This window comes from Actinophytocola sp., assembly GCF_036378875.1.
In the GTDB taxonomy this organism is placed as follows: domain Bacteria; phylum Actinomycetota; class Actinomycetes; order Mycobacteriales; family Pseudonocardiaceae; genus Actinophytocola.
Genome location: NZ_DASUVO010000094.1, coordinates 1 through 41,033 on the forward strand (window position 1 = coordinate 1; position 41,033 = coordinate 41,033).

Here is a 41,033-nt window from a genome sequence, read left to right on the forward strand (position 1 = left end):
CGGTGACGGGGAAAGGGTTTCCGACTTCAGCGGGGACGGTTTCTCCGACGTGCTCGGCGTCAACGCGGCCGGGGACCTCATGTACTACCCCAACAACAATCTCGCCATCCCCTCCGCGAGCCAGATCGGGACGGGCTGGGACGGGTTCAGCCAGGTCATGTCCGCCGACTTCAGCGGTGACGGTGCCGCGGACATCCTCGGCGTGAACGCCGCCGGCAACCTCATGTACTACCCGAACAACGGTTTCGCGATCGCCGACTCGACCGCACGCCAACTGCACACCGGCTGGGGTGCCTACCCGCACGTCACGGCCGGGGACTTCAGCGGTGACGGTGCCGCGGACATCATCGCCGTCGAGCCCGACGGGGACCTCATGTACTACCCGAACAACGGGTTCGCGATCGCCGACTCGACAGCACGACGGATCGGGCAGGGCTGGGCCAACTACCGCCACGTCATGGCCGCCGACTTCAGCGGTGACGGCCACGCGGACATCCTCGGGGTCACCTCCGACGGCCGGTTCCTGTACTACCCCAACAACAATCTCGCCATCCCCTCCGCGAGCCAGATCGGGACGGGCTGGACGCCGTTCACCCACGTGTTCGCCTCCGACTTCAGCGGCGACCACCACGCCGACGTCCTCGCGGTCAACGCCGCCGGGGACCTCATGTACTACCCCAACAACGGACTGGCCATCGCGGACTCGACCGCACGGCGACTCGACCAGGACTGGGGAACCTTCCACCACGCGATGTGAATCCCCTTACCGGACAAGGAGGAACTGTGAAGATCTCGACCGCGCTACTCACCCTCGCAACCACCGCGGCGACTGTCATCGGCCTGGCCACCCCGGCCACGGCCGCGCCGATACCCCTGCCCGGCCACTGCGCCGGCGCCACCGTCCGCACCTACGTGCAGACCGGCAGCACCCAGCGGACCACCAACGCGTGGAGCAACATCGCCCTCGACCTCAACGCGAACACCGGCGTGTCCGACTGCAACGGCGTCTGGCCAGGCGGCCAACTGTTCGTGGCAGCGGCGAAATGCAACGGCGGCGGCCGGTTCTCCTCGTGGCGCCAGTACACCGGCCCCGGCCGCATCGACATCGCGACCGACGTGCTGCCGAACACCTGCTTCGTGCTGACCTGGTACGGCACGGGCGGCAACGACGGGAACTACTTCCAGGGCCGGGTGATCTGGCCCCAGTGACGCGGCTCTGACTCGGGCCCGGATGGCCGTGTGCCGTCCGGGCCTGCCATCGCCGTCTTGCGACACCCAATCGTTGTCCGTGGTGGTTGAGATGTCCTGGCCTTGTTATGGCGCGTCCAACATTGTCATGCGATTGTCCTGCTCACCACCGGTTGGAGAGGGGCGGTCGCCGTGGTGGGTCGATTGCTCAACAAGTTGTTCAGTTGGGCCACGCGGGACCTGGCCGGCGCGGAGGACATGGTCCGTATTTATCGCAGGCGGGCCAAGCGGTCCGCGGCGCGCGAGCTCGGGCTCACCATGGCCCTGAACCAGCTCGCGCTGCGGCAGGCGGAGGCGGGGATGCGGGAGGAGGCGCTGGACACCCTCGAGGAGGCGGTCGCCATCTGCCGGCGCCGGGCGGTGGGTGAGCCGTCCCGGTTCGAGCCCTACCTGGCCATGGCGCTGCACAACCAAGGCTCCTTCCTGATGGACGGTGGGCAGTTCGAAGAAGCGTTACCCGCCGCGGAAGAGGCCGTCGCGGTCTATCGCCGGCTGGCCGCACGCCGTCCTCGACCGTACGAGCAGGAAGTCGAGCTCTCCGTGGAGAACCGCGACATCGCGCTGTCCCAGCTGACCCGGCAGGTGGCCGACCAGGCCGAGTCAGGGCACGTCATCGGGCCGTACCCGTTGTGTGACGAGTGCAAGAAGGTGAACGGCGGGCTGGTGGCCGTGCGCCACCGCCAGGTGCATATCAGTGCGAACGGTCGGCAGTCCTGCGTCGACGAAGGGCTCGCCGACGTCGTGACGGCACTGTGGCAGGCGGACTGTGACACGACGAGCGCTTGCCAGGACGAGTACGGCAACGGCCGGGCCTATGTGTACGTCGTCTGTGACGATGTCGTCGCGGCCCAACGGTGTTTGACCGGCTTGGGGCTCACGGTCGAGAAGGAGGCGTGCGCGCTGTACTTCCACCTACCGGTCACAGGAAGATGAACGCATCCGCGGCGACCGGCTCAGTCCTGCCCCATGGCCCTGAGCGCGGCCGCGATGTGACTGAATCCCGGGATGCCCGCACCGGTGGCCTTTTCGTACCTGACCGCGTCCGCGAGTCCCAACTTCGCACCGGTGGGCAAGGTTCGGTTACCCGTCCACAGCATGGCCCGCAGTTGCTCGTTCCGCACCGACAGGATCTCCTCGCTGGACTCCAGCGGCGGACGGTTGTCCGCACACCAGGCGGCGACCGCGGCCCAGAATTCGGCCAACGTCTTCCAGCCCACCGCGCTGCGCGGACCGAGAAGCCGCTCGACATCCTCCGGGCCGAGGAAGAGTTCCAGCCGGTGTGAGACCAGGTTCTGGACCTGCTCGAGGAAGGTCATCACGAACTCGTAGGCTGCCTCGTCGGCAAGCATCTCCTCCACGGCCAACAGGGTGGATGGGACCGCGGTCGCCCCTGGTCGCATGACGACAAACGCCACATCGCGAGAAGCATCGGAATCGCTCGTCCGCCCGGCCGATCCACTGACGAAGCCGGCCGCGGTGAGCAGGCGAGCGGCTGGCGTATCCCGTCGACGCCGTCGAAACCCCATCCATGCCCCCTGCCCAGGCCCCGCTCCCGGGGCGCGATCCGTTCGGGGAAACATACTCTTCCGCGATGTCGGTGCGGGGAGCACGCGCAACCAGGCCGAACTCGACGTGGGCGAGTCCGGCCGGCAACCGCCACTCAGCCTCTGCTGATCGAGTTCCCCTGACCGTTGTCCTCGGTCTTCGGGTCGCCCTCGGACCAGGTGATCCTGTTGACCGAGCCGTTGACCACGATCTCGCCGGTGTCGGCGATCCTGACCTCGTTACTCGACCCGGCGACCGTGACCGACGCGCAGGTTCCGGTGAAGGTCAGTTCGTTGGCCGAGCCGTTGACCACGACATCCTGGCCGGCGCAGTCAACTGTCCTGGTCACGCCGGACTCGTCGATGGTCACCGTGCCGCCACCGCCGCCCTGCTCGGGTGTCTCGGACACCTCGGTGGTCTGGGAGCCCTCACCGACGGCGCGCAGGACGAGCACAACGGACTCCGAACCGATCTCCAGAGTGCCGGGGCCGCAGGTAAGCGTGGCCTGCCCGCCTGGCATGAGCGCCGGCCCCACCTCGTCCATGGACCACGCGGACACCCCGGCGACCTCCCGGTCGAGGGTGACCCGCCCGGAGGCCCGCTGCTGGCGGAAGGTGTAGGTCTCACCCGTACCGACGTAGTCGCCCTCAGCCGTGCCGTCGACCGTCGCGTCCACCGACAGGCCGCCGCCCTCCAGCGTCACTCTGGCGTTGTCGCCGGCCAGAGTCCAGGTGTTGTCCGCGGTCAGGGTCAGGGTGAACCCGCTCCCGCTCTTGGCGACGACCGGCACGCCACCCACTGTCGCACCGGACTTGCCGGTGATCGCGGTGACCGTCCACTCACCGACCGGGCACTGACCCTCGCTCACCGGCTGGCTCGACGAAGTCTGCTCGGTGGTCGTGCCAGCCGGCAGGTCAGCGGACGAGTTGGCTGCTTCGTTATCGCTGTCACAGGCGCTGACCAGCGATAACAGCCCGATTGTTGCGATAGTGGTGATTATGATTCGCATGGGACCTCCTGGGTTTCCGAAATAACGGTCGGAAAGCCTAGGAGATAACCGCGACACGGTCGCCACCGGGTAGTCGGATTCGACCATCCAATCAATTCGATCAGACGGTGACGAGCGATGATCTTTTGATTAACTCGCCGGAGAGGAGCTTCGGCGTCGGTGACACCGGCCGCCGTGTTCGCGTGCAACGCTTCGCGACGGGTACGACGTCCTTCTCTTACCAGGAATTCGGCAGACGTGGCGTCCGCTGGATGAGAGGATGACGGCCAGGATTTCGGTGTGAATTCGCAGCGCCATTACAAGGCGGCGCCAACACCGACCCAACAGGTGGTTCGGGGAGCTGGGAGAGTGAACGATGTCTGTCCAGTTCCGGCTGCTTGGTCCGGTCGAGATGGAACTCGATGGCAGACAGGTCGAGCTCGGGCCCGCCCGGCAGCGCTCCGTGCTGGCCGTGTTGCTGGTCGACGCCGACCGGGTCGTGCCGGTCGACGTCGTGGTCGACCGGGTGTGGGCCGACCGTTTGCCGCGCAACGCACGTGTCACGTTGTCCGGCTATGTGTCCCGGCTGCGGCGGTTGCTGGCCGCGGTGCCCGACGTCGACCTGGCTCGCCAGGCCGACGGTTATCGGCTCGCCGTGGATCCGATGGCGGTGGACCTGCACCGCTTCCGTGCTCTCGTCGCCCAGGCGGGGGCCGCCTCCGTCCGGGACGATGGTGCGGCGCTGCTCACCGAGGCCCTGGGGTTGTGGCGGGGGCAGGCCTTCGCGACGCTGGACATCCCCTGGTTCAACGACGTCCGGGAAAAGCTGGAGGCAGAACGGTTCCTCGTCGAACTCGACCGCAACGACTTCGCCCTCGACCATGGCCAGCACGCGACTCTGCTCGGCGAGCTGTCGGCCAGTGCGACGGCTCATCCGTGGGATGAGCGCCTGGCCGGGCAACTCATGCTGGCGCTCTACCGGTGCGGCCGCCAGGCCGATGCCCTGGACCGTTACGAGCGGCTGCGGTCGCGGCTGGCCAGAGAGTTCGGTGCCGACCCGAGCCCAGCACTCCAGCGACTGCATCAGCGGATGCTCTCCGCTGACCACGCGCTCGCCGTTTCGCCAGCCACCGGGACCCCGGTGCCGCGTCAACTACCGGCGCCGCCGGCGTCGTTCACCGGCCGAACTCGCGAACTCGCCGACCTGGACGCGCTCATGGGCAGCGCCGCGTCCACAGTGGTCATTTCAGCGATCTCCGGCACCGCGGGAGTGGGAAAGACGGCCCTGGCGCTGCACTGGGCACATCAGACAGCCGACAAGTTCCCCGATGGGCAGCTCTATGTCAACCTGCGTGGGTTCGATCCAGTAGGCACACAACAGCGCCCGGGTGACGCCGTACGCGGATTCCTGGACGCACTCGGCGTGTCGCCGCACCGGATCCCGGACGGTGTGGATACGCAGGCCGCCCTCTATCGAAGCCTGCTCGCCGGCAGGCAGGTCCTGATCGTGCTGGACAACGCCCGTGGTGTCGACCAGGTTCTGCCGCTGCTGCCCGGGGCGCCCGGCTGCGTTGTCGTGGTAACCAGCCGCAACCAGCTCACGGCCCTCATCTCGGGCCAGGGCGCCCACCCTCTCACCCTTGATCTGCTCAGCACCGAGGAGGCACGAGAACTGCTCGGCCACCGCATCGGCTTCGACCGCGTCGCCGCCGAGCCGGACGCGGTCGACGAGATCATCGCCCAGTGCGCCCGACTGCCGCTCGCTCTGACCATCGCCGCCGCCAGGGCCGCCGCCCACCCGCGTTTCCCGCTGCACACGCTGGCCGCTGAGCTCCGGGACAACCAGGGACGTCTCGGCGTGCTGGTCGACACCGATCCGCGCACCGACGTGCACGCGGTGTTCTCCTGCTCCTACGACATCTTGAGCCCGGACGCCGCGAGGCTCTTCCGGCTGCTCGGGCTCCATCCCGGCCCGGACATCGCCGCGCCGGCCGCGGCCAGCCTCGCCGGTCTTCCCCTTGTGCGGATTCGTCCGCTGCTGGCCCAACTCGCCGCTGCGCACCTGCTCACCGAGCAAGTGTCCGGCCGGTACAACTTCCACGACCTGCTCCGCGCCTACGCCTTGGCCCAGGCCCACCATCAAGACACCGCCGCCGAACGTCGTGCGGCGACGCACCGGATGCTCGACCACTACCTGCACACCGCCCACACCGCGACCCGCCTGCTCGATCCGTACCAGGGCGACTCGTTCCGACTGTCTCCCGCCAAGGCCGGGGTCGTCCGGGAGGACTTCGCCGACCAGGAGGGAGCGACAGCGTGGTTCACCGACCAGTACCCGGCGCTGCTGGCCGCGATCGAGTACGCGGCACACCACGACTTCGAGGCCCACAGTTGGGCGTTGGCCTGGGCACTGGGTGAGTACAGCTACCGACGCGGGCACTGGCTCGCGTTGGCCGCCGCGTTCCACACCGCGCTGGGCGCGGCGGAGCGGCGGGCCGACCGGCAAGGTCAGGCACACGCCCACCGCGGTCTCGGTATCACCCACCAGATGCAAGGCCAGTACGACCAGGCCGACACCCATCTCCAGCGCGCCTTCGAGCTGTTCGGCCAACTCGGCGACCGCACGACGCAGGCCGCCGTGCTCTGCAACCTGGCCATGGTGACCGAGCAGCTGGTAGGCCCGCGCGAAGCGCTCGCCCACGCACAGCACGCACTCGACCTGCAGCAAGGGACGGGCGATCAGATCGGACAAGCCAGAGCGCTCAACTCCGTGGGCTGGTACCACGTCGCGCTCGGCGACCATCACCGCGCGGTCGCCTGCCTCGAACAAGCCCTCACCCTCCTTCGGGAGACCAGCGACCGACTCGGGCAGGCGGCCGTCTGGGACAGCCTCGGCTACGCCCACCACCACCTCGGCCAGCACGCCCAGGCCATCGAGTGCTATCACCACGCCGTCCGCCTGAACCGTCAACTCGGCGAGCGTTACTTCGAGGCGAGCACCCTCGACCGCCTCGGGGACACCCACCACGCCATGGGAAACCTCGAACCGGCCCACGACGCATGGCGCCAAGCCGTGGCCGTCCTCGACGACCTCAGCCACCCGGACGCCGCCGCGGTCCGCGCCAAACATTCTCGTCCCGGCCAGCTGCCCTGAAACAGCGGCAGGCGGCCGTCCACAACAGAGTGTTCGCATGTGGACGGAAAACCCTGGTTGGGCGACCGGCTGTTCGCTATCCTCGACGCGGGTCGGGGGATCCAGCTCATCTGGGGGGCTCCTGTGCGTCGTGTACTTCCTGTTGCTCTGAGTGCGTTACTGGCCGGCGGGCTGCTGCTCGCCGGCCAGCCCGTGTCGGCGGCACCTCCGCCGACCGCCAAAGCCGGCGAGACCGGTTCGACCTTCACCTCGCTGTCCCCGGTCCGGGTACTGGACACGAGGAACACCGGCGGCCCGGTCGGCGCGGGCAGGACCGTCACCGTCGACCTCGCCGCCCGTGTGCCGGCCAGCACGACCTCCGTGGTCCTCAATGTCACCGGGGTGACCCCGACGGCGAACACCGTCGTGACGGTGTTCCCCAGCGGCGGCACCCGGCCTCTCGCGTCGAGCCTGAACCTGACGCCTGGGGACATCCGACCCAACCAGGTCACCGTCACGCTCAGCGCCGACCGGAAGGTCGACCTCTACAACAACAGCGGGAGCGTCGACCTCGTTGTCGACCTCGCCGGCTACTACAGCACCGGTACCGGAGCCAGGTTCACGGCGCTGTCGGCCAACCGTGTACTGGACACCCGGCAGGACAACACACCGGTGGGCCCCGGCAGCACCCGTGCGGTCGACCTGTCCGCCTGGATCCCCGCGTCGGCCACGGCGGTCACGTTCAACCTGACCGCCACCAACCCGACCGCCAGCACGTTCGTCACCGCGTGGCCCGCCGGGACGCCCCTGCCCACCGCGTCGAACCTGAACGTGCCTGCCGGCGACACCCGCCCCAACCTCGTCACCGTCGCCGTCGGCGCGAACCGCACGGTGAACCTGTACAACAACTGGGGCACCACCGACCTGATCGTCGATCTGACCGGCTTCTACACCCCCGACTACGGTGCCGTGTTCCTGCCGATGAGCCCGACACGGGTGCTCGACACCAGGGACGGCACCGGCGGCACGACCGGGGCGGTGGGCGCCCAGCAGGTCATCACCCTGGGCTTCGCGACCAGGGCCCCGATCACGTCCACGGCCGTGGTGCTCAACATCACCGGCGTCGACGCGACGGCCGCGACGTACGTGTCCGCCTACGGGATGGGGCAGTACACGAACGCCTCGAACCTCAACCTGTCCGCCGGGCAGATCGTGCCGAACGCCGCCGTGGTCGGGTTCGGCAGCACACGTGACATCCTGCTGTACAACCACAGCGGGAGCGTTCACCTCGTCGCCGACATGGCCGGCGCGTTCGCGGTGCTCGACGCCCCGGCCTGCACGACCGACTGTCTCCACGGGTGGGGCAGGAACGGCGCCGAGCGCGCGCTGGGCACCTCGGAAGCGGTGCCGTGGACATCCGTGCCGACGCGGGCAACGCTGACCGGGGTGCGCGCGATCACCGGCAGCATGTGGGGCACCCAGTACGCGTTGCGTGCCGACGGCACGGTGGTGGCGTGGGGAAAGAACGACACGGGGCAGCTCGGCAACGGGTGGGTGGCCGGCAACGGCGGTGGGTCAGCGTTGCCGGTTCGCGTGCTCGGGCTGACCGGGGTCACCGCCATCGCCAGTGGTCAGCTCACCGGCTACGCGCTGCGCGAGGACGGCACGGTGTGGGCCTGGGGCTGGAACGGCGCGGGCCAGCTCGGCAACGGCGGTTCCGACAACTCTTCCATAGCGGCACCGATCCCCGGTCTCACCGACATCGTCGCGATCGGCAGTTCCTGGGGCACCGGCTACGCGGTGCGCGAAGACGGCACCGTCTGGGCGTGGGGTGTCAACGGCTACGGCGAGCTCGGCAACGGTTCGATCGGGGGCCCCTCGTTGGTGCCCGTCCAGGTGTCCGGGCTGACCGGGGTCACCTCGGTGTCGGGCGACAGCGGCGGCGACGGTGTCTACGCGCTGCGCGGCGACGGCACGGTCTGGGCCTGGGGCGCCAACTACTACGGCCAGCTCGGCAACGGTCAGCCGTGCGACCCGTTCGGCGGTGAGCCCTGCTCCTCCCGGGTCCCGGTGCAGGTGTCCGGGCTGACCGGGGTGACGGGGATCGACGCTGGCCGCTACAACGGTTACGCGCTGCGCGGCGACGGCACCGTGTGGGCCTGGGGCTCCAGCTATCGAGGTGTTCTCGGCAACGGGGTCGAGTGCGAGGACTCCTCGCTCGCGTGCGTGTCCACGGTCCCGGTCCAGGTGTCGAACCTCTCGGACGCGACGCAGATCGCCAGCTTCAGCTACGGCGCCTTCGCGCTCCGCGCCAACGGCACCGTCGCGGGCTGGGGTCAGGACATCTACGAAACGCTCGCCAACAACCAGACGTACACGCACTCGGCGGTGCCGGTGCCGGTGCAAGGGCTGTCCGGAGCGACCGCCATCGCCGCCGACTACTACACCGGATGGGCGTTGGCGTCGAACCCGTGAGCACGGGGTGTCCGGCGGACCACGTGATCCGCCGGACACACCAGCCAGTCCTCTACTGCTGCTGGGTGGCTGTGTCGCCTCGTGCGATCTTGGTCAGAGCGAGGAAGGCGACCGTGACAACGGTGAAGATGTTGATCGTCATCATGGTCTCGTTGATCGCGCCGATGCTCCACTGGGCGCCGGCCATGTCGACGACGGTGCCCGGTTCGGCGGCGTAGAAGTACGGGATCGAGGTCAGGCCCAGTGCGGCGTAGATGAGCACCGGCTGGGTGAGTGACCCCGGCACGACGACACTGCCCGGCTGGGGGCCACGGGTCTGCGCTGCTGCCAGGATGATGGCGAAGATCTGGAAGAAGATGTAGGTGACCAGCCACCAGCCGAGGTAGTTGGTGTACGGGACGCCGAACACGCCGCCGCCGTCGTGCCAGATCCACGTCTTGATCACTGTGGACGCATGGGAGTCGCTCGCCACGTCGAACATGGTCATGACGGCGGCGGACAGGGCGGGCAGGGCGACGACGTTGACCTTGCCGGTGCGTTCGCGCCAGTTGAGGTGTTCGTCGGCGCGGTCGAGGACGGTGGAGGCGGTCAGCCAGCTGATGTAGCCCAGGCCGAAGTAGATCGGGCCGATGAAGATCGGCACGTGGAACAGTTTCGGGTCGTCGGTGTAGTGGTAGTCGCCGAACGGAAAACCGGTGACGATGCTGAGGTTCTCGAAGGCGTTGCTCACCACGAACGCCACGGTGAAGAAGGCCAGGAATCGACCCCAACCGTAGCGGCGGATGCCGTGGATGGCCGCGAAGGGGATCGTGAGCAGCAGTGCGGTGAACGTGGCTGTCGTGCCGGTCAGCGGCAGCAGTATCGCCGTGGTCACGGCGAGCCCGACGAAGATCCACTGGACGGTGTCCAGCACACGCCCGGTAGGGCGTCGGGTCGGCGCCGGGGCGGTGGTTGTCATGGCTTACACCTCGATGTCACGACGACTCCCATGACGTATCCCCTTCATCCGTGGACGGCGGACGGCACCACAACGAGGACAGGGCAGCGCGCGGATCCGTGACGCGGACGCGGTTGTTGACCCGCACACCTGTCGCTGTGATCCATGTCGCTAAATGACCAAATGACGAATCTGGTCAGTGTCTCTATTGTGGGTGTATGGACCTGGTGGTCGGGCTCGGCATACGGCGTACCTGTACTGGGGCACCAAGGAAGACCTGGTGTTCGCCCTGATCACCACAGACCGCAAGACGAAGTGAGTAACCATGGAGGCATGTGATGACACAGACGACCGAGACGACGATCGACCGCTACATCACGATCTTCGACCGTTCCGCCCATGATCCCGACGCCCTCGAGGAACTGCGGACGATCTTCGCGCCGGACGCCACCGTGCAGCTCGACGACGGCATGGAGCCGATCACCGGCTTCACGGTGATCATGGAGATCTACCAGGGCATCGCCAGGAACATGGCCGACAGCAAGCACTTCTGGACGACCACGGAACTTCCCGACGGCACGCTCGAATGCCACTGGGTCCAGGCGGCGCGGGCGGCCGACGGCCGCTTGGTGACCCAGAGCGGGATCGAGCACGCGACCCTCGACGCCGACGGGTTGATCACGAACCTGCACAACAAGATGGTGCCCGCGGGTAGCTGGGTCTGACGGGGAGGGCGCTCGACGACCGGCACCAGACCGCTCAGGCCTGTTGGGGAGGGAACGTGCCAGGAGCGGGCGGCGGTAGGTCGATCCGGACGGTCGCGCCGTGGCCGGTGGGTGGGTTCACGAAGCGCACGGTGCCGCCATGGGCGGCGACGGTGTCGGCGACGATGGCCAGTCCCAGTCCCGAGCCGGGGAGGGCGCGGGCCTCGGGGGCGCGCCAGAATCGTGCGAAGACGTGCTGCCGGTATGCCTCGGGCAGGCCGGGACCTTCGTCGGTGACGGTGAGCCAGCCCGGTTGGGAGCGCACGGTGATCGTGGTGCCTGCCGGGGAGAACTTGACCGCGTTGTCGAGCAGGTTGAGCACGGTGCGTTCGAGTGCGCCGGCATCGCCGGTCACCGACCAGGAATCGTGTCGGACATCGAAGGTGTGATCGCTGGCTCGGGTGGCGGCTCGGCGTGCCGCGCGGTCGATCACGACACCGAGGTCGACGGGTTCGCGCCGGAGTTCCCGTTCGTCGCGGGCCAGCACGACGAGTTCGTTGACGAGGTCGGTGAACTCGCGTGCCTGGGTCTGGAGTTGGTCGAGGACTTTCGTGTACTGGCCGGCGGGCAGGGAGCGACTGGTCTGGTCGCTGCGGACCAGCAGGTCGATGTTGGTGCACAGGCTGGTCAGCGGGGTACGCAGTTCGTGGGCGGCGTCGTTGACGAGGTCACGTTGTCGGCGTCGTGACTCCGACAACGCGGCGGTCATGGCGGTGAAGGCCCGGCCCAGCCTGCCGACCTCGTCCCGGCCGAAGACGGTGACGGGGATGCGCAGGTCCTCGGTTCTGGCGATCTCCTCGGCGGTCTCTGTCAGTCGTGCCATGGGCGCGAGCGATCTGCGGGTGAGGAACTGGCCGGCCGCGGCGACCAACACGGCGCCGAGGACGGACACGATGATCAGGACCGTGCCGAGGCCGTCGAGGATGTCCTGGATCTCGGTGAGATCGCGGTTGACGACCAGCACGTCGCCGTCGCTGAGAGGCTGGAGAAGCACGCGCACCTGTGTGCCTGACCGGGTTTGGCCGTCGCGCAGGGTCGTGGTGCGCACCAGGCGGTCCGATGACTCGATTGCGACCGGGTCGACGCCGTCCGGTACGCAGGTCGTGCCGTCGGCTCTGAGCAACTGGACGCCTTCGAGGAAACGTTGCAGGTTCGCGTCGGCGGAGCTGTTCGTGCACAGCAAGGTGAGATCGGGTACTGGTAGATCTGGGGGAAGCCGCGCGTCGGCTGGAGGCACCCTGCTGAGCAGCGTCTCGTCGAGTTGTGCGCGCAGGTTGTGCCTGGTGACGAGCCACGTGATGGTGCTGATCGCGGCGATCGCCACCGCGAGGATGCACACGGTGCTCAGGGTGACCCGGGTGCGAAGCAGCATCCGCTCAGTCATGATGATCGCTCCGCAAGCTCCGCTCAGTCATGATGATCGCTCCGCAAGCTCCGCTCAGTCATTGCGGAGCACGAACCCGATACCACGCACGGTGTGCAGCAGTCGGGGCTGTCCGTCCACTTCGGTCTTTCGGCGCAGGTATCCGATGTAGACATCGAGGCTCTTGGTGTCCGGGTCGTGCCCCCACACGGCGTGCCGCAGGTGGTTTCTGGTCAGCACCTTGCCTGGGGCGGTGAGGAATGCCGTGAGCAGCTCGAACTCGGTCGGGGTCAGGTCGATCGGGAAACCCGCCCTGCTGACCTCGCGCGTGGTCGGGTCCAGCCACAGGTCCGCGAACCGCAGGACCCGAGGCACCTGCTCGACGCGGTTCTGCTTGAGCAACGCGCGAACGCGGGCGAGTAGCTCCTCCAGTGCGAACGGCTTGACGAGGTAGTCGTCGGCACCGGCGTCCAGGCCGGTCACGCGATCGCCGAGGCCGTCACGCGCGGTGAGCATCAGCACGGGCATCCGGTCGCCTGCCGCGCGCAGCCGCCGGCAGGTCTCCAACCCGTCGACATTCGGCATCATCAGGTCCAGGATCGCCAGGTCTGGCCGGTGCGGCGCCACCACCAGTCGTAACGCCTCGGCTCCGTCGGCGGCGGTGTCGACCTCGTAGCCCTCGAACTCCAGGCTGCGTGCCAAGCTCTCCCGCACCCCCGAATCGTCGTCCACCACGAGCACCCGCATTGCTTCGCTCCCGTCAGTAACCGCTGGTCGCGAGGCTACCCACGTTCACCGCCGGTCGTTCTTACAGATCTCTCAGGGAAAGCCAAGGCCGCTCTTATAGCCGGCGCAGCACGCTGGGCGCATGACCGGTCACGACGTGCTGCGATCCGCCGCCGAGCATCATGAGATCGAAGCGGCCATGATCACGGTGGACATCATGATCCCCGTCTACAACGAGGAACGCGCCTTACCCGGCTGCGTCCAGGTGCTGCACGAGTTCCTCGGTGCGCAGTTCCCGTTCGACTGGACGATCGTCATCGTCGACAACGCCAGCACCGACGACACCGCCACTGTCGCGAATGGACTTGCCGAGCAGTTCGACCGGGTGCGGGTCCGGCGGCTGGAGCGCAAGGGCCGTGGGCTGGCGCTGCGGGAAACCTGGCGGGCCAGTACGGCCACCGTCGTGGTGTACATGGATGTCGACCTGTCCACCGGACTCGACGCGCTTCTCCCTCTGGTGGCGCCGCTGGTCAACGGGCACTCCGACATCGCCATCGGTTCTCGCCTGGCACCGGGTGCCCGCACCGTCCGGGGACCCAAGCGCGAGTTCGTCTCCCGCTGTTACAACGGGCTCATCCGACTCACCCACGGGGCCGGGTTCTCCGACGCCCAGTGCGGTTTCAAGGCCGCACGAACCGACACGATCCGCCCCCTGCTCGACCACGTCGCTGACGACGCCTGGTTCTTCGACACGGAACTGTTGCTGCTGGCCGAGTTCAACGGCCTTCGTGTGCACGAGGTACCCGTGGACTGGGTGGAGGACGTCGACAGCCGGGTCGACGTGGTCGGCACCGCCCGGGACGACATCCGCGGCCTGATCCGGGTGGCACGCGCCAAGTCCACAGGCGCCGCGCGCGTCGCCGGCCTGCCGAGACGGCCGGGGCCACGCGCCGCGCACCCCGACGTCGTACTGGGCCGCGCCGAAGGCGGGCTGTCCTGGCAACTGCTGTCGTTCGCGATCGTCGGCGTGATCTCCACACTGGCGAACCTGGCTCTCTACAGCGTGTTCCGGCTGTGGTGGCCAGTATTGCTTGCCAACCTCGTCGCCCTGGTCATCACCACGTTGTTCAACACCGAGGCCAACCGGCGGTTCACCTTCGCGGCACGCGACAAGACCCGGGGCAAGACGCATCTGCAGGGCTTCGTCGTGTTCGGGCTGTACTACGCGTTCACCTCCGCCGCACTGCTCGTGCTGCACCGGGTCGACCCCGACCCGACCCGCCTGCTGGAACTGGCGGTGTTGCTGATCTCCTCGGTGCTGGGCACCGCTGGACGTTTCGTACTGCTGCGGGGCTGGGTCTTCCGCACCGACAACCGGAAGGACGAGGAATGACAGTCGTCGCCACCACCGACGCGGACGCGGCTCCGGCACCCACGCGGACGGACCGTCCACAATGGGCGCGGTGGGCCCTCGCGGCGATCTGCGTTGTGGCAGCTGGCTTGTACGCGTGGCAGATCGGCTCGGGGCAACTGGGCAACACGTACTACTCCGCCGCCGCCAAGTCCATGACCGGAAGCTTCACGAACTTCCTGTTCGGGTCGTTCGACCCGTACGGCGTGGTCACCGTGGACAAACCACCGATGTCGTTGTGGCCACAGGCACTGTCGGTGACGATCTTCGGGTTCCACGGCTGGTCCGTGTTGCTGCCCCAGGTGATCGAGGGCGTCGCCGCGGTCTTCCTGCTGCACCGCACGGTCCGGCTGTGGGCGGGGGAGAACGCGGCGCTGCTCGCCGCGCTGATCCTCACGCTCACGCCCATCACCGTGGCCATCAACCGGACCAACAACACCGACACGCTGCTGATGCTCCTGCTGGTCGCCGCCGCGTACGCGTTCACCCGGTCGGTCAAGGCAGCCGAGAGCCGAGTGCGCACCCGGTGGCTGCTGCTGTGCGCGTTCCTCATCGGATGCGGGTTCCTCACCAAGATGATGCAGGCCTGGATCGTCGTGCCCGGCATCGCGGTGGCCTACTTCGTCGGCACGTCCGCTCCGGTCAAGCGCCGCGTCCTGGACCTGCTCGGCGCGGGCGGAGTCCTGTTCGTGTCCTCGTTCTGGTGGGTCGCGCTGCACGCGTGGTGGCCGGGTGACAAGCCCTACATCGGTGGCAGCACCGACGGCAGCGCGTGGGACCTGATCTTCGGCTACAACGGTTTCGGCCGGGTCTTCGGCGGCGACGGCAACCCCGCGATGGGCGGCGGCGGGCTGCCAGGAGGCATGCAGATGCCCGCGGGGATGAGCGGGATGGGTGGCGGCGCGTTCACCGGCGGCTCACCCGGCATCAGCAGGATGTTCGACACCTCTGTGGGCGGGCAGATCTCCTGGCTCATGCCCCTGGCGTTGCTCGTCCTGGCCGTGGTCGCCGTCGCGGGGACTGGACGGATGCGAGCCACACTGCCCGGAAACCCCGCCGAACGGGCGGGCTGGTTCCTGTGGGGCGGCTGGCTTCTGGTGACCACTCTCGTGTTCAGCTACGCCGAGGGCATCTGGCACCCCTACTACACCACCATGCTCGCCCCCGCGATCGCCGCGATCGCCGCAGCCGGCCTCGTCCGGTTCTGGCACTCCTACCGCGAGTCCACCATCGGATGGTGGTTGCTGCCGCTGGCGGTCGCCCTGACCGCGGCATGGGCGTTCGTCCTGGCCGCCCGCGACACGTCCTGGCACGGGTGGACCCGCTGGGCCGTGCTCACGGTGGCCGTCGTGGCAGTGGGCGGGCTGGTGGCGGGCCGTCTCACCTCGGGTCAGCTGGGTCGGCCGGCACTGGTCGTCGGGTTGGTCGCGGTACTGCTCGTGCCGGCGGTGTGGTCGACCGCCGCGGCCACGACGGACCAGAGCGGAACTATTCCCGCCGCTGGTCCCGCTGGTGGCATGCCGACCGGGAGTCTGCCCGGCGGCATGACCCTGCCCGGCATGCCGCCGGGGACGAACCCGTTCCCCGGCATGCCCGGTAATGCCCAGCCATCTCCTGGCGCCGGGCAGACACAGCCACCCGGCGGCATGATGAGCATGTTCGGCGGCACCGGACTCACCGCCGACCAGCGGAACATCCTGCGCTACGCCGAGCAGAACAGGGACGGCGCCGCGATCACCCTCGCCGTCAACGCCCCCGCGATGATGGCCGCGAGTTACATCATGGGCTCCGACACCACCGTGATCGGCATGGGCGGCTTCGGCGGCACGGACAACGCGCCCTCGGTCAACCAACTCGAGAACTGGACGGCCAACGGCACGCTGAGGTTCGTCCTCAGCAGCTCGGGCATGGGTTTCGTGGGTCGACTCACGGGCCAGGGCGGCGGTGACCACACGCGACAACGGCACGAGTGGGTCGAACAGCACTGCGAGAAAGTGGACCCCACGGCCTACGGCGGTTCTTCGGCCCCAACGGAACAAGGTGCCGGGTTCATGGGCATGGGCGCGCAGACGCTGTACGACTGCCGATCCTGACGGTCGCCGTCCGGTCACCTGCGGGCGAGGCTCACGGGGCTTCCGTGAGCCTCGCCCGCTTTCGTGGTGGTCGGATGACGTCGTTCAGTCGAGGGGCAGTGTCGACATGTGGCGTGAGCGGGGTGATGTGGGTGGTTCGTGTGTGGCGATGATGACGGTGGTGTCGGGCAGCTTCGTGAGGATGTCGAGTATGTGTTGGGCGGTCGGCTCGTCCAGGCCGGTGGTTGGTTCGTCGACGATCAGGACGTGGGGTCGGGTGGCCATGGCGCGGCCCAGGTAGACCCGGCGGAGTTCGCCGCCGGAGGGTTTTCTGTTGCCGGGGCCTACGGGGGTGTCGGCGGTCAGGCCGCTTCGGTCGAGCCAGAGTTCGGCCAGGTGTCGGTTGATGTCCGCGTCGGTGACGGTTGGGTCGGCGAGGCGCCAGTTCGAGCCGAGTGTGCCGGTGAACAGGTGCTCGTCGGCGGTGACCGCGGTGACGGTGGGCCGGTCACCGGTGGGGTCGAGCTGTCGGAGTGCGGCGGCGAGGGTGCGGAGCAGCGTCGTCTTGCCGCTGCCGGAGCGGCCGGTGATGACGAGGGTGCCGCCGCGCGGGATGTGGGCGCGGACGACTCGTGCTCGCCGCAGGACGGTCGGTGGGAGGGCGTATTCGTCGAAGCCGATGTCCTTTTCGGTGGCCCAGGCGTGTATCGCGGGAACGGTCTCGCGACTGTGGGGCGTGACGAGGCGGTGGTGTGCTTCCGCGGCCGCGGTTCGGGCTTGCGCGGCAGCGCTGAGCTGTTCTGTTTGCGCGACCACGCCGACCGCCGTCAGCGCGACGAACACGAACGTCGCCGGGTCGGTGCCGAGGCAGCACACGATGGTGGCGGCCACGGTGGCGACGCCGGTCAATCCGCTGAACAGGTCGGTGCTCCGCCGGTGCCGGTCGACCGTGTCGCGTGCGATGTCGAGCTGGCCGAAACTCGCGATGGTGCGTGCGGCGAGTTGCGGGGTGGCGCCGAGTGAGGCCATTTCCGGCCACGCGTCGGTGGCGGTGACCGACTCCGCGCGGAGCGTCGCACGCGTGCGTTGCTCGTCTGTGCGCGCCGTGCGGTGGGCGACCCATGCGGTGACCACGGCACCGGCCGCGAGCACGATCGCGGTGACAGGGGACGAGGCGAGTCCTACCGCGAGCGCACCGGTCGTAGCGGTGGCGGCAGCTACCACGGTCGGCGTGGTCGCGTTGATCAGCGCCATGCCGGTGGTGTCGGCGTCGGTCATGCCGCGGTCGAGGAACTCGCCGGACCAGGTGCCGTCCGACCGGCCCTCCGCGGCGCGGTGGAAGAGGTCGGTGCGGGCGACGAAAGCGCGCCGGAGAGCGGCCGCGTGCAGCACCAGGTTCTTGCTGTAGTTCCCGCCGACGCGGGCCAGGGCGAAGGCTCGCACTCCGCCGCTGGGCGCGAGATAGGAGAACGAGCTGAAGGTCGCCGCGCCGGCGACGGCGCACGCGCTGATGAACCAGCCCGACAGACCGAGCAGGCCGGTGGAGCACAGTTCGGCGCAGGCGGCGAGTAGGAGACCGCAGCAGGCCAGCGCACGGTCCCTGGTCATCGTGCGCTCACCAGGGTCGGAAGGTGGAGGCGGCCTTCGTCGATGACCAGCACCGTGTCGGCTTCACCTGCCAGTGCCAGGGAGTGGGTGGCGATGACGACCGTGCAGCCGTGGGTGGCGCGCCGCAGGGCCTCGACGACCGAGCGTTCACTGGTGGCGTCGAGGTGGGCGGTCGGCTCGTCGAGCAACCACAGACGGGCACCGCGCAGTAGAGCGCGGGCGATCGCGATTCGGCGGGCTTCTCCGGTCGACACGCCCCAGCCGTTCTCGCCGAGCTGGGTGTCGAGCCCGTCAGGGAGTCGCTCCAGCACGGGGCGCAGACCGGCGGCGTTGATGGCGTCCCGAACCTGTTGTTCGGTGGCGTCGGGGCGGCCGAGACGGAGGTTGTCGCGGATCGTCGCGTCGAGGAGCACCGTCCGCTGCCCGATCCACGCGGATGCGCCGAGCACCGGACGCTGCCGGTCCGAACTGGTCTTCCACCGAATCTGTCCCGCTGAGGGCTCGCGCAGGCCGGCGATCAGTGACAGCAGCGTGCTCTTGCCAGCACCGGACGGGCCGGTGATCACGGTCCAGGTACCCGGCGCGATGGCGAGGTCCGCGCTGATGGTGTCGTGGTCGGCGCCCGGGTAACGGAAACGGACCGCGTCCAGGGACACCCCGACCGGTTCACGTAGTCGAGAACGGGCCATGCTGGACGCGCCAGCGGGCGCGTCCAGGACCATGTCGCCGATCGCGCCTGCCGCGAGCATGGCACGTTCGCGCCGATGGAACGCGGCGGCCATGGCACGCATCGGGGCGAAGTACATCGGGCACACCAGGAGCACCAGCAGGCCGGTGAACAGGTTGAGTGCCGGGGCGTGCGGTACGTGGACGTAGCCGAGCAGGGACAGTCCGATGTAGGTGGCGTTCACCGCGATGGAGAACGTGATGACGACGTCCATGATCATGCTGGACAGGAACGCGCGGCGCAGCACACGCATCGTCGCCGTGTTCAGCTGACGGCCGGCCTCGGTCAGGGTTCGACCGTGCCGGCCGACGGCACCGAGTTCGCGGAGGGTGCGAAGGCCGCGGAAGCTGTCGAGGATGACGGCGCCCAGCCGCCGCGTCGCCGCGAACTGGCGGTCCGCGCCCTGTTGGGCGAACAAACCGGCCAACCGCATGTTGAGCGGGAGCAGCGCGCTGGTCGCACCGAGCACGATCGCCGATGGCCAGTGCAGGACCGCGGTGACGGCCAGGAGAACGACCACGGACAACGGAGCTGAGCGCCGCAGTGGCGCGGTCTCGGCGTGGTAGTCGGCGATATCGTCGACGAGATCGACCATCGCCATGGCGGCCTCCGCCGGGGCGATGTCGCGGTCGCGCCGGGTGGCGGGCAGCAGTGCCTCGGTGAGCCGCCGTCGCAGACCGTCGGCGACGGCACGGGCGCCACGCCGACGCAGCCCACCCGCGCCCCAGCGAGCCGCGAGCGCGACCGTGCTCGTCGCGACGAAGCCCGTCACCCCGTGAGCGGCTTGCGCTGTGCTGTTCGCGAGCACGCCCTGGGCGGTCCATGCCAGGGCACCCCAGCGGGCGATGGTGCACACGGTTTCGAGCGTCATCAGCGCGCCGGACAGGACGAACCAGCGTCGTCCGGGGGTGGCGGCCTCGGCCAGCAGCTGGGTGGTTTCATTCGTCGTCATGAGTGCGTCGCTCGTCGACGATCCAGGCGATGCCACCGGTGAGGGCGATGGCGATCATGCCGAGGGCGGTCAACAGTGCCGAGTGGACCTGTGGGTAGCCGCCGAACATCCCCTGGCAGACGAAGTAGGCGATCGTGCCGAGCACGGTCCAGCCGATCGCGGCGAGCACGCGCCGGGCGGTCATTGTCCCTCCACTGTGGATTGTTCGCGGTCGCCGGCGAACGCGCGATGGGCGAACACGTTGTAGGCCAACACGAGCGGCATGTTCAGCCCGATGCCGACGAGGATGAAGACCATCGTGTTGTGCGGGCCGGCCGTGTTGTCGACGGTGAGGCCCGGCATGAGGACCGGGTAGCGGGCCACGCCGATCGCGAGGACGACCGACACGACCGCGACGACGAGCCCGCCGAACGGCAGGATGTCCGTGGCGGTCTCCCGGCGGAACGTGACGAGCACGGTGGCAACGCCCGCGGCGGCGAACAACAGGAGGCCGTAGAAGGCGAACGCACGTCCGGGTCCGGCGAGATTCAACGGCGCCGCGAGAAGCACGGCCAGCGACAAACCCGTCGCGGCCAATGTCGTGACGGCGCCGCGCTTGGCCGCCGTCACGCGAAGACGACCGGAGGACCTCCGTTTGGTGTTGGCGTATCCGAGTGCGGTGTACGTGGCGGTGACGGTGATCCCGGTGAGCACACAGAACCAGCCGAACACGCCGGAGACCACGATCCCCACCGTGACGCCCTGTGCGAACGCGGCCACCACCGACGCGACGCCGAAAGCGGTGGTCCAGTGGCGGGCCGGCGGCGACTGGGAGGCCATCTCCACGCTGACACCACGCACGACGAGCGCGAACAGCATGACGATCACCGCAAGGTAGGCATGCGGGAGGATCGTGCCGAACGCCAGCGGGAACCCGGCCCACAGGCCGACCCCCAGCAGGATCAGCCAGGTCTCGTTGCCGTCCCAGGCGACCGCGACCGACTCCAGCAGGTGCTGTCGGTGAGTGGGGTCGCGTTCGAGGAGGGTGGCCACGCCGACGCCGAGGTCGTAGCCGTCCAGCACGACGTACATGAGCAGGCACAGCAACAAAGTCGCGAGCCACAGAGTCGTGATCATGTGGCCACCACCTGTTCCGGGCCGCGGCGCACGGTTTTGACGACGTAGGCGAGGTAGGCCACGAGCATGACGAGGTAGAGCACCGAGAACCCGAGCACGGAGAACAGGACCTCGCCGGGCGCCAGCTTCGACACGGCGTCGGAGGTGCGGAGCTGCCCGAACACGATCCACGGCTGCCGGCCGGCCTCGGCGGTGACCCAGCCGCCGAGGATGGCCAGGATGCCGGCCGGTGTGGTCCACAGGACGAACCGGTGGAAGCGTCGTGCGGTCCACAGGCGTTTGCGCATCCGCAGGACCGTGGCGGCGAACGCGGTGGCGAACATCAACACGGAGCCGAGGAACATGATGCGGAAGCCCCAGAAGGTCGCGGCCATGTCCGGCCGGTCCGCCGTCGCGGTGAGCGTCAGGCCGGGCATCGCGGTGTCACAGGTGAGGTCCTTGGCGATCGCGCTGCCGAGACAGGGGATGTCGAGTTCGGCGATGTTCCGCGCGGCCTGCTGGTCGGGGATGGCGAACAGGACGTAGCTGGTGTTCCCGTTGTCCCAGTTGCCTTCGATCGCCTCGAGCTTCGCGGCCTGGTAGGGCAGTTCGTGGCCGGCGACCTGGTCGCCGAGGTAGAGCTGGACGGGCATCAGCAGCGCGGCGACCCCGAGACCGATCGACATCGACCGGCGCGCGAGTCCCTTCGCGCGGCCCTTGACGAGGTACCACGCGGAGATCCCGGCGACGAAGAAGGCGGCCGAGACCAGCACGGCGACCACCATGTGCGGCCAGCGCCAGATGAACGACGGGTTGAAGATGACCCGCCGCCAGTCCGTCGGCTCGAACCGGCCGTCCACGATCGTGAACCCCGCGGGCGTCTGCATCCACGAGTTCGCAGCGATGATCCAAGTGGACGAGAGGATGGTGCCCAGCGACACCATGATCGTGGACAGGAACATGGTGCGTTCGCGGACGCGGCCGTCGCCGTAGAGCAGGACGCCGATGAAGCCGGCCTCGACGAAGAACGCGGTCACGACCTCCATGCCGACGATCGGCCCGATGATCGGGCCCGTCTTCGCGCCGTAGACGCCCCAGTTCAGGCCCATCTCGAACGTGATGACGGCGCCGGCGACCACACCGATCGCGAAGCCAACGGCGAAGATCCGCCGCCAGAACCGGAACATCCGCAGGTACACCGGCCGGCCGGTACGCCAGTACACGCCGTAGACGACCGCCAGGAAGATCGAGAGTCCGACGGTGATCGCCGGGAACGTCATGTGGAACAGCACCGTGACCGCGAACTGCCACCGGCTCAGAGCCAACAAGCTCATGACTCAGCCCTCGATCACCGATGCGTTGGCGGAGGCCCTGGTGAAGCGGGGGAGTGCCGCGGCGGTGGCGGCGAGGAGGGCGACAATGGCCATCTGGACGTACTCCACGTCGGCGAAGGCGTGCGCGACACCGTGTGGTTCCAGTGCGAGGTAAAGGGTGCCGAGGGTCGCGACACCGAGGGCGAGTCCGCTCTGCTGCAGAGTGATCAGCACCCCGCTGCCGACACCGCCGAGGTGGATGGGGACGTCGGCGAGCACGCTGCGGAACAGTCCGGTGAACAGTATCGACTGTCCGGCTCCCGCCACCGCCAGCGGCACGGCCATGGCCCAGAGGCTGACGTGTGGCCACTGGGCGACCAACACGATCACCAGTGAGGCCAGCCCGGCGAGTTGCACGACGGCGCCGACGGACAGTGCGGCGCGTCCGAACCGGCCGATCAACCGTGGCGCGGCAAGGGAACCGGCGAGGAACAGCAGCGCCATCGGCAGGATGGCCAGTCCACCGTGGAGGGCGTCCTCGTGGAGTCCGTTTTGGACGGTGAGGGCGAAGACGAACATGAACGCGCCGAACCCGATGCTGAAGGCGAACACCATCGCGAGTCCTCGGGACATAGAGGGCAGGCGCAGCAGGGACGGTGGCAGCAGGGGGATCTCACCGCGCTGCTCGGCGCGCTTCTCCACCGCGATGGTGGTGGCGCCGAGGACGACCGCGAGGGCGAGCAGGGTCCAGGTCCACCACGGCCACCCGAGCGAGTGCCCCTCGGTGAGCGGAACCAGCAGGGCGGTGAGGGTGGCGGCGAACAGCACGGTGCCTGGCAGGTCGACGCCGACGGGATGTGGTGATCGGGTTGCTGGCACGATCCGGGTGGCGACCAGCAGCACCACTATCCCGATGGGCACGTTGACGAGGAAGATCGGCCGCCAGGTGGTGCCGGCGATGTCGGCGGAGACCAGCAGGCCGCCGACGAGTTGCCCGACCACGGCCGCGATGCCGGAGGTGGCGCCGTACATGGCGACGGCCCGTGCCTTGCGTTCCCCTTCGAGGGTGTGGTGGAAGGTCGCCAGCACCTGGGGGATGAGCAGAGCGGCGGTGGCGCCCTGCACGATCCGGGCCGCGATGAGCACGCCGGTGGTCGGGGCGAGTCCGCAGGCAAGTGAGGCGAGCACGAAACCGACCAGTGCGCCGAAGAAGACCTGGTGCCGGCCGTAGCGGTCACCCAACCGGCCACCCATCACCAGCAGGGCAGCGTAGGCGACGCCGTACCCGGCGATCACCAGCTCCAGCTCCGCCGCCGACGCGTGCAGGGAGGCGTCGATGCTGGGCAGGGCGACGTTCGTGATGAAGAAATCCATGATCGGCAGGAACGCGCCAGCCAGCAGGATGAACACCCCGACCGGGTGCAACCCGCCGGCCCGCGCCACGGCACGCGGGGAGGTCCTCACGGCCCGAGCGGAAACGGTGGTAGCCATCACAACTCTCCAGTCATTATGAGCACATAACTATCAGGCCACTGTTACTATGAGCTCATAACTACTTCAGTGGCAACCGTACACGGGGAGATGTGATGCACGACCAAGCCCGGCGACGACGCGGCGCACGTGGCTCAGGCGTGGACGAGCGCTGGGCTGACCTCGCGGACCTGGCGCTGATCATCGCCAGGGAGATCCAGTTCCGCGGCTACACCGACGAGCGGGCCGTCTTGCTGTCACCGTCCGAGGGCATGGTGATGCGCCATCTTTTCGGTGACCCGGCAGCGCCACCCAGTCGGATTGCCGCCGCCACCGGCCTACAACGCACCAACCTGTCCACCACCCTGCGCGGACTCGAAGCCAAGGGGCTCATCGAGCGACGCACCTGCACGGACGACCGCCGCGGGGTGACCGTCCACGTGACCGAGCACGGCAGGGCGAACTACGACCTCGTTCGGCGGGAGTGGGCCACCGCCGTCGCGGCGGCCGCCGGCCACGACACCACCAACCTCGACGCCGCGCTCGCACTGCTCGGCGACGTCGAAGTCGGCCTCGTGACAGCCCGATCAGGAACTCCACCCGCCAAGCCCGCCAGGTCCACATGAGCGGTACTCGTCGCACCTCGCGTCGCGACAGGGGCAAAACGTCAACGTTCTTCTTCGGTCACTGAGACAAGCCACTAGGTATGGGAATGCCTTTCCCCTAGGTATAAACGGCACCACATCGGGAGTCGCCGCATACTGGGCAGGGTTTAGTTAGTTGCCGTAGCAGCTATCTCCTGAACGAGGTGATCTGGTGCGCGAACCATACCGATACTCCTTCGAGCAGCCGCATCGTCTGGAGCCAACTCCGCTGTATGCCAAACTCCGGGAGGACGAGCCGATCGCGCGAGTACAGGTGCCTTACGGTCGAGAGGCGTGGCTCGTCACCCGCCACGACACGGTGAAGAAGGTGTTCACCGACACGCGGCTCAGCAGGGCGCTCGCGGTCGGACCCGGCACGCCGCGACGCGGACGAGGTTGGGCCAGGGCCGAGGCGCTTGTCAGCCTCGACCCACCCGCTCACACCCGAGTACGCAGACTGCTGGCCACCGCGTTCTCCATGCCGAATATCAGACGGTTGCGCCCAGAAGCCGAGCGTATCGTGGCCGGGCTCGTCGACGAACTGGTGGAACACGGGTCACCGGTGGATCTCGTTCAGCTTTTCACCCGACGCGCCCCGGTCATGGTGATCTGCACCGTGCTCGGTATTCCCTATGACGATCGTGGCAGGTTCGGCCAGTTTCCACAGTTGATCATGTCAACTGATTCCGGTGCGGCCAGGGAAGGCATGTTGGCCTATCTGCGTGATCTGATAGTCGAGCGCAGGGAGCAGCCCACCGACGATCTGTTCAGCGCGCTCGTGCGGGAAGCCGACAGCGGCGGCCAGATCACCGAGGACGAACTCGTTGCCCTCGGCGAGAACCTGTTGGCGAACGGCTACGAGACGATGTCGAACGAGATCGCCAACTTCGTGTACGTCCTGCTCACCAACCCCGACCACCTGGCATGGCTACGCGAGGACCTGTCCCGCCTGCCCACGGCGATCGAGGAGCTGTTGCGCTACGTGCCGTTGGCGGCCGGTGCGCCGGGCGCCGGCGGACACGCGCGCATATCGACCGAGGAAATCGAGCTCGACGGCAAGACCTTCCCCGCCGGGGATGCGTTCCTGCCCTCGGTCAACTCGGCCAACCGGGACGATCACGTCTTCGCCGAACCGGAAAGGCTCGACCTGGCCCGCACGCCCAACCCGCATCTCACGTTCGGGCACGGACCGCACCACTGCCTGGGTGCCCAGCTGGCCCGGATGGAGTTCCTGGTCATCCTCACCGAACTGCTGACCAGGTTCCCCACGCTGCGACTGGCGGTGCCCCCGGACGAGGTGCCGTGGAAGAACAGCCACATCCAGCGTGGCCCAGCGCGGTTGCTGGTGGCGTGGTAGCCGTCCGAAGTAGACAGGTCCACTGATCGAAGGTTCGTGGTTGGGGGCGATCCGAGTGGGCGTCGACGCGACGCATCGCAAGCCGAAGGTTCCGGTCGTCGTCATTGTGGGGATGGGACCGAAGGGTCTTTACTGCTTCGAGTCACTCATCGCCGAGTTCCGGTCCCATCCGCTGCCCTCGGGCCTCGAGGTGGCGATTTTCAACAAAGGTGGGCAGTTCGGCGCTTCGCCGGTCTACGACACCGGCCAGCCGTCGTATCTGCTGTCCAACGTGAGGGTGAAAGAACTCGACCTCTGGGACGTGTCAGACCCGACCAAGCCGGACGGGCCGGGGTTCATCCGTTGGTACAACACACAGTACCTTCCGTCGGAACCTGTCGATCCCGAGACGTATCCACCGAGGGCCGTGGTGGGCCGGTACCTTGTTCACGGATTCCAGGGGATCATGTCCCGCCTGCCGCGGGGCGTACGGGTTTCGACGCTCAACGCGGAAGTCACCGATATCGTTCCGGCCGCCGGTGGGTATCACGTGAAATACCGTGATTCGGCCGGCGTGCGACACGCAATAGTCGCCGACAAGGTCATGCTCAGCACGGGCCACACGGCGACGCTTCCGGCGAGACGAGAGCGTTACTACCAGGATTTCGCTGATCGGCACCCCGGAACGGTCTTCGTGCCGCACGCCTATCCGGTGGAAGAGAGAATGAGCGTCATACCGGCCGGCGCATGTGTTGCGATGAAGGGTGTTGGGCTGACCTTCATCGACGCGGTACTGGCTCTCACCGAGGGCAGAGGTGGGTACTTCAAGCGCATGGCAAACGGCCGACTCGCCTACCGGATGAGTGGGCGGGAACCCAAGAGCATAATACCGTTCTGTCGCACGGGTCTGCCCATCGTGCCCAAGCCATGGGATTATCCGAGCACGTTTCGACCGCTGACCTATGTCACCGCGGCCAGGCTGAAGGCATTGCGGAAGCGGGCACGCGGAGGAAAGCTCGATCTCGTCGAAAACATCTGGCCGCTCGTCGAGCTCGACATGGAGCTGCGGTACTACCGGACGGCTATGCGAGATCCGGGCGACAGAAGAGCTCTTGAAGAATGCGGTGACAACGCACGGTCGATGAGGCAGGTCATCGGTGCGTTCCTGGCCGCACATCCCGAGGTCGAGCCGTTCGACTACCGTCGGATCCTGGATCCGACCAGTGGCCGCCGTTTCGAGACAGGCATGCAGTACCACCGTTTCATCGAGCGCTACCTGCGACGGGAGATCGAACACGCACGTCATGGGTTGGCATCCTCCCCGGCACGGGCAGCTGTCTCGATGTGGTTCGAGATCCGCGCGACGCTGAAACCATTCGTCGCCTATGGCGGACTCACATCCCGCTCCCATCGTTTGCTGATCGAACACCTGTTTCCGCTTTTCAAGCGGGTGGTGTTCGGTCCACCACTCGTCAACATCGAAAAAGTCCTTGCTCTCCACACGGCCGGCCTACTCGACTTCTCGGTCGCACGGAACCCGCAGGTGGCCACGGACCACGCCAGCGGCTGCTTCGAGCTGACGACCAGCTCGCCGGCGAGCGCGTCCGCGCATGCCGAGATCCTCGTGGACGCCAGATATCCGACCATCGAGATCAGTCGCGATGAATCACCTCTGTATCAGCGGCTACGCGACCGAGGAATGATAAGAGAATTCACGAACATTTCGACAAGTGCCACATACGCCACCGGAGCGATCGACATGAGTAGAGAACATCATCACGTCATCGACCAGAACGGAGAGGTGAACAGCGATATCGCCGTGTGCGGTGCGCCGACCGAGGGCAACCTGATCGGGAACTTCGTGATAAGCCGGGACGGCTATGCGGCCGTCTGGGCGAGGAACACCCTGGCACAGCTTCGAGAGGATGGCTGAACAGTTATGGTCAGCCATCCTCTCCGTGTTCTCGTTTGTGGCACCGGCGCGGCCTCGCACGTTCTGGCCACCCTCATCTCCTCGCGGCCCGATGTCGAGCTGTCCGTCTTCACCCGTAGCCCCGACAAGGCGCGAGAGTGGACGAACATCCTGCGTCACGAACGCCTGAAGGCCACGTTGGGCAGCGGGCGGGCCGAGATCGCCGCCGGCTCGTTCCTGGTGACGAGCGATCCAGCACAAGCGGCACGCGGATGTGATATCGCCATCCTGTCGCTCCCCGCGTTCGTGCACCACGGCTATCTCGCGGCGCTTGCTCCACATCTCGAAGAAGGCTGCGTCGTGGTAGGCCTGCCGGGTCAGTGTGGCTTCGGGTTCGAGGTGCGGAAGATGCTGGGCAGATGCACCGTCCTGGACTTCACCAGCCTCCCCTGGGTGTGTCGGCTGGAGCGTTTCGGTACCCGGGTGCATATTGCCGGAATCAAGGAGACCGTTGCCGGAGCCATACGCGAGACCACCGCGACAAGCCGGATCGTCGACCCGGTACAGACGGTGCAGTCCCTGCTGGGAGACCCGGCAAGGCTGGTGGTGTCCGGGCACCCGCTGGGGGTGACTCTGGGTTCGATCAACGCCACCGTGCATCCGCCGATCATGTACAGCAGGTGGAGCGACTGGGACGGTGCGCCACTGGACCACGAGCCGTTGTTCTACGAGTCGATCGACGAGCGCGCGGCCTGGCTGATCAGCGAGATCGGACAGGAGATCATCGCCATAGCGCGACGGATAATGTCGCAACACCCCGCGGTGGACCTGTCAGGGGTCATTGACAAGTACGACTGGTACCTGAAGTCCTACGGTCCGGGTATCGCGGACAAGAGCAGCCTGATGACCGCCATACGTACGAACGCGAGTTACGCGGGAATCGCGCATCCGATGATCGAGGTCACCCCGGGAAAGTTCATCCCTGACTTCAGTCATCGCTTTCTCGCCGAGGACGTTCCGTTCGGGCTGATCGTCTCTCGGGGAATCGGCGAGATCGTCGGTGTGCCGACACCGACGATCGACCTGGTCGTCCGGTGGGCCCAGGAGTTGTTGGGCCATGAGTACCTGACTCGGCACGGGCTGACCGGCCTCGACCTCGCCGGAACGCGATGCCCACAGCGGTACGGATTCGTCACCCTGCACGACATCCTCGACCTTGACGAACAGGCCGCGCTGACTCGTCGCTCCTGATCCCCTAGGTACCGTCCCCACGGAATGGCACTCACATGAAGCGTGAACTTGATCGCCGTCTGCCACTCGATCTTTACATCTCCTCGGGCGCCAGGGCGGCATCCATGCTGGGCCATTCGGTGGCCGTCACCGCGCTGACACTCGACCTGCACGCCGACGGACGCGCCACCTGGGTCATCGCCGCGCTGCTGTTCGCGGGGACGTTACCGCTCGTTCTGCTCTCGCCGCTCGCCGGACTCCTGGTCGACCGCCACGACAGCCGGCAGCTGCTCGTGGTGAGCGGCCTGTGGCAGGCCGCCGCGTACACGCTTCTCGTGTTCGTCGACCATCCGGTCGCCGTGCTGTTTCTGATGACCTTGGCATCGGTCGGCACGGCGGTGACCACGCCGCTGCTCATGTCGTTGACTCCGCTGATGGTCCTCGACCGTCAACTGGCCGCGGCGAACGGACTGCAGCAGGGCATGGTCGTCATCGCGCTGATGGCCGGTCCGACCATCAGCGGCATGATGTTCGGGCTCACCGGCGACGCGCGGATGCCCCTCCTGCTCAACGTCATGATCTACCTCGCGATCGTCGGCACGGGCCTGCTGATCAGCACCCGTCGCCGCCCACAGCTCGGGGAGAGCAGACCACGAGCCATGGACGGGGTCACCGTCCTGTTCGCCGATCGTGCTGTCGGCCCGGTCGTCACCGTCGCCGTCCTGCTCGTCCTTTCCCTTCACCTCACCTATGTGGCACAGGTGTTCCTGGTGCGGGACACGTTCGGGGCGAGCGCACTGACCTTTGGCCTGATGCAGGCGACGCACACCGCTGGGTTCCTGTTCGCGTCGGTGGCGGCCAGCCGGCTCAACACCACACGGCGCATACTGGTCGGCACCCCGGTGATGGCGGCCCTGCTGTCCGTCGCCATGCTCGTGATCAGCTTCGCGCGGTCGTTGACGATCACCTTCGCGATGCTCCTGATCGCGGGCTTCGCCGTGACCGTGGTATTGGTCGTCGTGGGCACGCTGCTCATGCAGCGAATCCCCAAAGACGTGCTCGGTCGCGCACTGGCGAGTTTCACCGGCGCGCATCGCGCCGCCGCTCTCGTCGCCTACAGCCTCGGCGGGTGGCTGGCCTCGCTGATCTCACCACTGACGATGTACGCGGTGTCCGGCATCGTGGCGCTGATCGCCCTGTTCGTCACCGCGCCGATGATGCACCGGGCTCTGGCGACGGTGTGACCGCCGCCGAGCCCTTCGGTCTCACCGGTTTCGGAAGAAGAACTCCCGACAGAAGGAGTTGATCGTCTCCCCGTCCTTGTACCGGCGGAACTGGTTGAGGACGACCAGGTTCTTCACGGAGATCACGCCGATCACCACCTCGAACGGCGCGAGGTCGAACGTCGCGAGGAGGTTCGACTCGCCGTGCTTGTCCTGGTGAGCGGTGAGTTCGACCTCACCCCAGTCGACCGGGTCACTCGCACCCCGGATCCTGATGGTTGCCCCGCCGGCATGCTCGGTGACCGTGAATGCGCTGACCCATTTGGTGGCCGGATTGGAATTAACCCATTCGCCGGTGACGACACCAGTGCTGATACCGGAGGTCGACACGAGTTCGGGTGCCGAGCGCCGATAATATGACTTCGCGAACTCGTTGGCCCGACCGCTGTCGTCGTGGTACGACGTGAACATCTGAACGAGGAGAACCCCCTGGTTCTCCACAGTCACGAACTCGACCAGCATGGCCCCGACTCGGCACTGCGCGTGGAAACCGGTCGCCGTTGTCGAACCGCTGTCGCAGTGGGGGGTCGCCTCGGCCTCTCCCCAGTCGGACCACTCGGAGTCCGTCGTGCCGTATGGATGGATCAGTAGCGCACCGTCCTGCTCCGTGAGCACTATCTTCGCGATACGATTCTCGTCCAGTTTGATGCCGAACCACTCGCCGACCAACCGTGAGACATCGATACGGGTGGCACTGGCCCGCTGGAGGTCCATCACTTCAGCCTAGTCAAGAGGGCTTCTGCCGAAATAGCCGATTTCCCCTAAGGGCAACCCGGGTGCCGGCCTGCTCGGGTGATCGCGGCGCTCGGAACACTGGATCGCCGGGATCGAATCGGCAAGACTGGAGCTTGTGAAAAATTTTGTGCTGGTGATCGTCGGCGTGGCGGCTGTGCTGCTCGGTGGCCTCTGGGCGTTGCAGGGGAGTGGCGTCATCGGCGGAAGTTTCATGACGGACTCGACGATGTGGTTGGTGACAGGCGTCGTGCTCGTGGTCGTCGGTGCGGTGTTGATCTTCTTCGGTGCGCGTAAGCGCGTCTGACACGGCGGTGTTCTCCCGCGTGCATGCCGCATAGTCGGGAACTGTGCGCACACATGTGCGCACAGTTCCCGGTGTTGTCAGAATTTCACGCGGGGACCATCCCGTGCGGGTCGATGACGTACTTGCGGGCCGCGCCGTGGTCGAACTCCTGGTAGCCCTCCGGCGCCTGGTCGAGCGGGATCCTCGTGGCGTTGACGGCCTTCGCGATCTGCGCCTTGTCCGAAAGGATCATGTTCATCAGCAACCGGTTGTACTTCTTCACCGGGCACTGACCGGTCGTGAACCGGTGCGACTTGGCCCACCCGAGTCCGATGCGGACACCCAGCTGGCCGATCTTGGCGTTCTCGTCGACGCCGCCCGGGTCGCCGGTGACATACAACCCCGGAATACCGAGCGAGGCGCCCGCCCGCGTGACCGTCATGATGTCGTTCAGCACGGTGGCGGGCTGCTCGTCGGCGGCCGCCCCGTGGCCGCGGGCCTCGAACCCGACCGCGTCGACCGCCGCGTCCACCTCGGGCTCGCCGAGAATCGCCTCGATCTTCTCTGGCAGCTCGCCAACGGTGGTGAGGTCGATGGTCTCGCAGCCGAAGCTGTGTGCCTGCTCCAGCCTCTCCTTGACCATGTCGCCGACGATCACGGCCGACGCACCGAGCAGCTGCGACGCGTGCGCGGCGGCCAGGCCGACCGGGCCTGCGCCCGCCACGTACACGGTCGACCCGGTGGTCACGCCCGCCGTGTAGGCGCCGTGGTAGCCGGTCGGGAAGATGTCCGACAGCATCGTCAGGTCCAGGATCTTCTCCAACGCCTGGTCGCGGTCGGGGAACTTCAGCAGGTTGAAGTCGGCGAACGGGACCATCACGTACTCGGCCTGCCCGCCGATCCAGCCACCCATGTCCACGTATCCGTACGCGGCGCCCGGCCGTGCCGGGTTCACGTTGAGGCACACGCCGGTCTTGCCCTCGTTGCACATCCGGCACCGCCCGCACGCGATGTTGAACGGCACCGAGCACAGGTCTCCGACCTGGTGGAACAACACGTCGCTGCCGGCCTCGACGATCTCGCCGGTGATCTCGTGGCCGAGTGTCTGTCCGACCGGCGCGGTGGTGCGGCCGCGGACCATGTGCTGGTCGCTGCCGCAGATGTTGGAGGTGGCGACCTTCAGTACGACCGCGTGTTGCGCGGCCTTCTTGAGCCCGAGCCCGTTGACCACGTCGGTGGGCAGTTCGAGCTTGGGGTAGTCGGTACTCTCGACGCTGACGTTCCCCGGCCCCTGGTAGACGACAACTCGATTCTCTGGCATCTCACTCACCCTTTTTCCCGTCCGTATCTGGAAACTACGAGCCAGGACAGGCGCACGTAACTGACCGGCCGGGCAGGGCGCACCTACCCGGATGGGCAGGTGCCTAGAGAATGCCGAGCTTGGTGGCGGTGTAGACGACCTCGGCGCGGTGGTGCACGGCGAGCTTGCGCATGATGCCACGCACGTGGAACTTGACCGTGCTGTCGCTGATCAGCGCCGCCTTGCCGATCTCGCGGTTGGTCAGGCCGCGGGCGAGCAGGCGCACGATCTCCAGCTCGCGGCGTGTGAGTCGGGGGCGTTCCTCGCCGGGCGCGGCGTGCACCATCAGCGAGCCGGCCCGGACCCCGCGGATGATCTTCAGCAGGTCGACGACGTCCACGTCCTTCAGCACGTATCCCTTGGCGCCACGGCGAAGCGCCTCCATGACGAGTGTCTGGTCGTGGAAGGTGGTCAGCACCACCACGCCGGTGGCCGGGTGCCGTTCGACCAAATCGCCGCACAGCGTCAGGCCGGTGACCGGGCCGTCCGCGTTGAGCTTCAGGTCCAGCAGCACCACGTCCGGGCGGGTCGCGGCGACCGTCGTCAGCGCCTCGGCGGCACTCGCCGCGTGGCCGACGACCGCGATGTCCGGCTCCAGTTCGAGGATGGAGCGCAGGCCTTCGCGGACGATCGTGTGGTCGTCGACGATCACGACGCGGATGTGGTCAACCATCGGTCGGCGCCGTGACCCGGATCCGCACACCCCCGCCGCGGCGAGGGTGTGCCCGCACCGAGCCGTGCAACTCCCGGGTGCGCTCGCGGATGTTGCCCAGCCCGGCGGGTGCGGCGGCGCCACGCAGCAGGCACGAGATCGCCGCCGGATCGCCGGTGCCGTCGTCGGACACACTGAGTGTCACAGCACCCGCGCGGTACGCGAGGTCGACCCAGATGCACCCCGCGGACGCGTGCCGCACCGCGTTGAACATCGCCTCCTGCGCGATGTGGAACAGGGCGTGCTGCGTCGCGAGCGGCAACACGACCGGTTCGCCGTGCACTCGGACCCGCACCCGCAACGGGGTGATCGCGCGGAACTCACGCGCCAGATCCATGAGCACGCCCCGCATTCCGGCGTCCCGCCCGTCCAGTTCGGACAGTTCGAAGATGGCCGCGCGGAGCTGGGTGAGCGCGGCACGGGTCAGTTCCTTGGTGACCGCCATCCTCTTGCCGACCGGCTGCGACGGTTCGTTCCTGGCACACCACTCCAGGTTCATGCCGATGCTGATCAGGTGCTGCGCCACGCTGTCGTGCAGTTCGCGGGCGATGCGGTGCCGTTCCTGGCTGATCAGCTGCCGCTGCCCGGCCTCGCCGAGCCTGCGGTGCGCGACTTCCAGCTGGTGGTTGCGCATCGCCAGCTCCCGGGCCTGCTGGCGAGCCTCCTGGTACAGCACGGCGTTCTGCAGCGCGACCGCGAGCTGGTTGGCGACGATCTGGAGGATCACGAGGTCCTCCTCGTCGATCTCGGCGGGCCGCGCGACCACCAGCGCCCAGACCGGCTCCCCGTCGACCACCACCGGCACGCCGTCCGGTGCCTGGTGCGGCGCCAACGACACGGTGCCATGGCCGAAGTGCCTGTTCAGCGCGTCGACAACGGCAGCGCACAGTGCGTCGGGGCCGCTCGTGGTGGTGCCCAGCGCCGCCGAGATGGCCCGCAACGCCTCGGTCGCTCGGTCCAGGCCATGGCGGGTGCGCCGCCACTCCGCGTAGAACGTCGGCTTCGACGACCGGGCGCCGGTGAGCCGCTCCAGCCACTCGTCAGAGCGCGGCGAGGCAGATCTGTTCGACATCCGCGCTGCTCACCGCCCTCGGGTTGGTCGTGATGTATGCGTCGTGCAGTGCGTGCTCGGCGAACCGCGGCAGGTGCTCGCGCACCACGCCCACCTTCGCGAGCCCGGACGGGACGCCGACCTTCTCCCGCAGTCGTTGCACGGTCGCGATGGCCGCTTCCGCCGCCTCGTGCGGGGTCAGCCGCTCCACCGCGACGCCCATCGCCGCGGCGACGTCGACGAACCGGTCGGGGTGGGTGGCGGCGTTGAACCGCATCACGTGCGGCAACAGGATCGCGTTGAGTAGCCCGTGCGGCACCTCCAGGTAACCGCCGATCTGGTGCGCGATGGCGTGCGTGGCGCCGAGCAGCGCGTTGGTGAACGCGATCCCCGCCTGTAGGCTCGCCCGCGCGATGCCCTCACGGGCACGCAGGTCGGCGGGGTCGTCCATGGTCGGCAGCAGGTGTTCCAGCACGCCGCGGATCGCCGCGAGCGCGTGCCCGTCGGACAGGAAGCTCGCCGCCTTCGACACGTACGCCTCGATGCCGTGGCTGAGCGCGTCGAGCGCGGTGTGCGCGGACAGTTCCGGCGGCATGGTGGTGAGCAGGCTGGGGTCCGTGACCGAGATGTCCGGCACCAGCGCCCGCCCCGCGATCGTGCACTTGATCCGCCGCGTCGTGTCGGTGATGACGCAGAACTGCGACACGTCGGCGCCGGAGCCACCGGTGCTCGGCACCATGACCATCGGCGGGATGGGCTTCGGCACGGTGTCGATGCCCTCGTAGTCGAGGATGCGCCCACCGTTGCCGGACAGCACGGACACGGCCTTCGCCGCGTCGATCGGGCTGCCGCCGCCGATGGCCACGACCACGTCGCAGCCCCGCTCTCGGTAGATGTCGAAACCGGCCTCGACCTCGTGGTCCTTCGGGTTCGGTGTGACACCGGACCACACCTCGTAGGCGAGCCCGGCGTCCCGCAGGTACGGGACGGCCCGCTCCACCCATCCGGCGGCCATCACCCCGGGATCGGTGACCAGCAGCGCGCGGGAGCCGCCCGCTCGCCGCGCCGCGGCACCGACCTCGGCGAGACTGCCGACCCCGAAGATCGTCTCGGGGATGAGGAACTTCTCGAGCTTGCCTCGGGTCATGAGACCTCCCGGCGTGCGTCGCTGCGGTGCCAGACGCCAAGCCTAAATCAGTTCAGGGGACCCAGCCGCGTCACATCGGGGTGTCGGTCAGCGTGCGGGTGATGTCGCGGGCCGCGTTGCGGAGGGGCTGGACCAGTCGCTGGGAGGACAGGGTGATGGTGTGACCGGTGACGCCGAGGATGCCGATCAGGTTGCTGTTCTGGTCGCGTAGACCGGTGGCCATACAGCTGAAACCGAGTGTGCATTCCTGATGTTCGGTGGCGATTCCGGTGTCGCGGACGGACTCGAGCGTGGCCGTCAGCCGGGTCCAGGATGTGGTGGTGTGTCGGGTGAGCGCCCGCACCGGCCGCGCACGTAGGCGTTCGAGGAGACCCGGTTCGTTGGCCAGCAACACCCGGCCGCCCGCGGTGGCCTGGAACGCCGGGCTGTACCTGTCCATGGGCCAGCCGCGGCGTCGGACGTCGGCCGCGCGGTTCGCACCGTAGGCACTGTCCACCAACGTGATCGCGCTGCCACTGAGCGCACCGAGCCACGCGATCTCACCGGTGCGCGAACAGGTCCTGGAGGTAGGGGGTCGCCGCCTGGCGCAGGTCCAACTGGGCCGCGGCGCGCATGCCCAACTCCAACACGCGCGGGCCGAGCAGATAACCGCCGTCGTCGGCACATCGTCGCAGCATTCGCCGGGCACACAGGTCCGCGGCGATACGTCGCACGGTGGGTTTCGGCACAGCGACAGCGCGGGTGAGTTCCGCCAGCGAAATGGGCCCGTCGTGGTCGGCGACCGCGTCCAGGACCGCGAGGATCCGGCCGGTCACCGTGTGATCGTCCACCTGCGCCCCTCACCCGACAAGGGGATTTCCCCCGGGTCGTGTCACTCAGTGACACGTCAGTCTGGCATGTCCCGCCTAATCTGAGCCACCGTGATCTCGCGCCGAAATCGACGTGAATGGAACTCGTGATGAAGCTGGTCGAGCGTGACTGTGATCTGGCCGAGATTCACGGGGTACTGGACGCGGTGGCCGGCGGGCGGGGGGCGACCGCACTGGTGGAGGGGCCGCCCGGGATCGGCAAGACGGCCGTGCTCGCGGCGGCCGGCGAGCACGCGCGGGGCTTCGGCATCGAGGTGCTCGGTTCGGTCGGCGGTGAGCTGGAGCAGGACCTGCCGTTCGCCATCGTGCGGCAGCTGTTCGAGCCGCCGTTGCGGGCCGCGTCGGCGGCGCGGAGCGCGGAGTTGCTCGCCGGTGCGGCGGGGCTCGCCGCACCGGTGTTCGGGCACCACGACGACCAGCGCGCACAGGGCGATGTCGTGTACGGGTTGTACTGGCTGTGCGCCAACCTGGCCGAGTCGCGACCGCTGCTGCTGGTGGTGGACGACGTGCACTGGGCAGACGGCGCCTCCCTTCGGTTCCTGTCGCACCTGTCCCGGCGCATCGCGGACCTGCCGGTGCTGCTGCTGTTGGCCGGCCGTCCCGGTCCGGTCCTCGACCGGCTCGTCGGCGGGGCGCTGGGCGGGGTCGCACCACACGTGATCCGCCTGCGGACGCTGAGCGACGAGGCGGTTGGCGTGCTGGTGCGCCGGGACCTGTCCGCCGACGCGGACGACGAGTTCTGCCGCGCCTGCGCCGCGGCCACCGGCGGCAACCCGTTCCTGCTCGCGGAGGCGCTGACCAACCTGCGGGAGAACGGCACCCGGCCGGTCGCGGCAGAGGCGCACCGGATCGGGCACATGCGTGCCGACGCCATCTCACGGGCCGTGCTCGCCAGAGTCGCGCGACTGGGTCCGGACGCTGTTCGGTTCGCCAGGGCGCTCGCGGTGCTGGAGACGGCCGCCGAGCCCAGGCACGTGGCCGCGCTGGCCGGGCTGTCGGTGACGGCGGCCGCCACCGCGGCGGATGGGCTGGCACGGGAGGCCGTCGTCACCGCGACACATCCGGTCTGCTTCGTGCACCCGCTCGTGCGGACCGCGGTGTACCTGGACTCGAGCAGCCTGCTGCGGGCGAGCGAGCACAAGCGCGCCGCGCGACTGCTCGCCGAGGACCGGGCCGACGCCGAGCAGTTCGCACCGCACCTGCTGGCCGCCGAGCCGGAGTCCGACCCGTGGGTGGTGGACTCGCTGCACGCGGCCGCGGTGTCCGCGCTCGGCCGCGGCGCACCCGAGTCCGCCGCGGACTACCTGCGGCGGGCCCGCGCCGAGCCGCCGCCACTGGACCGGCGCGGACCGCTGGCCGCGATGCACGGGCGGGTGCTGGGCATGGCGGCCCACACCGTCGACGCCGAGGAGGTGCTGCGTGAAGCGATCGCGCTCACCGAGCCGCTGATCGACCGGATCCAACTGGCGTTCGAGTTGGGTGGCCTGTTGCTCCAGGCCGGCCGCGCGGCCGAGGCGGCCAAGACCGCCGAGCTGGCCCGTGGTCTGATCGCCGGGCACGAGGACGACCTGCCGGTGGCGATGTACGCCGCGGCGGCCGGGCTCGACCTGCTCACCCTGAAGCCGCCGGCAGCGGTCCTCGACCGGCTGGAGGGGGTCGCGTCGCGGCTGACCGGCGCCAGCGACGCGGACCGGCTGCTGCTGTCCACACTGGCCTTCGGTGCGGTCGCGTCCGGTCTGCGCCCCGCGACCGAGGTGGCCGCGCTGGCCGAACGCGCCGCCGAGGGCCCGATCCCGACGCACGAAGGCTGGATTCTCGTCAACTACGCGAGTGCCGCGCTGGGGCTCACCGACCGGGACACCGAGGCACTGGCACTGCTCGATCGGGGTCTCGACGCCAGCAGCAAACTGGGCGACGTCTGGAACTTCCGCTACCTGTCGATGCTCCGGTCGCACACCGCCTGGTACGCGGGAAGGCTGGTCGAAGCCGAGGGCGACGCCCGCACCGCCCTCGACGAGGTCGCAGGGGAACCGAGCAGGCCGCACGCACCACTGGCCGCCGCCATGCTGGTCGACGCACTCGTCGAGCGCGGGCGGCTGGACGAGGCACAACAGGTGCTCGAGGACCACGGGATCAGCGACCGCAGGCCTACCGACACGATCATCATGCACTTCATCCCGGTGGCGAGGGGCAGGCTTCGGCTGCGGCAGAACAAGCCGGCCGAGGCCCTGGCCGACCTGCTCGAGGTCGGGCGGTTCCTGGTGAGCGCCGGCTACGTCAACCCGGGCTTCGCGGAATGGCGGACCGATGCGGTGCAGGCCCACCTCGCGCTCGGCCAGACGAGTGCGGCCGTCGAACTGGCACGCGAGAACCTGGAGCTGGCTCGCGCCTTCGGCGCCCGCCGGTGCATCGCGCGGGCACTGCGCGTCGTCGCCATGGTCGAGCCTCGCGAGCACAGGCTGGGCCGGCTGGCCGAGGCCATCGAGCTGCTGGCCGACTCGCCCGCCGAACTGGAGCGGGCCAACTGCCTGATCGCGTACGGCAGCGCGCTTCGCCGTTTCGGGCAACGGAACCAGGCCCTCGACCCGCTCCGTCACGGTCTCGACCTGGCCACCCGCTGCGGTGCCGACGCGCTGGCCGAGTCGGCCAGGCAGGAGCTCCGGCAGGCAGGCGCCCGTCCGCGCCGGGACGCGATCCACGGCCGCGAAGCTCTGACATCCAGCGAGCTCGCGGTGGCCCGCCTCGCCGCCGACGGCGCCACCAACCGCGCCATCGCCCAAAAGCTGTTCCTGTCCATGCGAACGGTCGAGACGCACCTCACCAACACCTACGGCAAGTTGATGATCAGTGGCCGGGCGCAGCTGCGCGCCGCGATCGCCTACCCCGAGAACAGCTGAACGAGGAAGTGCCACAACAGCGCGACACCGCGGACGACGGAGTCGCCGATGATCGCGGCGAGTATGAATCGGAGTGTCTTCCGAACGAACCGGTGCCTCCGGTCACCGCTCCGCCGCCGGCGCACCGACGTGGCTTTCCCTCTCACCCTGAGCAAAGCGGCCTTGATCCGGAGCCGCCTGTCCCCTTTCCTCATGTGCATCACTGTCGCGCGCGTACGCCCCCGCGCGATACCGCGAGGTTTGACCGGCTCACGGGTCGGTTCGGCGCGCAAACATCGCGGTACCGACCACGATGCCGGCTGACCCGGTTCGGGGGATGGTTCTCGGCATGACCGACACAGGCAGCGGAATGTTGCGGGTCGAGCTGGATCTCGTCCCGGACGCCGAGCCCATCCAGGGGCGTGCTCGCGGTGCCGACGGGGTCGGGCACGCCTTCGCCGGCTGGTTGGAGCTGGTCGAGTTTCTCGACAGAGCCCGTATCAACCGGCCGCCTCGTTCATCTACGGATCCGACAGCAACCCAAGGGGAGTCGCGATGACCACGCCAGGATCACGGCAGGCTCAGCAGACCTACCAGCAGCAGGTTCAGAACAACAGCGCCACCTTCCGGCGCAACGCCGCGCACGCGGACCATCTCCGCTACCGCCGCCGCGGTCGGGTCGGCGTGGTTCGCCGGCTGTTCGGCCTGATGTTCTCGCTCGTGTTCCTCGCGATCGTGGCCGCGATCTTCGTGGTGGTGCTCAGCGCCGCCCAGCCCGACTGGTTCGACAACGTCCAGGCGTGGTTCGACCAGATCTTCTGAGCGAGGGTTCCTCGTACTTCGGGTGCGGTAGAAAGGAGGCAGTACTCGAAACAGGGGGAGTCGCGATGAGTGCGGTGTACGACCGGATCGGAGCGTCCTACGAAGCGGTCAAGCTCACTCCCATCGTGAGGTACGGCGAGCAGCACACGGTGGGCTGCCTCCTCGCGGATGTGCGCGGGCGAAACGTGTTGGATGTCGCCTGCGGCACCGGGTTCTACGCACGCGAGTGCGTGCGGCTCGGCGCCGGACAGGTGGTCGGCGTGGACGTCTCCGCCGAAATGATCTCCGTGGCCCGCGGCATGGCGGAGCGGGACCGGTACGGGATCGAGTATCAGGTGCATGACGCCCTGCGGCTCCCGTCGTTGGGCAAGTTCGACGTGTCGCTGGCGATCTGGCTGTTCAACTACGCGTCGAACGAGTCCGACGTGCGAACCATGTTCGAACGCATCACCGAGAACCTGACCGACGACGGATTCATCATCGGCCTCACGATGGACGACTCGTATCGCGACGGACTCGACTCGCGAAGGTACGGCTATTCGCTGACGTTCCTGGACGCGATCGAGGGCGGTGGGAGGTGGTCATGCACACTGCACCCGTCCGGCGGGGACATCACGTTCGACACCTTCATGCTCGACAAGAAATGCTACGAGCGTGCCGCCGCCGCTGCCGGGCTGTCCATCGAGTGGATTCCGCTCGAGATCAGTCAGGACGGGATCGACGCGTTCGCCCCGGGGTTCTGGCAGGACGCGATCGACAATCCCGCGATGACCGCGTTCCGCGCCACCAGGTCGTAGTACGACCCCTGGGCACCGGCTCTCGCTGGGTCTCCACCATGCCGCCACGATAACGCGGAGACCGGATCACCATGCGGTCCGCGGATTGGCCAGGCCGGTGCGTAGCAGTTCCTGGAAGCGCCCCGTCCACGCGGCGACCGTGGTGGTGT

35 protein-coding genes and 2 pseudogenes are annotated in these 41,033 nt (G+C 68.1%); 17 read left to right on the forward strand and 20 right to left on the reverse strand.

Going from position 1 to position 41,033, the window contains the following annotated elements; translation table 11 throughout:
• The 3 genes from VF106_RS26985 to VF106_RS26995 form a co-directional block, all read left to right on the forward strand.
• Positions 1-757: FG-GAP repeat domain-containing protein (locus tag VF106_RS26985; RefSeq protein ID WP_330842651.1), on the forward strand; the 757-nt coding region annotated here is incomplete at its 5' end.
• 26 nt (positions 758-783) lie between these two features.
• A complete protein-coding gene (locus VF106_RS26990) occupies positions 784-1,209 on the forward strand; it encodes a hypothetical protein (RefSeq protein ID WP_330842652.1) in 426 nt (141 codons plus the stop codon).
• A 183-nt stretch (positions 1,210-1,392) separates the two neighbouring features.
• Positions 1,393-2,181 (forward strand): tetratricopeptide repeat protein, encoded by a 789-nt coding sequence (locus VF106_RS26995; RefSeq protein WP_330842653.1) that lies wholly within the window; start codon positions 1,393-1,395, stop codon positions 2,179-2,181.
• A gap of 20 nt (positions 2,182-2,201) precedes the next feature.
• Here VF106_RS26995 and VF106_RS27000 read toward each other — a convergent pair whose 3' ends face one another.
• Positions 2,202-2,606 carry a hypothetical protein gene (locus tag VF106_RS27000; RefSeq protein ID WP_330842654.1) on the reverse strand — a complete coding sequence of 135 codons (405 nt, stop codon included), beginning with the start codon at positions 2,604-2,606 and terminating at the stop codon, positions 2,202-2,204.
• A 302-nt stretch (positions 2,607-2,908) separates the two neighbouring features.
• Positions 2,909-3,802 carry a DUF3060 domain-containing protein gene (locus tag VF106_RS27005; RefSeq protein WP_330842655.1) on the reverse strand — a complete coding sequence of 298 codons (894 nt, stop codon included), beginning with the start codon at positions 3,800-3,802 and terminating at the stop codon, positions 2,909-2,911.
• Between the two features lie 355 nt (positions 3,803-4,157).
• Here VF106_RS27005 and VF106_RS27010 point away from each other — a divergent pair, with 355 nt between their 5' ends.
• Both VF106_RS27010 and VF106_RS27015 read left to right on the forward strand, forming a co-directional pair.
• A complete protein-coding gene (locus tag VF106_RS27010; protein WP_330842656.1) occupies positions 4,158-6,935 on the forward strand; it encodes an AfsR/SARP family transcriptional regulator in 2,778 nt (925 codons plus the stop codon).
• Positions 6,936-7,058: 123 nt separating this feature from the next.
• Positions 7,059-9,389: an RCC1 domain-containing protein gene (locus VF106_RS27015; protein ID WP_330842657.1), complete on the forward strand. Its 2,331-nt coding sequence runs from the start codon at positions 7,059-7,061 to the stop codon at positions 9,387-9,389.
• 52 nt (positions 9,390-9,441) lie between these two features.
• Here the strand turns inward: VF106_RS27015 and VF106_RS27020 are convergent, their stop codons facing one another.
• A complete protein-coding gene (locus VF106_RS27020; RefSeq protein ID WP_330842658.1) occupies positions 9,442-10,347 on the reverse strand; it encodes a carotenoid biosynthesis protein in 906 nt (301 codons plus the stop codon).
• A gap of 317 nt (positions 10,348-10,664) precedes the next feature.
• Between VF106_RS27020 and VF106_RS27025 the strand changes: the two genes are divergently transcribed.
• A complete protein-coding gene (locus VF106_RS27025; protein WP_330842659.1) occupies positions 10,665-11,051 on the forward strand; it encodes a nuclear transport factor 2 family protein in 387 nt (128 codons plus the stop codon).
• Between the two features lie 34 nt (positions 11,052-11,085).
• On the opposite strand, the gene VF106_RS27030 is transcribed toward VF106_RS27025, so the two are convergent.
• Together VF106_RS27030 and VF106_RS27035 are read right to left on the reverse strand one after the other, a co-directional pair.
• Entirely contained in the window at positions 11,086-12,474 is a 1,389-nt protein-coding gene (locus VF106_RS27030; protein ID WP_330842660.1) for a sensor histidine kinase, read from the reverse strand.
• A 54-nt stretch (positions 12,475-12,528) separates the two neighbouring features.
• A complete protein-coding gene (locus tag VF106_RS27035; RefSeq protein ID WP_330842661.1) occupies positions 12,529-13,200 on the reverse strand; it encodes a response regulator transcription factor in 672 nt (223 codons plus the stop codon).
• Between the two features lie 121 nt (positions 13,201-13,321).
• Here VF106_RS27035 and VF106_RS27040 point away from each other — a divergent pair, with 121 nt between their 5' ends.
• Complete coding sequence (locus VF106_RS27040) at positions 13,322-14,572, forward strand: bifunctional glycosyltransferase family 2/GtrA family protein (RefSeq protein WP_414639067.1); 1,251 nt, start codon at positions 13,322-13,324, stop codon at positions 14,570-14,572.
• Entirely contained in the window at positions 14,569-16,683 is a 2,115-nt protein-coding gene (locus VF106_RS27045; RefSeq protein WP_330842662.1) for a glycosyltransferase family 39 protein, read from the forward strand. The genes VF106_RS27040 and VF106_RS27045 overlap by 4 nt, the downstream gene beginning before the upstream one ends.
• Positions 16,684-16,767: 84 nt before the next feature.
• Here VF106_RS27045 and VF106_RS27050 read toward each other — a convergent pair whose 3' ends face one another.
• From VF106_RS27050 to VF106_RS27075, 7 genes and pseudogenes are all read right to left on the reverse strand, one after another.
• Entirely contained in the window at positions 16,768-18,270 is a 1,503-nt protein-coding gene (locus tag VF106_RS27050) for an ATP-binding cassette domain-containing protein (protein ID WP_330842663.1), read from the reverse strand.
• Positions 18,267-18,830: pseudogene (locus tag VF106_RS51000) on the reverse strand (ATP-binding cassette domain-containing protein); the annotation flags it as partial. The gene VF106_RS27050 and the pseudogene VF106_RS51000, both read right to left, overlap by 4 nt.
• 276 nt (positions 18,831-19,106) lie before the next feature.
• Positions 19,107-19,949: pseudogene (locus VF106_RS51005) on the reverse strand (ABC transporter transmembrane domain-containing protein); the annotation flags it as partial.
• A complete protein-coding gene (locus VF106_RS27060; protein WP_330842665.1) occupies positions 19,936-20,133 on the reverse strand; it encodes a hypothetical protein in 198 nt (65 codons plus the stop codon). The gene VF106_RS27060 and the pseudogene VF106_RS51005, both read right to left, overlap by 14 nt.
• Entirely contained in the window at positions 20,130-21,065 is a 936-nt protein-coding gene (locus VF106_RS27065) for a cytochrome d ubiquinol oxidase subunit II (RefSeq protein WP_330842666.1), read from the reverse strand. The genes VF106_RS27060 and VF106_RS27065 overlap by 4 nt, the downstream gene beginning before the upstream one ends.
• A complete protein-coding gene (locus tag VF106_RS27070) occupies positions 21,062-22,378 on the reverse strand; it encodes a cytochrome ubiquinol oxidase subunit I (protein WP_330842667.1) in 1,317 nt (438 codons plus the stop codon). Before VF106_RS27070 ends, VF106_RS27065 begins: the two co-directional genes overlap by 4 nt.
• 3 nt (positions 22,379-22,381) lie before the next feature.
• Entirely contained in the window at positions 22,382-23,821 is a 1,440-nt protein-coding gene (locus tag VF106_RS27075) for an MFS transporter (protein ID WP_330842668.1), read from the reverse strand.
• A 122-nt stretch (positions 23,822-23,943) separates the two neighbouring features.
• Here VF106_RS27075 and VF106_RS27080 point away from each other — a divergent pair, with 122 nt between their 5' ends.
• The 5 genes from VF106_RS27080 to VF106_RS27100 all read left to right on the forward strand — a co-directional run bounded on the left by VF106_RS27080 (position 23,944) and on the right by VF106_RS27100 (position 30,193).
• Positions 23,944-24,453 (forward strand): MarR family winged helix-turn-helix transcriptional regulator, encoded by a 510-nt coding sequence (locus VF106_RS27080; RefSeq protein WP_330842669.1) that lies wholly within the window; start codon positions 23,944-23,946, stop codon positions 24,451-24,453.
• Between the two features lie 190 nt (positions 24,454-24,643).
• Entirely contained in the window at positions 24,644-25,828 is a 1,185-nt protein-coding gene (locus VF106_RS27085) for a cytochrome P450 (RefSeq protein WP_330842670.1), read from the forward strand.
• 55 nt (positions 25,829-25,883) lie between these two features.
• The gene (locus tag VF106_RS27090) at positions 25,884-27,740 is read left to right on the forward strand and encodes an FAD/NAD(P)-binding protein (RefSeq protein WP_330842671.1); all 1,857 of its coding nucleotides are present in this window, start codon (positions 25,884-25,886) and stop codon (positions 27,738-27,740) included.
• A gap of 6 nt (positions 27,741-27,746) precedes the next feature.
• Positions 27,747-28,970, forward strand: coding sequence for an NAD/NADP octopine/nopaline dehydrogenase family protein (locus tag VF106_RS27095; protein ID WP_330842672.1), 1,224 nt, complete (start codon positions 27,747-27,749; stop codon positions 28,968-28,970).
• Between the two features lie 35 nt (positions 28,971-29,005).
• Complete coding sequence (locus VF106_RS27100; RefSeq protein WP_330842673.1) at positions 29,006-30,193, forward strand: MFS transporter; 1,188 nt, start codon at positions 29,006-29,008, stop codon at positions 30,191-30,193.
• A 21-nt stretch (positions 30,194-30,214) separates the two neighbouring features.
• Here VF106_RS27100 and VF106_RS27105 read toward each other — a convergent pair whose 3' ends face one another.
• Positions 30,215-30,946, reverse strand: a complete 732-nt coding sequence (locus VF106_RS27105) for a hypothetical protein (RefSeq protein WP_330842674.1) — start codon at positions 30,944-30,946, stop codon at positions 30,215-30,217.
• Positions 30,947-31,082: 136 nt separating this feature from the next.
• Between VF106_RS27105 and VF106_RS27110 the strand changes: the two genes are divergently transcribed.
• Positions 31,083-31,271, forward strand: coding sequence for a hypothetical protein (locus VF106_RS27110; RefSeq protein ID WP_330842675.1), 189 nt, complete (start codon positions 31,083-31,085; stop codon positions 31,269-31,271).
• Between the two features lie 85 nt (positions 31,272-31,356).
• On the opposite strand, the gene fdhA is transcribed toward VF106_RS27110, so the two are convergent.
• From fdhA to VF106_RS27140, 6 genes are all read right to left on the reverse strand, one after another.
• Positions 31,357-32,571 carry a formaldehyde dehydrogenase, glutathione-independent gene (gene fdhA, locus VF106_RS27115; protein ID WP_330842676.1) on the reverse strand — a complete coding sequence of 405 codons (1,215 nt, stop codon included), beginning with the start codon at positions 32,569-32,571 and terminating at the stop codon, positions 31,357-31,359.
• A 103-nt stretch (positions 32,572-32,674) separates the two neighbouring features.
• Positions 32,675-33,283 carry a response regulator gene (locus tag VF106_RS27120; protein ID WP_330842677.1) on the reverse strand — a complete coding sequence of 203 codons (609 nt, stop codon included), beginning with the start codon at positions 33,281-33,283 and terminating at the stop codon, positions 32,675-32,677.
• Positions 33,276-34,394, reverse strand: a complete 1,119-nt coding sequence (locus VF106_RS27125) for a GAF domain-containing sensor histidine kinase (RefSeq protein ID WP_330842678.1) — start codon at positions 34,392-34,394, stop codon at positions 33,276-33,278. The genes VF106_RS27120 and VF106_RS27125 overlap by 8 nt, the downstream gene beginning before the upstream one ends.
• Entirely contained in the window at positions 34,363-35,520 is a 1,158-nt protein-coding gene (locus VF106_RS27130) for an iron-containing alcohol dehydrogenase (protein WP_330842679.1), read from the reverse strand. The genes VF106_RS27125 and VF106_RS27130 overlap by 32 nt, the downstream gene beginning before the upstream one ends.
• A gap of 70 nt (positions 35,521-35,590) precedes the next feature.
• Entirely contained in the window at positions 35,591-36,166 is a 576-nt protein-coding gene (locus VF106_RS27135; protein ID WP_422653104.1) for an IclR family transcriptional regulator domain-containing protein, read from the reverse strand.
• Complete coding sequence (locus tag VF106_RS27140) at positions 36,060-36,350, reverse strand: helix-turn-helix domain-containing protein (RefSeq protein WP_330842681.1); 291 nt, start codon at positions 36,348-36,350, stop codon at positions 36,060-36,062. The genes VF106_RS27135 and VF106_RS27140 overlap by 107 nt, the downstream gene beginning before the upstream one ends.
• Before the next feature lie 128 nt (positions 36,351-36,478).
• On the opposite strand from VF106_RS27140, the gene VF106_RS27145 reads away from it, so the two are divergent.
• Complete coding sequence (locus tag VF106_RS27145; RefSeq protein ID WP_330842682.1) at positions 36,479-39,286, forward strand: helix-turn-helix transcriptional regulator; 2,808 nt, start codon at positions 36,479-36,481, stop codon at positions 39,284-39,286.
• Here VF106_RS27145 and VF106_RS27150 read toward each other — a convergent pair.
• Complete coding sequence (locus VF106_RS27150; RefSeq protein WP_330842683.1) at positions 39,268-39,480, reverse strand: hypothetical protein; 213 nt, start codon at positions 39,478-39,480, stop codon at positions 39,268-39,270. The two genes, VF106_RS27145 and VF106_RS27150, sit on opposite strands and share 19 nt — an antisense overlap.
• Positions 39,481-39,820: 340 nt before the next feature.
• Between VF106_RS27150 and VF106_RS27155 the strand changes: the two genes are divergently transcribed.
• Both VF106_RS27155 and VF106_RS27160 read left to right on the forward strand, forming a co-directional pair.
• Positions 39,821-40,087, forward strand: a complete 267-nt coding sequence (locus VF106_RS27155) for a hypothetical protein (RefSeq protein WP_330842684.1) — start codon at positions 39,821-39,823, stop codon at positions 40,085-40,087.
• 65 nt (positions 40,088-40,152) lie between these two features.
• The gene (locus VF106_RS27160) at positions 40,153-40,884 is read left to right on the forward strand and encodes a class I SAM-dependent methyltransferase (RefSeq protein WP_330842685.1); all 732 of its coding nucleotides are present in this window, start codon (positions 40,153-40,155) and stop codon (positions 40,882-40,884) included.
• Positions 40,885-41,033 lie beyond the last annotated feature (149 nt).

What these genes read in the sequence shown, in the direction of transcription:
- VF106_RS27155 (WP_330842684.1), top strand. Translation starts at nt 39,821, where the DNA reads ATGACCACGCCAGGATCACGGCAGGCTCAGCAGACCTACCAGCAGCAG.
- VF106_RS27070 (WP_330842667.1), bottom strand. Translation starts at nt 22,378, where the DNA reads ATGAGCTTGTTGGCTCTGAGCCGGTGGCAGTTCGCGGTCACGGTGCTG.
- VF106_RS27125 (WP_330842678.1), bottom strand. Translation starts at nt 34,394, where the DNA reads ATGTCGAACAGATCTGCCTCGCCGCGCTCTGACGAGTGGCTGGAGCGG.
- VF106_RS27020 (WP_330842658.1), bottom strand. Translation starts at nt 10,347, where the DNA reads ATGACAACCACCGCCCCGGCGCCGACCCGACGCCCTACCGGGCGTGTG.
- VF106_RS27035 (WP_330842661.1), bottom strand. Translation starts at nt 13,200, where the DNA reads ATGCGGGTGCTCGTGGTGGACGACGATTCGGGGGTGCGGGAGAGCTTG.
- VF106_RS27040 (WP_414639067.1), top strand. Translation starts at nt 13,322, where the DNA reads ATGACCGGTCACGACGTGCTGCGATCCGCCGCCGAGCATCATGAGATC.
- VF106_RS27160 (WP_330842685.1), top strand. Translation starts at nt 40,153, where the DNA reads ATGAGTGCGGTGTACGACCGGATCGGAGCGTCCTACGAAGCGGTCAAG.
- VF106_RS27065 (WP_330842666.1), bottom strand. Translation starts at nt 21,065, where the DNA reads ATGATCACGACTCTGTGGCTCGCGACTTTGTTGCTGTGCCTGCTCATG.
- fdhA (WP_330842676.1), bottom strand. Translation starts at nt 32,571, where the DNA reads ATGCCAGAGAATCGAGTTGTCGTCTACCAGGGGCCGGGGAACGTCAGC.
- VF106_RS27145 (WP_330842682.1), top strand. Translation starts at nt 36,479, where the DNA reads ATGAAGCTGGTCGAGCGTGACTGTGATCTGGCCGAGATTCACGGGGTA.
- VF106_RS27080 (WP_330842669.1), top strand. Translation starts at nt 23,944, where the DNA reads ATGCACGACCAAGCCCGGCGACGACGCGGCGCACGTGGCTCAGGCGTG.
- VF106_RS27105 (WP_330842674.1), bottom strand. Translation starts at nt 30,946, where the DNA reads ATGGACCTCCAGCGGGCCAGTGCCACCCGTATCGATGTCTCACGGTTG.
- VF106_RS27060 (WP_330842665.1), bottom strand. Translation starts at nt 20,133, where the DNA reads ATGACCGCCCGGCGCGTGCTCGCCGCGATCGGCTGGACCGTGCTCGGC.
- VF106_RS27030 (WP_330842660.1), bottom strand. Translation starts at nt 12,474, where the DNA reads ATGACTGAGCGGATGCTGCTTCGCACCCGGGTCACCCTGAGCACCGTG.
- VF106_RS27095 (WP_330842672.1), top strand. Translation starts at nt 27,747, where the DNA reads ATGGTCAGCCATCCTCTCCGTGTTCTCGTTTGTGGCACCGGCGCGGCC.
- VF106_RS27100 (WP_330842673.1), top strand. Translation starts at nt 29,006, where the DNA reads ATGAAGCGTGAACTTGATCGCCGTCTGCCACTCGATCTTTACATCTCC.
- VF106_RS27010 (WP_330842656.1), top strand. Translation starts at nt 4,158, where the DNA reads ATGTCTGTCCAGTTCCGGCTGCTTGGTCCGGTCGAGATGGAACTCGAT.
- VF106_RS27050 (WP_330842663.1), bottom strand. Translation starts at nt 18,270, where the DNA reads ATGACCAGGGACCGTGCGCTGGCCTGCTGCGGTCTCCTACTCGCCGCC.
- VF106_RS27005 (WP_330842655.1), bottom strand. Translation starts at nt 3,802, where the DNA reads ATGCGAATCATAATCACCACTATCGCAACAATCGGGCTGTTATCGCTG.
- VF106_RS27130 (WP_330842679.1), bottom strand. Translation starts at nt 35,520, where the DNA reads ATGACCCGAGGCAAGCTCGAGAAGTTCCTCATCCCCGAGACGATCTTC.
- VF106_RS27025 (WP_330842659.1), top strand. Translation starts at nt 10,665, where the DNA reads ATGACACAGACGACCGAGACGACGATCGACCGCTACATCACGATCTTC.
- VF106_RS27150 (WP_330842683.1), bottom strand. Translation starts at nt 39,480, where the DNA reads ATGAGGAAAGGGGACAGGCGGCTCCGGATCAAGGCCGCTTTGCTCAGG.
- VF106_RS27045 (WP_330842662.1), top strand. Translation starts at nt 14,569, where the DNA reads ATGACAGTCGTCGCCACCACCGACGCGGACGCGGCTCCGGCACCCACG.
- VF106_RS27120 (WP_330842677.1), bottom strand. Translation starts at nt 33,283, where the DNA reads ATGGTTGACCACATCCGCGTCGTGATCGTCGACGACCACACGATCGTC.